Below are 56,150 nucleotides of genomic sequence, written 5' to 3' on the forward strand. Positions count from 1 at the left end.
TGCCACCGCCGTCGACGACGTCGAGGAGCTCGTCCGCGCGGGCCGTCTCGTTGTGCTCGTGGTAGCTCGTGACCCTGCCCCGTACCTGGACACCCAGCCGGCCGGCGAGCCCGTGCAGGCGGCGGGTGTCCTCGGCGGCGACGACGTCGGCGTCCGCCAGGAGGCGGACCAGGCGGGGCGAGGCGTCCTCCGCGTTGCCGATCGGGGTGGCGGCCAGGACGAGGGAGCCGGCTTCGGGTACGGGGGACGGGTCGGTCATGAAGCACAGGGTGTCACGCTCTATGCTGGCCCGGTGTCTCAGCAGCCTGACGCCACAGGAGTGCACTTTCCGGGAGCGCAGCAGGCTCTGCCCGGGACGTTCGGGGCGCACGTGCGCCGTGCCGCGGTGAGCACCGGGTCGTTCCCCGTCGTCGACCGGCCGGCACCCGAGCCGCCCGTGCGCGACCGGCTCCTGCGGGACCTGCTCGGCGAGCGGCGCCTCGCACTGGGACGGACGGCGGCCGACCGGTTCTGGGGTCTGTTCGGCGCGCTCCTGGTCACGCTGCTCGCGGCCGCCGCGCGGCTGTGGGAGCTGGGCCGGCCGGGCAAGCTGGTGTTCGACGAGACGTACTACGTCAAGGAGGGCTGGTCCCTGGCCAGCCTCGGCTTCGAGGCCGCGTGGCCCGACGAGCCGAACCCCGCCTTCGAGGCGGGCGACGTGAGCTCGTACAAGACCGACGAGGCCGAGTACGTGGTGCACCCGCCCGTCGGCAAGTGGATGATCGCCCTCGGCATGCGCCTCATGGGCGGCGCCCAGGACCCGGTGGCCTGGCGCATCGCGAGCGCGGTGATCGGCGTGCTCGCGGTGTTCCTCATCGTGCGCATCGCGCGGCGACTGTTCTCCTCGACCCTGCTCGGCCTGGTCGCCGGCCTGCTGCTCGCCGTCGACGGCGAGGCGATCGTGCACTCGCGCACCGGGCTGCTCGACCAGTTCCTCATGTTCTGGGTGCTCGTCGGGTTCGGCTGCCTGGTGCTGGACCGCGAGTGGGCCAGACGCCGGCTGGCGGACCGGGTGGCGCAGATCGTCGAGGCCGGCGGCGTGATCGGGAAGTACGGGCCACGGCTCGGCGTCCGGTGGTGGCGGCTGGCCGCCGCCGTCTCTCTCGGGCTGGCGTGCGGCGTCAAGTGGTCGGGCCTGTACTTCGTCGCGGCGTTCGGCCTGCTCACGGTCATCTGGGACCTCACGGCGCGGCGCGCCGCCGGCATCGGGCGCTGGTGGGAGGACGCGCTGGTGGTCGACGTCGTCCCTGCCGTCGTGGTGCTGCTGCCCACGGTGGTCGCGGTGTACGTGGCGACCTGGTCGGCGTGGTTCGCGCACCCGATGTCGTACCTGCGCAACTGGGCCGAGGTGAACGGCGTCGCACCGCCGGGGTGGTGGCCCGACTGGGGCTGGGCACAGGGCGCCTGGGAGGCCGGCCGCTCCCTGTGGGAGTACCACCGCATGATGTGGGACTTCCACAACGGCCTGGAGTCGGACCACAACTACGCGTCGCACCCGCTGGGCTGGATCGTGCAGTGGCGGCCGACGTCGTTCTTCTGGGAGAAGTTCGCCCCCGGCCAGGGGTCGTGCCCGGACGACGCCGTCGGCGACTGCGCGACCGCGGTGACGTCGCTCGGCAACCCGCTGCTGTGGTGGCTCGGTGCGCTGGCGATCCCCGTGGTGCTGGTGCTCGTCGTCCGCTACCGCGACTGGCGCGGGGCAACGGCCCTGGTGGGGATCGCCGCCGGCTGGCTGCCGTGGTTCCTGTACTCCTGGCCGCTCGCGGACCGCACCATCTTCACGTTCTACTCGATCGTGTTCACGCCGTTCGTGATCCTGACGCTCGTGTACCTGCTGGCGGTGGGGCTGGAACGGACCCCGCGGCGCAGCGGGGACCGCCGCATCGTGAGCTGGCTGGCCGCCGTCCTGGTGGTGCTGATCGTGGGCGTGAGCGTGCTCTACTACCCGATCTGGACCGCGATGCCGGTGCCGTACGAGTACTGGCAGCGCCTGATGCTGCTCCCGAGCTGGATCTAGCGAGCCCGTCAGAGGGTCGCGCTGTCGCGGAGCTCCACGCCCGCGGCGGTGAGCTCCTGCTCGGCGGTCCGGCCCTGCTCCGGGGAGACGGGGATGGTCAGGTCGGTCAGCACGCGGGCGCGCAGGCCCGCGCGGCGCGCGTCGAGCGCGGTGTGCTTGACGCAGTGCGACTCGACCAGGCCGACCACGTCGACGTCGGTCACCTGTGCCTCGGCCAGGATGGTCGCGAGGCTGCGGCCGTGCTCGTCGGCGCCGTCGAAGCCCGAGTAGCCGTGCGAGTACTGGCCCTTCTTGAGCCGTGCGTCGGGGTGCAGCTCGGCGAGCGCCGGGTGCAGCTCCGCTCCGGGGGAGTTCGCGATGCCGTGCGGGGGCCAGGAGTCGACGAAGTCGGGGTGGTCGCTGAAGTGCTCGCCCGGGTCGATGTGCCAGTCCTGCGTGGTGAGCACCGTGGTGTACCGGTCGCGGTGCGCGGCGGCGTAGGTCGCGACGCGGTAGGCGATCTCGTTGGCCCCCTCGGTGGCGAGCTCGCCCCCCTCGCAGAACGTGGGCTGGACGTCGACGACGACGAGGGCCCGGCGGACGGGCTCGGACTCGGTCAGGCTCATGCTCCCCACTCTGCCACGCCGGCTGCGGGCCGAGCGGCCCCACCACAGCCACCGGCGTATTGCGCTGGGCGCGTGGCCCTAGGATTGGACGACAGTCTCGTCCCGCAGAATTGGAGCATCCAGCGATGGCTCGCCACCTTGTCACCAGTGCGCTTCCGTACATCAACGGCATCAAGCACCTGGGGAACATGGTCGGGTCGATGCTCCCGGCCGACGTGTACGCCCGCTACCTGCGCCAGCGAGGTCACGACGTGCTGTACATCTGCGCCACCGACGAGCACGGCACGCCCGCGGAGCTCGCCGCGGCCAAGGCGGGGCAGCCCGTCGCCGAGTTCTGCGCCGCGGCGCACGAGACCCAGAAGTCGATCTACGACGGGTTCGGGCTGACGTTCGACTACTTCGGTCGCAGCTCCTCGCCGCAGAACGCCGAGATCACGCAGCACTTCGCACGGCGCCTGCACGAGAACGGGTTCATCGAGGAGCGCGCCATCCGGCAGGTCTACTCGCCGGTCGACGGCCGGTTCCTGCCCGACCGCTACGTGGAGGGCACCTGCCCCCACTGCGGCTACGACAAGGCGCGCGGCGACCAGTGCGAGAACTGCACGCGCGTGCTGGACCCGACCGACCTGATCGACCCGCGCTCGGCGATCAGCGGTTCCACCGACCTCGAGGTGCGGGAGACCAAGCACCTGTTCCTGCTCCAGTCGAAGCTGCAGGGCGAGGTCGAGGCGTGGATCGACGAGAACAGCAAGGAGTGGCCGCTCCTGTCGACGTCGATCGCGCGCAAGTGGCTCGCCGAGGGGCTGCACGACCGCGCGATCACGCGTGACCTGGAGTGGGGCGTGCCGGTCCCGGCCGACACGTGGCCGGAGCTCGCGGCCGAGGGCAAGGTCTTCTACGTCTGGTTCGACGCCCCGATCGAGTACATCGGTGCCACCAAGGAGTGGGCGGACGCGGCGGCCGACGGTGAGACCCGGGACTGGAAGTCCTGGTGGTACGAGGCCGCAGACGTGCGCTACACGCAGTTCATGGCCAAGGACAACGTCCCGTTCCACACGGTGATGTTCCCCGCGACGCAGCTCGGCGTCCGCGAGCCGTGGAAGATGGTCGGCTTCGTCAAGGGCTTCAGCTGGCTCAACTACTACGGCGGCAAGTTCTCGACGTCGCAGCAGCGCGGTGTGTTCACGGACGCGGCCCTGGAGATCCTGCCGGCCGACTACTGGCGCTACTACCTCATCGCGAACGCCCCGGAGTCGGACGACTCGTCCTTCACCTGGGAGCAGTTCGCCGGCACGGTCAACAAGGACCTGGCGGACACGCTCGGCAACTTCGTGAACCGGGTGCTGACGTTCTCGGCCAAGCGGTTCGGCGAGACGGTGCCCGCGGGTGGCGAGCCGGGCGACGCGGAGGCGAAGCTCGGGGCCGAGGTCTCCCGCCTGCTGGCGGAGCTCGAGGAGCACATGGAGGCCCTGCAGTACCGCAAGGCCGCGAACGCGCTGCGCGCCCTGTGGGCGGCGGGCAACGCGTACCTGGTCGAGAAGGAGCCGTGGAAGCAGGTCAAGACCGACGAGGCCGCCGCCGCCGTCACCCTGCGCACCGCGATGAACCTCATCCGCCTGTACGCCGTGGTCTCCGAGCCGTTCATCCCGCAGAGCGCGGCCACGCTGCGCGGCGTCTTCGCGCTCGACGACGCGGCCACCTGGGTCACACCCGAGGAGGCGACGGCGCTCGACGTCGTGCCCGCCGGGACGGCCTTCACGGTGCCGCCGGTGCTGTTCGCCAAGATCAGCGACGAGGACCTGGAGGGGTATCGGGAGCGGTTCGGCGCCGGGCCGGTGGACTGACTCAGGCGATGGCGAAGCGCACGCGCGAGCGCGGTTTCCCGGCCGACCCGGAGCCGCTGCCCGTCCCGGTCGTGGACAACCACACCCACCTCGACCACATCGCGGCGGTGCTCCCGGACGAGGCGCCCGACGGCGAGCCGGCCGGCCAGGCCTGGCCGCCGTCGGTGGCCGACCACCTCGCCCGGGCGGCCGCCGCGGGCGTGGACCGGGTGGTCCAGGTGGGCTGCGACCTCCCGTCGGCCCGCTGGACGGTAGACCTCCTGACCCAGCCCTCCGCGTTGAGTGCTGGACTTTCGCCCTCCTGGCACACAGAAAAGGGCGAATACCCAGCACTCAGCGGGGTGGTGGGGGCCGTGGCCATCCACCCGAACGAGGCGACGCTGCACGCCGGGATCGACGAGGTCGGGCCGGACGGGCTCGTGCCTGAACGGCAGGAGCACCATGCGATCGGCCTGGACGACGCGATCGCCGAGATCGCGGAGCTCGCGAAGGGCAACGACCGGGTCCGGGCGATCGGTGAGACGGGCATGGACCTGTTCCGTACCGGACCACGCGGCGAGCAGGCGCAGCGGGACGCGTTCCGCGCGCACATCGCCCTGGCCAAGGAGCTGGGCCTGGCCCTGCAGATCCACGACCGGGACGCCCACGCCCAGGTCATCGAGGTCCTGCTGGCCGACGGCGCCCCCGAGCGCACCGTCTTCCACTGCTACAGCGGCGACGCCGAGATGGCCCGCGTCTGCGCGGAGCACGGCTGGTACCTGTCGTTCGCCGGGCCGGTCACGTTCAAGGCCAACGACCACCTGCGCGCGGCGCTGACCGTGGCGCCGCGCGAGCTGCTGCTGCTGGAGACCGACGCCCCGTACCTCACGCCGCACCCGTTCCGGGGCCGGCCGAACGCGCCCTTCGCCGCGGCCCACACGATGCGCGCCATGGCCGTTCACCTGGGCACGGACCTCGCGGCCCTGTGCGCCGACGTCGCGGCCAACTCCGAACGCGTCTACGGCACGTGGTGACCGTGGCGAGAAGAACGCGTTGAGTGTAGAAATGCGGCATTTCATTTCTTCCCCGTATGTCTTCTCGCGTGCAGTTCATTCCGTTACGGTCTGGTGCTCGTGGTGAGGTACGCACGGCCCTGGCTCGCGAGCAGGCCGGCCCGATGGGTGGTCCGTGGCGCCGTCGTCGGCACGCTGGTCGCCGTGAGCGGCGTCTACGCCGCCAACGCGGGCACCCTGACGATCGACTACAACGGCGTGGTCCGGACCGTGGGCGTCTACGGCGACACGGTCGGTGAGGCGCTCGCCTCGCAGCACATCGACCTGACCGCCGACGACGTGGTGCAGCCCGCCGCTGACGCCGCCGTCGGCCCGGGGAACACCGTCGTGGTCCGCACCAGCCGCGAGATCACCGTGGAGCTCGACGGCCAGACCATCACGCTGCGCACCACCGCGGGGACGGTCGGCGAGCTGCTCGCCGCCCTGGGCCCGCGCGGCGACGGCGCGCTCGCCACGGCCTCCCGCACCGCCCGGCTCGACCGCGACCCGGTGCGCTTCTCCACCGTCAAGAAGCTCAACATCGCCGTGGACGGCTCCGTGCTGGAGTTCCACACCACCCAGTCCACGGTGCGCGGCCTGTTCCAGGAGGCGGGCATCGCGCTGGCGGACGGCGACGTCACCTCCGTGCCGCTCGATGCTGCGGCGGTGGACGGCATGGTCGTGATGGTGAGCCGCGACGCGTCGTCGTCGAGCACGGTGACCGAGGTGCTGCCGTTCAAGACCGAGACGGTCGAGGACCCGAGCCTGCCCGAGGGCTACGAGTCGATCCGCACGGCGGGCGTGCCCGGCGAGGCCGAGGTGACGTACGCGGTGAAGACCGTGGGCGGCGCCGTCGTCGAGCGCACGGTGGTGGAGCGGAAGGTCGTGCGCAAGCCCGTCGACGAGGTGATCGCCGTGGGCACCATGGACGTGGCCACCGCGCCGGTGGACCCGGGCTCGGCCCGGGCGCTGGGCCAGGCGATGGCGGCCGAGCGCGGGTGGGGTGCGGACGAGTTCGCCTGCCTGGACCAGCTCTGGCAGAAGGAGAGCGGCTGGCGCTGGAACGCGGACAACCCGAGCAGCGAGGCCTACGGGATCGCGCAGGCCAACCCGGGGTCCAAGATGGCGACCGTCGGCAGCGACTGGCTGACGAACCCCGCCACACAGATCGAATGGGGCCTGGGCTACATCTCGGGCCGGTACGGCACGCCGTGCGCCGCCTGGGCCCATTCGGTGGAGATCGGTTGGTACTGAGCACGTTCTTCACCCCGAAATATTTGGGAGATTAAAGGACCTTCCGGGCTATTCGCGCGTGTCTATCCGCCATATGGCTTGCAATGGATAACAGCAGGGTTACGGTCACCTCGACCGCCGGATCGGCGGGCCGGACCCGTGTCCCAGCACGGGAGGCGCGTGCGCGTCGCACCGTCCCGGCCCTCGTGCCCGGACCGTCCGAGGACTGGACTCGCGTGGTATCTCCCCAGGGCAGCCCCAGCGACTCTCGCATCGATCCTGACGCCGACGGCGACCTCGAGCTGGCCGAGATCTTCCGGCCTCCGCCCCGCTCGTACGAGGTCTTCCCCGCGGCGATGTTCACCATGCCGGACACTGTGCCCGACACCGTGGCCGGCGCCGAGACCGGCGTCTCGGAGGTCATGGCGGGCATGCCGCCCGGCCATCCCTCCGGGCCCGTGCCGGTCGTGCCGGCGGGCGACGGTCCGCCCGGCAGCATCGGCGTCCTTCCCGTGCCGCCTCCGCCCCCGCCACCGCCGGAGCCGCCCCGGCGGAGGCGCAAGGCGGCGATGGTGACGGCCGCGGCCGTCGTGCTGGCCGGCGCGGGTGGCGCGGTCGCCTACGGCGAGGCCCACAAGACCGTCACGCTCGACGTGGACGGCGACGTGACCACCGTCGAGACCTTCCAGGGCGACGTGGCCGACCTCCTGGCCGACGAGGGCGTCGAGGTGTCCCGCCGGGACGAGGTGGCGCCCGGCATCGGCGCCGCGCTGAGCGACGGCAGCACCGTCGTGGTGCGTACCGCGCACCGGCTCACCCTCCGGGCGGACGGCGAACGCCGCACCGCCTGGGTGGCCGCGCTCGACGCCGACCAGGCCCTCGCCACGCTCTCCGCGCGCGAGGACGACGTGGTGCTCCTGCCCGCGGTGGCCGGCGGGAGCGCCACGCTCCCCATGCGGCTGCACGTGGACGGCCCGGTCACCCTGGTGGCCGGCGGCAAGGAGCAGCAGGTGGCCGACGGCGCCGTGATGCTCGATGCGCTGCTCGCCGCGCACGACGTGCGGGTGGACGGCGACGACCGGATCGTCGTCGAGCGCAGGCCCGCGGAGGGCTCGGAGGAGCCCGCGCTGACGGTGGTCGTGCAGCAGGTCCAGACGTCCATCGAGGAGACCGTCAGCGAGATCCCGTTCGAGACGGTGACGGCGACGGACCCCGGCCACTACGAGGACCTGGGCCCGTACCTCGCGCGCTCGGGTGCGGTGGGCGAACGAGTCACCTCGTGGGACATCACCCGCGTCGACGGCAAGGTCACGGGCCGGGAGAAGCTGTCCACGTGGGTGTCCCGGCCTCCCGTGGACAAGGTGATCATGTACGGCACCAAGGCGCGTCCGGCGCCGGAGCCGGAGAAGAAGGACAAGGGCAAGGAAGCCGGCAAGGACTCGAGCAAGGACGCGAGCAAGGACTCCGGCAACGACTCGCCGAAGGGTGAGGACGGGCCGAAGGGCAAGGACTCGCCGAAGGGCGACGACGAGCCGAAGGAGGAGGACAGACCCGAGCCGGACGCCACGGCCCCCGTGGACGAACCGGCGCAGGAGACACGGGCCCAGACGCTCTCGGCACCCGTGGGGGACGTCTGGACCAGCCTGGCCGCGTGCGAGTCGGGTGGTGATCCCACCACGAACACGGGCAACGGGTACTACGGGCTCTACCAGTTCTCGCAGGGCACCTGGGAGGCGATGGGCGGCTCGGGCCTGCCGTCGGACGCATCGGCGGCCGAGCAGACCATGCGCGCCCAGGCGCTCCAGCGGCAGTCCGGATGGGGGCAGTGGCCGGCGTGCTCCGCGGCCCTGGGCCTGTCCTGACCCACCCAGAACTTGGACGCTCGTCCTGGACGAGTGACCGAGACCACACTGTCAATCCACTCAGATATTTGGCCGAGCGATAACAAATCAGTTACGTTCGGTTGTCCTCGCTGGCGTGGGGGTGCGTCGTGGTGTAGCCCACGGCACCTCAGCGGTGGCAGGACGGCACTGGTCGCGGACCCCCTTCGCGGCGAGTGTGCGACCGCCGGATCGGCCGGTCGAGACCGCGACGGCTCGCGAGAGCCGCCCGGCCCCCAGGCCGGTTCGTGGTAGGGCTCCGCGCGTGCGGGCGCCCGTCTCGCCGCCCGTGCCCGGGACGTCCGACGACTGGACACGAGTGAACCCCCGTTTTGAGCAGCAGAGTTCTGGCTCCATCCCCAGCACCAACTCAGAGTCCGAGGCCGTAGCACCCCAGGCCACTACCGCCAAGCGTCGCCGTCGCTGGCCCCTCGTGGCCGGTCTCGCAGCCGTCGCGGTCGCCGCCTCCGGATCCGTCGCCTTCGCAGAGGCGCGCAAGACCGTCACGCTGGACGTCGACGGCACCACCAAGACCATCACCACCTACTCCGGCTCCGTCCAGGGCATGCTCGACTCACAGGGCATCCGCCTGGGTGAGCGCGACGTCGTGGCCCCGGGCACCGGCGCCGAGCTGTCCGACGGCGACCAGATCGTGGTCCGCTACGCCCGCCAGGTCACCATGACCGACGGCAAGGACCAGCGCGACGTCTGGGTCACCGTGACCGACGCGGGCGAGGCCCTGACCACCCTGGCCGAGCGTGGCGGCGACGTCGCGCTCGTGGCGTCCCGTTCGGGCGACCGTGCCTCGCTCCCGCTCCGCCTGAACGACGACGGTCCCGTCGCGGTCGTGGCGGACGGCCGGACCCAGGTGGTCGAGGACCACTCGCAGAGCGTCGACAGCGTGCTCGGTGGCCTCAAGATCGAGCTCGACAAGGACGACCTGGTGAACATCGCGCCGGTCGCCGCGCTCGAGAAGGACAAGACCATCGACGCCAAGGCGGCACGGTCCGCCGACGACGCCGGCGCCGACGTCGCCATCCAGGTGCAGCGTGTCGAGACCAAGCGGGTCACCCAGAAGTTCGACCTCGACTTCGACACGAAGACCGTCCAGGACGGCGACCGCTACGAGGACCTGGACGACGTGGTGCGGACGGCGGGCGAGAAGGGTGTGCGCACCCGGGTCGTCCAGCTCCGCACCGTCGACGGCGAGGTGGTCCAGCGCAAGGAGATCTCCGACGAGGTGACCCGGAAGCCGGTCGACCGGGTCGTCGTCGAGGGCACCAAGGAGCGCCCCGTCGTCGTCGAGGAGGAGGCCGTCGAGCCGGCCACCACGAGCGCCACGACGGAGTCCAGCACGTCCAGCACCCCGGTGCCGGCGGGCTCGGTCAAGGAGATCGGTCAGCAGATGGCCGCCGCCCGCGGCTGGACCGGCTCGGAGTGGACCTGCCTCGACCTCCTCTGGGAGCGCGAGTCCGGCTGGAACTACCAGGCGGCCAACCCGTCCTCGGGCGCCTACGGCATCCCGCAGGCGCTGCCCGGCTCCAAGATGGGCACGGCGGGCTCCGACTGGGCCACCAACCCGGCCACGCAGATCGAGTGGGGCCTGGGCTACATCGCGGACCGCTACGGCACGCCGTGCGGTGCGTGGGGCCACTCGGAGTCGGTGGGCTGGTACTGATCCCCTTCGGTTAGGCTCCCCTGCATGAACGAAACCTCAGGCGCCCTGCTCGGTCCCGCGGAGATCCGCGACCTGGCAGGGCGCTTGGGCGTCCGGCCCACCAAGACCCTGGGCCAGAACTTCCTGCACGACGGCGGCACCGTCCGCAAGATCGTGCGCACCGCCGAGCTGCGGCCGGGCGAGCGTGTGGTGGAGGTGGGGCCGGGCCTGGGGTCGCTGACCCTCGGCCTGGTGGAGGCCGGAGCCTCCGTGGTGGCCGTCGAGATCGACCCGGTGCTCGCGGGTCAGATCACCGCGACCGTCACGGCGCGGTTCCCGGACGCCGACTTCGAGGTGGTGCTCTCCGACGCGATGGACGTCACCAGCCTGCCCGGAGCGCCGCCGACGGCGCTCGTGGCGAACCTCCCGTACAACGTGGCCGTTCCGGTGCTGCTGACCATGCTCCAGCGGTTCGGCTCGCTGGAGCGCGTGCTCGTGATGGTCCAGGCCGAGGTGGCCGACCGCATCGCCGCCGTGCCCGGCAGCAAGATCTACGGCGTGCCGTCCGTCAAGGCCGCCTGGTACGCGTCGGCCCGTCGCGCCGGGACGATCGGGCGCAGCGTCTTCTGGCCCGCCCCCAACGTCGACTCCGCCCTCGTCCGGCTGGAACGCCGGGAGCCGCCGTCGACCACCGCGTCGCGCGAGAAGGTCTTCGCCGTCGTCGACGCCGCGTTCGCGCAGCGCCGCAAGACGCTGCGCGCCGCGCTCTCCGGGCTGTTCGGCTCGGCCGCGGCGGCCGAGGCGGCGCTGCGCGCCGCGGGCGTGGACCCGGGGGCGCGCGGTGAGACCCTCACGGTCGAGCAGTTCGCCGGGGTCGCGGAGCACCTGCCGGAGGGCGCGGTGCTGCGGGCACCCCGGACGTCCGGTGCCGGCGACGTGGAGGAGGCGCGGTGAGCGCCCGGCTCAGCGCGGCCCCGCCGCCCTCGGTCCGCGTGCGCGCGCCCGGGAAGGTCAACCTCGCGCTGCGCGTGGGGCCGGTCGGCGAGGACGGCTACCACCCGCTGGCCACCGTCTTCCAGGCCGTGTCCCTGTACGAGGAGGTCACGGCCACCCAGGTCCCGCCCGGTGCGGGCATCTCGCTGACGGTCTCCGGCCCGCAGTCCGAGGCCGTCCCGACCGACGAGACCAACCTCGCCTGGCGTGCCGCCGCCCTGCTGGCCGACCGGACCGGCCTGGCGGCCGACGTCGCGCTGCACCTCACCAAGGGCGTGCCCGTGGCGGGCGGCATGGCCGGCGGGTCCGCGGACGCCGCCGCGGCGCTCGTGGCCTGCGACGCGCTCTGGGACGCCGGCGTGCCGCGCACGGAGCTCGTCGAGATGGCCGCGGAGCTCGGGGCGGACGTGCCGTTCTCGCTGCTCGGGCACACCGCCGTCGGCACGGGGCGCGGGGACCTGCTGACCCCGGCGATGACGCGCGGCGAGTTCCACTGGTGCTTCGGCACGCAGCGGACGGGGCTGTCGACACCCAGCGTGTTCCGCCGGTTCGACGAGCTGGCCGGCCCGTCGACGGGCGTGGTCACACCCGAGGACGACACCGACATCATGCACGCGCTGCGCGCCGGCGACCCCGTGGCGCTGGGCAAGGCCCTGCACAACGACCTGGAGGCCCCGGCGCTCGACCTGCGCCCGGAGCTGGCCGAGGTGCTCGAGGTGGCCACCGAGGCCGGCGCACTGGGTGTGGTGGTGTCGGGGTCCGGCCCGACCGTGGCCGCACTCGGCCGGTCACGGCAGCACGCCCTCGCACTGGGCGCCGCGTGGACGGCGGCCGACGTCGTCGACTCGATCTGGTGCGCCACGGGGCCCGCCCCGGGCACGCAGGTCGTGACGTCGGTCGCGCGTCAGTAGGCGATCCCCGGCAGGCGACCGTCAGTAGGCGACCGTCAGTACGCGACCGTCAGTACGCGACCTGGGGCACGAAGACGTTCGTCAGGTCCGTGTGTGCCGTGATCCATCGGGCGCGGCGAGCCGGCACGTCCTCCTCCGTGGTCAGGACGCACTCGACCACGCGCTTGACGGTGCCCGTCATCGCGGCCAGCGCCAGCGCCGCGTTGAAGCCCCACTCCTCCAGCAGCACCTGGGCGCCGGCGCCCTGCGTGAGCTGCAGCGGCGTGCTGGCCCGGCGCGCGAAGGCGACCAGGGAGTCCTTGTGCGCCGCGGGGATGTCGCCCTCCACCAGGGCACAGGCGAGGTCCGGCAGGAGCCCGGCCGCCGCGACCGCCGCCGCGGCCACCGGCCCGGTACCGAGCACGGCCACCCGTGACGGGTCCACGCTGGTGACGGTCCGCAGCGCCTGGACGGCCCGGACCGCATCGGTGAACACGGCCCGATTGTACGGGTCGTCGAGGTCGTCGCCCGGCAGCTCGACGACGAGGTGCACGAACCCGCCCGACGCCGGCCACTCGCCGTCCCGCCCCGCGCCCGACCCGGCCGGCCGCAGCTCCACGACACCCGGCCGCGGAGCCCCGGCGCCGGCCGGGGTGAGGAGCCGGCCCGCCACGGGGCGGCCCTCGAAGCCGGCGAAGGTCACCGACTCCGCCACGAGACCCCGGGACCGGGTGGACGCGGGCGCCAGCACCGGCGCGACCTCGATGTCGCGGTGCACGGCGAGCGTCCGGGACCAGAACAGGTCGAAGCCCTCGGGCTCGTCGGTGGCAGGCGGGGCTGCCGGCGCCACCGTGACGGGCGGCAGGTCGTACTCGGGCACGGGAACACCTCCGGGGACGGTCGTGCGCTGGGAGCCTACCGCCAGGGTGTGACAGCCAGGTCTCGGTTCCGCCCCGGTTCGCGTCAGACCCGCTTGCCCAGCCACTCCAGCTTGCGGGGGAACCGGTAGTCGCCGCCCCCCTCGTGGTCGTTGTAGGGGTAGACGTCGATCTCCCGGTCCACGTCCGCCTGCCGGGCACCCCAGCCGTTGAACGCCGCGTACACCGTCGACGGCGGGCACGTCGCGTCCATGAGGGCCACCGAGAACAGGCCGGCGGCGTGCGCGCGGCGGGCGAACGAGACGCCGTCCAGGTAGGAGAACGTGCGCCACACCCGCTCCTCCACCTCCGGGCCCCGGTGCACGGAGAGGTACTTGGTGATCTCGCCGTACGGGAAGTTGTCCGTGATCGACACCGCGCGGCGGTAGTGGCACAGGAACGGGACGTCCGGCATGGCCGCCACCAGGTCGGGTACCAGCCCCGCGACCGCGATCGTGATGCCGCCGCCCTGGCTCCCGCCGCCCACGGCCACCCGCTCGGGATCGATCCCCGGGATCGTGCGCACGGCGTCGACCGCACGCACGCCGTCCGTGAAGACGCGGCGGTAGTAGTGCTCGTGCGGGTCCAGGATGCCGCGCGTCATGAAGCCCGGCGACGCGGGGGCCGAGCCCACCGGGTCCGGCGTGTCACCGCCCCCGCCCCACCCCGAACCCTGTCCGCGCGTGTCCATCACGAGATGGGCGTAGCCCGCGGCGGCCCACTCCAGGCGCTCGTGCGGCAGGCCGCGCCCGCCGCCGTACCCCAGGTACTCCACCACCACCGGCAGGTCGCCCTCCGCGTGCGCCGGCCGGGTCAGCCACGCCTTGACGGGGTGGCCGCCGAACCCGGGGAACGTCACGTCGTCGACCAGCACCTGCGTCAGGCCCGCGTCGACCCGCTCCACCACCGGTGCGCCGCCGAACGACCTGGCCTCCGCGAGGGTCCCCGACCAGAACTCGTCGAAGTCGCCCGGCTCGTCGAGCTCGGGGGCGTACCGCTCCAGGTCGGGCAGCGGCATGTCGAACTGGGCCACGTCTGTACTCCTCGGTGTCGTCGCGTCACGGGCCGCCGGGTCTCAGGTCACCGTCGACCGGGGCGAGCGTAGCGCGCGACTACCCTTGACTGGTGGCACATCTTCTCGGCGCAGACGGCATAGCGCTGACCATCGGCACCCGCACCCTTCTCCAGGGCGTCTCCCTCGGCCTCGACGACGGCGACCGCGTCGGCGTCGTCGGACCCAACGGGGCAGGCAAGTCGACCCTGCTCCGGATCCTCGCGGCCACGTCCCTGCCCGACGCCGGACGGGTCACCCGGGTGGGCGGCTCCACCCTGGGCATGCTCGACCAGCGCGACGACCTCGCCCCCGACGCGACGGTGCTCGACGTCGTGCACGGCGACGCGGCGACGCACGTGTGGGCGTCGGACGCGCGGGTGCGCGAGGTGCAGCAGGGCCTGCTCGCGGACCTCGCCTGGGAGGCCCCGGTCGCGAAGCTCTCGGGCGGGCAGCGCCGGCGGGTGGCGCTCGCGGCCCTGCTCGTGCAGGACCCGGACGTGCTCCTGCTCGACGAGCCCACCAACCACCTCGACGTGGAGGGTGTCGCCTGGCTGGCGGCCCACCTGCGCGAGCGGTACGGGCGTCCGGGCGCCAACGGTGCGCTCGTGGTCGTGACGCACGACCGCTGGTTCCTCGACGAGGTCTGCTCCCGGATGTGGGAGGTGCGCGGTGACGGCACGGGCGAGGTGGACGGGTACGAGGGCGGCTACGCCGCGTACATCCTGGCGCGGGCCGAACGCGGCCGGCAGGCCGCCGCGGCCGCCGAGAAGCGCGACAACCTCCTGCGCAAGGAGCTCGCGTGGCTGCGCCGCGGGGCACCCGCCCGCACCTCCAAGCCGAAGTTCCGGCTCGACGCCGCCGCGGCGCTCATCGCCGACGAGCCGCCGCCGCGCGACTCGATGGAGCTGACCCGCATGGCGACGCGCCGCCTGGGCAAGGACGTGCTCGACCTGGAGTCGGTCAGCGTGCGCGTGCCCGGCCCGGACGCCCCCGACGCCAAGGTGCTGTTCGACGACGTGACGTGGCGGCTCGGGCCCGGCGACCGGTACGGCGTCGTCGGCGTGAACGGTGCGGGCAAGACGACGCTGCTCGCGCTGCTGGCCGGGCGCCGCGAACCGGACTCCGGCCGCGTGAAGCGCGGCAAGACCATCCACGTGCGGGAGCTGTCGCAGGACGTCACCGAGCTGGACGAGGTGGGGCGGCTGACGGCCGTGGAGGTGATCGAGCAGGAGAAGGGCCGGGTCGTCGTGGACGGCAAGGAGCTCACCGCGGCGCAGCTCACGGAGCGGCTCGGGTTCACGCGCGAGCGCGCGTACACGCCCGTGCGGGACCTGTCCGGCGGCGAGCGGCGGCGGCTGCAGCTCCTGCGGCTGCTCGTCTCCGAGCCCAACGTGCTGCTGCTGGACGAGCCCACCAACGACCTCGACACCGACACCCTGGCCGCCGTCGAGGACCTGCTGGACGGCTGGCCGGGCACGCTGATCGTGGTGTCGCACGACCGGTACCTGCTGGAGCGGGTCGCCGACCGGCAGGTCGCGCTGCTCGGTGACGGGACGATCCGTGACCTGCCCGGGGGCGTCGAGGAGTACCTGCGGCTGCGGGCCGCGGCGCGGGCCGGGGGCACCGCCCCGTCCGCGACCGGCTCTGGTGCGGCGGCCCCGGGCGGCACGGCTCCGGGCGGCGGCACGACGTCGGGCGCCCCCGCGGGCGGGGAGGTCTCGCAGCGCGACATCCGCGCCGCCAAGAAGGAGGTCTCCCGCATCGAGCGGCGGCTTGCGAAGATTGCGGAGAAGGAGGCCGAGCTGCACGAGACGATCGCGCAGCAGGCCACGGACTACCAGGCCGTCGCCCGGCTCGACGCGGAGCTCCGCGACCTCGCGGACGAGCGCGACGAGCTCGAGTCGGCCTGGCTCGAAGCGGCGGAGGTGGCGGGATGACGGACAACGATCTGACACCGCTCGACGGGATCGACCGAGCACTCGTCGACGCACTGCGCAACGACGGCCGGACCACGCTCGCGGTGCTGTCCGAGATCTCGGGCCTGTCCCTGTCGGCGGTGCAGGTGCGGGTCCGCAAGCTGGAGGCGCGCGGCGTCATCACGGGCTACCGGGCGGTGGTGAACCCGGAGGCGGTCGGTCTGCCGCTGTCCGCGTTCGTGGAGATCACGCCCCTGGACCAGGCGCAGGAGGACGACGCGCCCGAGCGGCTGCGCGGCATGCCCGGGATCGAGTCCTGCTACTCCGTGGCCGGCAACGCGAACTACCTGCTCACGGTGCGGGTCGCCTCCCCCCGCGCGCTGGAGGAGCTGCTCGGGCGGATCCGCCGCACGGCCAAGGTCTCCACCCGCACCACCGTGGTGCTCCAGACGTACTTCGAGGGGCAGACGACGGAGCCCGGCGCCACGCGGTAGCCCTCAGCGCGGGCCGAGCGCCGGCTGGCCGAGGGTCAGGGTCCCGGCGTCGGCGTCCAGCTCGGCCACGACGCCGAGCGGCACGGTGACCGGGTCCGGTCCGTGGCCGAACCCGAGCTCGCCGAGGACCGGGATACCGAGGGGGCCGAGCAGGTCCAGGATCACCGGCTCCACCGGCTCGCAGTCCTGCCACGAGCCCAGCACGACGCCCAGCGCACCGTCGAACCAGCCCGCGCGCAGCAGGTGCGTGAGGAACGAGTCGATGCGGTAGGCCCGCTCGTCGACGTCCTCCAGCAGCACGATGCCGCCCGCCGCGGACGGCGGCGTGGTGCCGACCCCCACCGACGTGGTCAGCAGCGAGACGCAGCCGCCGGTCGTGACGCCGCGCGCCGTGCCGCCCACGAGGGTGCGGGCGCGGGGGCCGGTCAGCTTCTGGGCGCCGTCGGGCTCGAACAGCGTCTGCCGCAGGTGCTCGCGGGCGGACTCCGACGCGAGGAACGACGCGGTGCCCGGCATCGGGCCGTGCAACGACACGACGCCCAGGTGCAGGGCCACGGCCTGGTGCAGCACCGTGCAGTCGCTGTACCCGACGAGCACCTTGGGGTCGGTGGCGGCCAGGGCGTCCCAGTCCACCAGGTCGACCATCCGGGTCGCGCCGTAGCCGCCGCGCAGGGCGAGGACGGCGCGGACGTCGGGGTCGAGCCACGCCTCCTGGAAGTCCGCGGCGCGTGCGGCGTCGTCCCCGGCCAGGTACCCGTGGACCGGGTGCGTGTCCCGGACGTGCGGCATCACCTGCACGTCCAGGCCCCAGGCCCGCAGGTGGCCGACGCCGGCACCGAGCCGGTCGGCCGGCACCGGACCCGACGGGGCGACCACGGCGACGGTGTCGCCGGGCTGCAGCCGCGGCGGGCTCATCAGGGGCCGGAGCATGCGGCCGACACTACCTGCCTGTGAACGCTCGGAGGGGTTCTCTGGCCTTTCGCCCGCGACAGATTGGCCCCATGTGAAATCGACGCGCGCCGTCCGAGCCGCGCACCCTCGGGACCATGTCCGGTGCGTCGCTTCCGTCTTTTAAGGGCGGATTGTTACGCTCGCGCTGGCCCGAACTCCGGGCGAGCGGACGAAGGAGCGCCGAGGACATGCCCAGCACCCGGACCTGGCTGCAGGCGGGCGGCGGCACCGTGGTCGCGGCCCTGCTGGTGGCCGCCGTGGTGCAGGCGATGCACTCGAGCGCGATGTGGGTGTCCAACGACCCGGTCGGCGAGTGCGGCGCGACCGAGGGCGGCGCGGTGGTCGCGGCCCAGAACGTGCTGTGGGCAGGCACCGGGCTCGAGCCCGTGGACGGGTCGTGGGACGCGGAGTCGGAGGTGGCGGCCGAGGCGTTCCAGGCCTACAACGGCCTGCCCGTGACCGGCTGCGTCGACGAGAGCACCTGGGTCACCATGCGGGCGCTGCTGGTCTCCGTGTGCGACCCGGAGTTCGAGTGCCAGGGACCCGACCACCGTGTGCGGTACTGGGCGCCGGGCGGCGCCCGCGAGACCTACTTCGCGGAGAACGACTGCGACTGGGGCTCCTGGGTGCCGCAGGGCGTGGCCCTGAGCCCCGTCTCCTCGAAGACGGTGATCGCCCTCTCGCGCGACGCCGTGACCGAGATCGAGTGCGGGGGCTGACGTGGTCACCACGATCGAGGAGCCCAGGATCCGCCCGGAGTGGCTGCTCGGCGGGGCGGTGACGCTGCTCGGCGCGATCATCATCGTGGTGGTCACGCTCGTGCTGGGCGCGGGAGAGGAGGAGCCGGTCGTCGAGCCTGCCGACGCGACCGAGCTCACCGCCGGCACCTGCGCCGAGGACCTGCGCCAGCCGCACTGGGTGCCCGAGGACGTCCGGCGCGCCGTGGCCGAGTGCCCCGCCGACATCTCGGCACGAATCGGCCGGACGACGGCGGAGGACCACCTCGGTACCTGGATCACGTACCCGCTGGACGGCGACGAGAACGCGGAGACCCTGGACGGCGGGCCGGGCCCGGCCTGGCCCGAGGACGACGTCCGCGCCGGGGCCTACCACCCGGCGTCGGCCATCGTGTACGTGGCCTACCCGGGCTCCACGGAGCTCGCGGACGAGCTGTCCGGCGACACGGTGACGGTGGAGTGGGCGGAGCTGGCGGAGTCGAACCGGGACGCCCGGGTCACCCGCGTGGACAACAACGGCTTCGGCCCGGTGCGCGTGGAGTGGACCGACGACGCCGGTTCGTACCTGCTGCTCGCCACCCTCGGGCGGACTCCCGAGGGGAGCTCGGGACCGACGGTGGCGGAGCTGGTCCGCATCGCCGACAGCGTGGCCGCCGACGACGAGTGACGCGGTCGGACGTCCAGGCCACCGGGGTGACCTGAGCGTCCGACACGTGCGGCGCCGGCCGGCGCGGGAGTCTCAGAGGGTGGCCGCGAGGGCCTCGTCCAGGGCGCGGACGCCGGCCTCCAGGGCCTCCGCCGTGACCGTCAGGGCGGGGCGGAAGCGGACCGACCGCTCGCCGCAGCCCAGCAGCAGCACGTTCCGCTCGGTGACCGCGGCCAGCACCGCGTCACGGACCTCGCGGGACGGGAGCGTCAGCGCGCACATCAGGCCACGGCCGCGGACGTCGGTCACGCCGTCGTGCCGCGCGGCCAGCTCCGTGAGCGCGTCCTGGAGCTGCTTGCCCATGGTGCGGGCCCGGTCGACCAGGCCCTCGGCCTCGTAGGTCTCCAGGATGCGGCGGGAGCGCACCATGTCGGTCAGGTTGCCGCCCCAGGTGGAGTTGATGCGGGAGGAGACAGCGAACACGTTGTCCGGCACCTCGTCCACCCGGCCGCCGGCCATGACGCCGCAGACCTGCGTCTTCTTGCCGAACGCGACGACGTCGGGCGTGACGCCGAGCTGCTGGTACGCCCAGGGCGTGCCGGTGATCCCGGCGCCCGTCTGCACCTCGTCCAGGATGAACAGGGCGTCGAACTCCCGGCAGAGCGCCTGCATCCCCTGGAGGAACGAGGGGCGGAAGTGGTTGTCGCCGCCCTCGCCCTGGACGGGCTCCATGATGAAGGCCGCGATGTCGTGCGGGTTCGCCTCGAACGCCGCGCGGGCGGCGCCGAGCGCCTCCGCCTCCGCCGCGTCCATGTCCCGGCCCTCGGCGATGTACGGGGAGGGGATGCGCGGCCAGCCGAACTTGGGGAACCGGGCGACCTTGCCCGGTTCCGTGTTGGTGAGCGACATCGTGTACCCGGACCGGCCGTGGAACGCGTGCTCCAGGTGCATCACCTGGGTGCCCAGCTCGGGGGAGCGGCCGTTCGCCTCGTTGTGGCGGGACTTCCAGTCGAACGCGACCTTGAGCGCGTTCTCGACCGCCAGGGCGCCGCCGTCGATGAAGAACAGGTGCGGCAGCGCGGGGTCGCCGAGCACGCGTGCGAAGGTGTCGGCGAACCGGGCCATCTCGACGGTGTAGATGTCGGAGTTGGACGGCTTGTTGATCGCGGCGGTGGCGAGCTCCTCGCGGAACGCCGCGTCGTCGGCCAGGGCCGGGTGGTTCATGCCGAGCGGCGAGGAGGCGAAGAAGGTGAACAGGTCGAGCCACTCGCGACCGTCCCGCGCGTCGACGAGCGTGGAGCCCTGCGACCGGGTGAGGTCGAGGACGAGGTCGAAGCCGTCGACCAGGAGGTGCTCGCGGAGGGTGGGGAGCACTGCGGTGGGCTCAAGAGATGTCGTCATAGCGGCAAGGTAGGCAATGATCCTGCCAAGATTCAACGACTATGGAAAAGTTCCTGTTACGGTCGCGGGTGCCTCGGCCGCCTCGTGGCGACGAGCTCCGCCGTCGCCAGGGTCAGCGTCGAACCGAGCATGACCAGGAGCGCCGCCGTCCAGCCGCCCGACGCCGCGTGCACCGCGCCGATCACCGCGGGTGCCGTGGCAGCGACGGCGTAGCCGAACGCCTGGACGGCCGCCACCGTCCGGCGCGTCTGCGCCACCGTGCGGCACCGCTGCGCCACGAGCGTGAAGATCACCACGAAGTTCCCGCCCTGGGCGGCCCCCGCGAGGCTCACCCACACCAGCCACCACTCGGGCGCCAGCAGCAGGCCCACCGGGAGCGCGACCCACAGGAGGCCCATCGCGACCGCGGCCCACCGCATCGGGACGCGGGCGGCCAGCGCCAGCGGGACGAGCACGCTGCCCGCGATCGCGAGCCCCTGGAACGGCGCCGCGGCGTTGCCCGCCGTCGTCACCGAGAGGTCCAGCAGGTCGCCGAGCAGCTCGGGCAGCCAGCCCGTGACCGCGAAGTACGAGAACGACTGGCCGGCGAACGCCAGGGACAGCACCCAGGTGATCGGGCGCCGCAGCACACCTGCCCACGTCTCGTCCGGCCGCTCCGGGCCCGGCCCTGGTCCCGCCGTGCCCCGCGCAGGCGCTCGCCCCGTCGCCCCGCGGGTCGTGACCAGCCAGACCACGAGCGCCACCACCGCGACCGCCGTCCACGAGGCGACGGCGCCCTGCCAGCCCAGCAGCGCGGCGAACGGTGCGGTCAGCGACGTCGCGAAGACCGACCCGAGGTTCATCACCGACGAGTACAGGCCGGTCGCCAGCGCCGTCCTGGCCGGGAAGTCGCGCGCGATGATGACCGGCACCACCACGTTGCCCACCGTGATCGCGGCGCCCAGCAGGACCGTCCCGGCGAACGCCGCCACCACGCCGGCGGTGCCCGACCCCGCCGAGCGCACCAGGGTCCCCGCGATCACGCCCAGGAGCGCCACGGTCACCGCCGCATACGGCCCCACGCGAGCGATCAGGGCCGACGCCGCGGGCGCCACCACGCTGAAGCAGAGCGCCGGGATGCCGACGAGCAGGCCGGTCAGGGTCTGGTCCAGGCCGAGCCCGGTCGCGACGTCGGCCAGGACCGGTGGCAGGGACGTGATGGGAGTGCGCAGGTTCACGGCGAAGACGAGGACCGCGACGAGCAGCGCGGAGCCGCCGGCCGCAGCGCGGTTGGTGCTCATGATGCTGTCATTGTGCGGGACGGGGGTGGTTCGTCGCCTCGGGCGTCCATCTCCTCCGCACGCGGTGTGGCGTTCGTCATCGCCTTCTCCCCAGGAGCGCCGGCGGCTTTGCCGCTAGATTGGGCGACCGGTCACCAGGTTCGGAACAACTGAGGTATCGAATGAACCAGCGACAGGTCCTCCGGGGCGGGGGAGCACTTGTCGGAGCGCTCGTCCTCCCGGGGCTGCTCTCCGGGTGCGGTCTCGACATCGGCAAGTTCGACTACACGGAGCCGCAGTTCGTCGGCTCCTACGCGGCGGCCGGGTCCACGACGGTCGTCGCGCTCGGCGAGGACCGCACGTTCACGGCGACCGGCGTGCCGGACGCCGTGCTGGACAAGGCCGTGCGCGACGACACCCGCAGCCTGCCCTCCGAGATCGAGGGCACGTGGAAGTACGTCGCCAAGAACGCCGCCGACCATGTCGAGCTCACGGTCACCGACGCCGACGGCCTGCCGGTCAGGATGCGCGACCTGCCGCTGTACGTCGCGGACGCCGACGACCTCTTCTTCCTGCCCGACCAGCTCGGGCGCGAGAAGGTGGTCGTGAGCCGGAGCCGGTGAGGCGGCGGCTCAGTCGTCGAACTGCGCGGTCACGGTGCGCAGCAGGGCCGCGAGCTGCGGGCGCTCCGCCGGGGTCAGCGCGGTCAGCACCGTGGCCTCGATGTCGAGCAGGTCGCTCATGGCGGCGTCGACCCGGGCCAGGCCCTCGTCGGTGAGCTCGACCAGCACGCCGCGCCGGTCGTCGGGGGAGCGGTGCCGCTGCACGAACCCCCGCGACTCCAGCCGGTCGATCCGGTTGGTCATGGTGCCGCTGGTGACCAGCGTCTGCGTGACGAGGGTGCCCGGCGACAGGCGGTAGGGCTCGCCGGCGCGGCGCAGCGCCGAGAGCACGTCGAACTCCCACGTCTCCAGGCTGTGCCGGGCGAACGCCGTCCGGCGCGCGAGGTCGAGGTGCCGGGCCAGCCGCGAGACCCGGCTGAACACCGTGAGCGGCTCGAGGTCGAGGTCAGGGCGCACGTGGCGCCACGCGGCGACGATGCGGTCGACCTCGTCGGCGGGACCGGTGTGCTCCATGGCGAGAGGCTACCGGATGTCTCGATATCAAGAATCTCGACAGGCACGTCCGTGCCCGCGGTCCGTGATCAACCGTAGGCTCGGGCACCGTGGGAACAGACATCAGGGTGCACGAGGTGTACGCCGGCCGGGTGCTGCAGGGCGCGGGGGCGCGGCGGCTCGTGCCGGACGAGGTCGACCGGCTCGGCGCGCGGCGCGTGCTGGTGGTGGCGGCACCGTCGTCGGCCGAGGTGGCGCAGGAGACGGCCACGGCCCTGGGCGAGCGGTACGCCGCGACCTTCGGCCGCCCCGTCCAGCACACCCCGGTGGAGGTGACCGCCGAGGCGCTCGCCCTGGCCCGGGAGGTGCGCGCGGACGCGCTGGTCGCGATCGGCGGCGGGTCCGCCGTCGGGCTCTCGAAGGCGCTCGCGATCCGGACGGGCATGCCCCAGGTCGCCCTGCCCACCACGTACGCCGGGTCGGAGGCCACACCCGTGCTCGGGGAGACCGAGGACGGGGTCAAGACCACGCGCCGTGATCCCGCTCTCGCGCCCGGCACCGTCGTCTACGACCCGGAGCTCACGCTGTCGATGCCGCACGGGCTCACGCTGACCTCCGCCCTGAACGCGCTCGCGCACGCCGTCGAGGCGCTGTGGGACACGCGGGCGAGCGCGGCGACCCGCGCGTACGGGGTCGAGGCCGCGGACGGCATCCTGACCGCCCTGCCCGTGGTGCTCGACCACCCGTCCGACGTCGACGCGCGGGCCCGCCTCCAGGAGGCGGCCTGGCTCGCCGGCGCCTGCCTGGCGCAGGCCCGGATGGGGCTCCACCACCAGCTCGCGCACGTGCTCGGCGGCACCTACGGGCTGCCGCACGCGGAGCTGCACGCGCTGCTGCTGGCGCACGTCATGCGGTTCGACCTGGCGGCGGCGCCCGACGCGACGACACGGCTCACGCGCGTCGCCGGCGGCGACCCGGTCCGCGCGGTGGCGGCGCTCGCGGCACGCCACGACGGCCCGACGACGCTCGGCGCGCTCGGCCTGCCCCGCACGGTCCTGCGCGAGGTGGCCGAGCGGGTGGCGGCCGCCCCGTACCCGAACCCCCAGCCGGTGACGGCGGAGGCCGTGGAGGAGCTGCTGCTCGCGGCGTGGTGACGGTGGCTGTGCTCGCGTGCGAGCCGGGCCGGCGCACGCGACCGGCGCGGCTCGACCGGCGCGGCTCGGCCGGCGCGGCTAGACCGGCGCGGCTCGACCGGCGGACCAGGACGACGCGTCCCGATGCCCCCTCGCGCAGTCGTGACACTCTCGGTAGACAACGTCTACTACCGGCAACACACCCTCGCGGGGACACCTCACCCGGGAGCAGAGCCCGCCCGAGGCGCACGGCTCCTCGCTGAGCCGGCAGAAGAATGACCGGTTTGTGGCGCTGCGTGGCTCGATTCCGACCCCAATATCACAGGGTGAAACTTGGTGCGCATTAAAGGTGAATATCCAATTCCCGTTGCAGAGTCCGTCTCGCGTGCTTAGCGTATGGAACGCGAACACTGTTCCGCTCGCAGGTGATCATCCTGTGATTCCCGTTTTCTGGAAGGAATAGCACCATGACCGTCGTCGACATCATCGCGACCCTGCTCGACTCCCTCGGCATCACGGTGGCGCAGATCCGCGACCTGCTGGGCCTCTGAGCAGGTAGTATGCGGCTCGCCGCGCTCAGCGGCGGCGCAAGCACCATCCCCAGCTGAACGAACGCCTCCCACGCAATTCTGTGGGAGGCGTTCGTTCTATTGCGCGCACGCACACTTTGCTGCGTCGGCGCAAGAATGCGCGCACCGTTAGGCCGAACCGGTATCCTGCCGACATTTTGCCGCTTTTATTGACGCATCTTCAGTGCGGCACGCCAGGCACGGCCGGACAGCGCTTCCTCGGGAAACGTGTCGTTCGAGGTGCCCGATCAGCGCGACAGCTTGGTCAGCGCCGGCTTCTTCTCCATGTTGTGCAGCCCGTTCCACGCCAGGTTCACCAGGTGGGCCGCCACCTCGGACTTCTTGGGGCTGCGGGCGTCGAGCCAGTACTGGCCCGTGAGTGCGATCATCCCCACCAGCATCTGCGCGTAGAGCGGCGCCGCCTTGGTCTCCAGGCCGTTCGCGCGGAACTGGGGTTCGAGGATCGCCTCGACCTGCGTGGCGACGTCACCGATCAGGCTGGAGAACGTGCCGGTCGCCTGCGCCACGGGGGAGTCGCGCACCAGGATGCGGAAGCCGTCCTCGGAGGACTCGATGTAGTCCAGCAGGGCGAGCGCCGTGCGCTCCAGCAGCACCTTGGGGTGGCCGCCCGAGCCGAGGGCGACGGTCAGGGCCGTCGTGAGCGCCTGCACCTCGCGGTCGACCACCACGGCGTAGATGCCCTCCTTGCCGCCGAAGTGCTCGTACACGACCGGCTTGGACACCTCGGCGCGCACCGCGATCTCCTCCACGCTCGCGCCCTCGAAGCCCTTCTCGGCGAACAGCCCGCGACTGACGGCAAGGAGCTGCTCGCGGCGCTGACTGGCCGTCATGCGAGGTCGGTGGGTACGTCGGTTCTCGGCGGCCATGGGGTTCATTGTGCCTGACGGCACGTCGGCGGATCCGGTGGTGATCCGGTGGTACGGCATGGGGCACACCCGTGGACCTGGCAGACTGTTCACGGACGTGCGACGGTGGCACCCGCCCGCTTCGGGGCACGACGGAGCCTCGCGCGCGCCCGGTCCGCCTTGGTGTAATCGGCAGCACAGAGGTTTTTGGTGCCTTTAGTCCAGGTTCGAATCCTGGGGGCGGAGCCGTCCGGATCTGACGAACCCACCGATCGGAGCACCCGTGACCGAGACACCTCAGCCGGCAGCAGTGATCGTCCTCGCCGCCGGTCAGGGCACCCGCATGAAGTCCGCGTTGCCGAAGATCCTGCACCCCCTCGGCGGCAAGCCGATGGTGGGGCACGCTCTGGCCGCGGCTCGTGAGCTGGACCCGGGTCAGGTCGCCGTGGTGATCCGGCACGAGCGCGAGCTGGTCGCCGAGGCCGTGGGGCAGCTGGACCCCGCCGCGATCCTGGTGGACCAGGACGACGTGCCCGGTACGGGCCGCGCGGTGCAGTGCGCCCTGGCGGCGCTCGACGCCAAGGCCCAGGCAGCGGCCGCGGCGGCGGGGCTCGCCGACGGCGAGGTCGTGGGCGACGGCGTCGACGGCTCCGTGGTGGTCGTCGCGGGCGACGTGCCGCTGCTCGACGGCGCCACGCTCGGCCAGCTCCTGGCCGCCCACCACGCCGACGGCAACGCCGTCACGATCCTCACCACCGAGGTCGACGACGCGACGGGCTACGGCCGGATCGTCCGCGAGAAGGACACCGGCGACGTGCTGGAGATCGTGGAGCACAAGGACGCCACGGCGGACCAGCTCGAGATCCGCGAGATCAACTCCTCGGTCTACGTGTTCGACGCCGCCACGCTGCGCCGCGGCCTCGGCGGGCTGGACAGCAAGAACGCGCAGGGCGAGGTCTACCTGACCGACGTCGTCGCGTTCGCCCGCGCCGAGGGCCTGCACGTGCGGGCGCTGCTCGCCGACGACCCGATGCTGGTCGAGGGCGTCAACGACCGCGTCGCCCTGTCGGTGCTGGCACGCGAGATGAACCGCCGCGTCGTCGAGGAGTGGCAGCGCGCGGGCGTCACGGTCCAGGACCCGGCCACCACGTGGATCGACGTCGACGTCGAGCTCGCCCCCGACGTCACGCTCCTGCCGAACACGCAGCTCAAGGGCGCCACCGTGGTGGCGACCGGTGCCACGATCGGTCCGGACACCACGCTGACCGACGTCGAGGTCGGGGTCGGCGCGACGGTGGTCCGGACGCACGGCTCGCTCGCCGTGATCGGCGAGGGCGCGTCCGTCGGGCCCTTCGCCTACCTGCGGCCGGGCACGACCCTGGGTCGCAAGGGCAAGATCGGCACGTTCGTCGAGACCAAGAACGCCGAGATCGGTGAAGGCAGCAAGGTGCCGCACCTCTCCTACGTGGGCGACGCGACGATCGGCGAGCACAGCAACATCGGTGCGGCGTCCGTGACGGTCAACTACGACGGCGTCCACAAGCACCGCACGGTGATCGGCTCGCACGCCCGCACGGGCGCGGACAACATGTTCGTCGCGCCGGTGTCCGTGGGCGACGGCGCGTACACCGCCGCCGGGTCCGTGATCCGGCGCGACGTGCCCGCGGGTGCCCTCGGCGTCACCGCCGGGCAGCAGCGGAACATCGAGGGCTGGGTCGCTCGCCGCCGGCCCGGGACCCCCGCGGCGGACGCCGCCGCGGCGGCGTCCGGGACCACGCCCGGCCTCGGTGACCAGGCGCAGCGTCAGCTCGCCGAGCACAATGCAGCCGGGGCTCCCGTGGCCCCGCAGGCAGCGGCCGCTCAGGCCGAGGCCGACCAGGTCCCTGCAGGAGGGGCCGACAAGGAAGGAAAGACCCACTGATGTCCAGCACTGCCGCACCCGGCCCGAACCGTCACCCGCTCGTCCTCGCCGCCGGGCGGGCACACCCCGAGCTGGCCAAGAACGTCGCGAAGGAGCTGGGCATCGACCTGCTCGGCGTGTCGGCGTACGACTTCGCCAACAGCGAGACCTACGTGCGGTTCAGCGAGTCCGTGCGCGGTATGGACCTGTTCCTGCTGCAGTCGCACACGATGCCCGTCAACCAGTGGATCATGGAGCAGCTGCTCATGGTCGACGCCGCCAAGCGGGCCTCGGCGCACTCCGTGACCGTCGTGGCGCCGTTCTTCGGGTACGCGCGCCAGGACAAGAAGAGCCGCGGCCGCGAGCCGATCTCGGCCCGCCTCGTCGCCGACCTGTTCAAGACCGCGGGCGCCGACCGGCTCATGAGCGTCGACTTGCACACCGCGCAGATCCAGGGCTTCTTCGACGGCCCCGTGGACCACCTGTGGGCCATGCCGATCCTCGTCGACTACGTCCGCACGCGCGTGGACGTCGACAACGTCACCGTGGTCTCGCCGGACGCCGGCCGCATCCGCGTCGCCGAGATCTGGGCGTCCAAGCTGGGCGGCGGCCCGCTGGCCTTCGTGCACAAGACCCGCGACGTCACGCGCCCCAACCAGTCCGTGGCCAACCGCGTCGTCGGCGACGTCCAGGGCAAGGACTGCGTGCTCGTGGACGACCTCATCGACACAGGCGGCACCATCGCCGAGGCCGTCAAGGTGATCATGGCCGCGGGCGCCAAGTCCGTGACGGTCGCGGCCACGCACGGCGTGCTGTCCGGTCCCGCCGCCCAGCGGCTGACCGAGTGCGGGGCCCGCGAGGTCGTCGTCACCGACACCCTGCCGATCGAGGACGACCGCCGGTTCGAGACGCTCAAGGTGCTCTCCATCGCGCCGCTGCTGGCGTCCGCGATCAACGAGGTGCACTCCGACGGGTCCGTGACCTCGCTGTTCGACGGCAACTCCTGACCTGCGACGCCGGACGGGCACTTGACTGAGACGCGGTCGATGCAGGACCGTGTCTTGACATCTATGGGGGAGGGTCAGTGACCGTCACCGTCGTGGTCCCGACGTTCAACGAGGGGCCCAACGTCCGCGCGCTCACCGAGCGGCTCTGCGCCGCGTTCGGCGTGCTGCCCGACGACGGCCGCGACCACGGCGGCGTGCACGGACCCGAGGGCGGCCCGGCTCCCGTGGGGGCTCCCGACCTGGCGGAGATCCTCTTCGTCGACGACTCCACGGACGACACCCCCGACCGGATCCGCGAGGTCGCCGCGACGGCGCCCGTCCCGGTGCGGCTGCTGCACCGGGAGGAGGCGCAGGGCGGGCTGAGCGGCGCCGTCGTGGCCGGCCTGCGCACCGTGACCACGGAGTGGGCCGTCGTGATGGACGGCGACCTGCAGCACCCGCCGGAGCTCGTGCCCGCGCTGGTCATGCGCGGGCAGGAGGCCGGCCTCGACATCGTCGTGGCCTCCCGGTACACCGGCGACGGCGACGCCGGCGGTCTGGACGGCTGGTGGCGGCACGGCGTCTCGATCGCCTCCGCGCTGCTGGCGCGGTCCATGTTCCCGACGCGGCTGCGCAACGTGACCGACCCCCTGACGGGATTCTTCGCCGCTCGGGTGGACCGGCTGGACCTGGACGCGCTGCGCCCGCGCGGCTTCAAGATCCTGCTGGAGATCCTCGCCCGCAACCGGCTCGCCGTGGGCGAGGAGCCGTTCGTCTTCGGCGAGCGGTACGCCGGGCACTCCAAGGCCACGTTCAAGAACGGGCTGCGCTACCTGGAGCAGCTCGCGGCGCTGCGGTTCGGGCGGATGTCACGGTTCGCCATCATCGGCGGCTTCGGCGCCGTGCTCAACGTGCTCATCCTGTGGGGCCTCACCGCCCTGGGCGCGCACTACGTGGAGGCGGCGGTCATCTCCGCGGTCGTCACCATCGTGACCAACTTCCTGCTGCAGGAGCGCTTTGTGTTCCGCGACCTGCGCAACGAGGGGCGCGGCGCCTGGTCGCGGTTCGCCCACTCGTTCGCGTTCAACGGCACGGAGGCGGCCGTCCGCCTGCCGGTGCTCTGGTGGCTCGTCGAGGTCACGGGCCTGTGGCCGGTGCTCGTCCAGGCCCTGACGATCGTGGTGGCGTTCCTGCTCCGGTTCGTGTTCCACGTCCAGGTGGTCTACAAGCCCCGCCGTACGCAGCCGACGATCGGCGTCACACCGCCCGTCGGTGCGGAGCGGGCCGACGAGCGGGTACAGTAGTCAGGTTGCCTCGGCGAGGGACGCCTGACGGCCGCGACGGGACCTGATCCCGCAAGCACTCGGCCGGCGTCCGTGATCGACTGGGCGGCCGTCGGTGGCCCGGGCGGAGTACCCCTCCAGTACCTCGCCCCGCGTGCCAGCTCCGCGCCCGTCACGTGTCCCGCGCCGACGCAGCCGCCATCTTCGAGTTGCACACCAGACCTTTCAGGAGTGAGTTCCCATGGCCGAGATCAAGCTCGCCGCCGAGGCCCGTACCGAGTTCGGCAAGGGTGCGGCCCGCCGCATCCGCCGCGACAACAAGATCCCCGCCGTCCTGTACGGGCACGGCACCGACCCCGTGCACGTGACGCTGCCCGGCCACGAGTCGATGCTCGCGCTGCGCCAGACCAACGTGCTGCTCTCCATCGAGCTCGACGGCGCCAAGGGCCAGCTGGCCGTCGCCAAGGACATCCAGCGCGACCCGGTCCGCAACGTCATCGAGCACATCGACCTCCAGGTCGTGCGCGCGGGCGAGAAGATCACCGTCGACGTGACCGTCAACATCGTGGGCGAGTCGGCCCCGGGCACCATCCACCTGGTCGAGGCGCAGACCCTGTCGGTCGAGGCCGAGGCCACGCACCTGCCGGAGTCCGTCGACGTCTCCATCGAGGGCCTCGAGGCCGGTGCCCAGGTGCACGCGGGCGAGGTCACCCTGCCGTCCGGCGTCACGCTGCTCACCGACCCGGAGCACGCCGTCGTGCTGATCACCGAGCCGCGCGGCGAGGCCAGCGCGGACGAGGAGGAGTCGGCCGACTCCGCCGAGTCCGCCGCCGAGGCGCCCGCCGAGGGCTGAGCCCCTCCCGCCAGGCAGCACCAGCCCCGGCCGCGTGCCGGGACGTACCGGGCCGAGGTAGAACCTCCGGGCCTGCGCGCGAGATGATCGTGCGCGGCGCGGGTTCTGCCTCGGCCCGGCTCGTTCCCGCCGCGGCGCGCGTCGCCGCCGGGATGCCCCGGCTGCCGAGAACGTCCGTCGTCGTGAGAGGAAGATCCGCATGAGTGACCGGCCCTGGCTCGTCGTCGGCCTCGGGAACCCCGGACCGAAGTACGCCGGCAACCGGCACAACGTGGGCCAGATGGTGCTGGACCTGCTCGCCGAGCGCACCGGCGCCCGGTTCTCGAAGCACCCGCGGGCCCAGGCGGTCGTCGCCGAGGCGCGCCTCGGCGTGCTGCCGGGCGGTGCACCGGGACCGCGCGTGGTCCTCGCCAAGCCGACCACCTACATGAACACCTCGGGCGGCCCGGTCAGCGCGCTGGCCAAGTACTACGACGTGCCCGCCGAGCAGGTGGTGATGGTGCACGACGAGGTGGACATCCCGTTCGACACGATCAAGCTGAAGATCGGTGGCGGCGAGGGCGGGCACAACGGGCTGCGTGACACCACCAAGGCGCTCGGCACCAAGGACTACCACCGGGTGCGCGTCGGCGTCGGGCGCCCGCCGGGCCGCATGGACACGGCTGACTACGTGCTGCGCGACTTCTCCGGCACCGAGCGCAAGGACCTGCCGGTCCTGGTCGACGACGCCGCCGACGCCGTCGAGCTGCTGGTCACCGAGGGCCTGCTGACCGCCCAGGGCAAGTACCACACCGCCCGGGCCTGACCGGCTGCCGCAGATCGGCAGCTTGCCGCGAGGCCGGCAGCTTTGCCCGCGAGGTCGGGGGGGTGGGGGGGGGGGGGGGGGGGGCGCCGGGGGGGGGGGGGGGGGGGGGGGCCGCCGCCGGGGGGGGGGGGGGGGGGGGGGGCCCCGCCCCCCCCCCCCCCGCGCCCCCCCCCCCCCCCCCCCCCCCGGGGGGGGGGGGGGCCCCCGCCCCGCCCCCCCCCCCCCCCCCAACCCCCCCCCCCCCCCCGAACCCAGGGGTCTTGCGTGGGCAAGGGACCGAAGTCGGGCGGAGGGGCGGCACAGCCGGCGGCCAAGGCTTCGCCGGCTGCACCGCGGAAGGGGCCAGCGGCTATGGCTTCGCCGGCTGCACCGCGGAAGGGGCCAGCGGCTATGGCTTCGCCGGCTGCGCCACGGGAGAGGCCGCCACCTCGGTCCGCTCCACCAGCGACGCGACGGCGGCCGCCAGCGGCACGAGCACCAGGTTGCCCAGCAGCATCGTGCGCAGGAACGGCAGCCCGGCCACGTAGCTCGCGAGGAGTCCATCGAGCGTCTGCGGGTACAGCCCGTCCATCAGCCAGACCCCGAAGTTGGTCCACGCGAAGAACCACAGCGAGCCACCGACCCCCAGGCCGAGCGCGGCGGCATACCGGGCGGGACCGCGCAGGTGCCGTACGAAGATCGCGCCCACGCCGATCACCGCCCACGCGGACCAGGTGAACCACATGATCTGGGTGTTGCCGAGCACGGCGTCGCTCACGGCGACCACCGCGAAGGGCACCACGGCCGCCCACCGGTTGCGCAGCAGCAGCGCCCCGAGGAACGTCGCGGCAGTCGCGATCTCCAGGTTCGGGGGTGCGCCGAGCCCGGGCGCGACCAGGCGCCACACGACGGCGGCCGTCAGCACCAGGACGACGACGGCGGGACGCCACCAGCGACGGGCCAGCTCACGAAAGGTCAGGTCACGAGAGGCCAAGCCACCAGAGGCCAAGCCACCAGAACTAGGGCGCACCCCTGCACCCGGCTCGTCCCGACGCCGCGCGCCCCGGTCGCCCATCAGTACGTCTCGATCGTCCATGTGATCTCCTGACCGTCCTCGGTCTGGAGCGTGCCCGCCCCGACCTGTGCCGGGACACCGTCCACCGACAGCGACCAGAACTCCTTCTTCGAGTCGTCGGCCGCCCGGCCGCCGATGGCGGTGACGAACGCGTTCTCGCCCTCGCCCGTGAGCTCGGCCGACGGGTCCGCCTCCAGCAGCAGCTCCAGCGCGGTCGAGCCGGTGCGCCCCGGGTAGCTGAAGGTGTCCGCACCCGGCTTCTGCGACCCGGCGTCCGTCGCACCGCCCGATGCCGCGTCGGACGGCGCGTCCGACCGCTGGCTCATCGCCGGCGGAGCGGTGTCGGTCGCAGGCTCCGCCGTACCGTCACCGCACCCGGCGAGCAACCCGGCGCCCAGCCCCACGGCCAGGAGGACGGCGGACGCGGCGCGGGTCGCCCGGAACGGGCGGAAGGAAGTCGTGTTCACGCTCGCGAGTCTAGGTCGGCGTGCGCCTCGCGGCGGCGCCGTCCCAGCCCTCGGCCCGCTCCGGGCCGTGGCTCAGACGTCGATCCGGGACCTGTCCAGCTCTGCCGCACCGGCGATGAGGAACTCCTTGCGCGGCGCGACGTCGGTGCCCATCAGCAGCTCGAAGGCACGCTCCGCGGCCTCGGCGTGCTCCGCCGTGACCCGGCGCAGCGTGCGGTGGCGCGGGTCCATGGTGGTCTCCGCGAGCTGGTCGGCGTCCATCTCGCCCAGGCCCTTGTACCGCTGGATGTCGGGCTTGTAGCGGCGACCGGCCTTGTCGAGCTTCTTGAGCGTGGCACCCAGCTCCGCCTCGGAGTACGTGTAGATGTACTCGTTCTTGCGCCGGCCGTTGCCGATCACCTCGACCCGGTGCAGCGGCGGCACTGCGGCGAACACGCGGCCGGCCTCCACCATCGGCTTCATGTAGCGGTAGAAGAGCGTCAGCAGGAGGGTGCGGATGTGCGCGCCGTCCACGTCGGCGTCGGTCATCATGATGATCTTGCCGTAGCGCGCGGCCTCGATGTCGAAGGACCGGCCGGAGCCGGCGCCGAGCACCTGGATGATCGCCGCGCACTCGGCGTTGCGCAGCATGTCGCTGATCGACGCCTTCTGGACGTTCAGGATCTTGCCGCGGATCGGCAGCAGCGCCTGGAAGTCGCTGGACCGCGCGAGCTTCGCGGTGCCGAGGGCGCTGTCGCCCTCGACGATGAACAGCTCGGACCGGTCCACGTCGTTCGAGCGGCAGTCCGCGAGCTTGGCCGGCAGCGAGGAGGTCTCCAGCGCGTTCTTGCGGCGCGAGATCTCCTTCTGCTTGCGCGCGGTGATGCGCGCCCGCATCTCGGCGACGATCTTGTCCAGGAGCAGCGAGGCCTGCGTCTTCTCGTCCCGCTTGGTGGAGCTCAGGCGGGCCTGGATCTCCTTCTCGACCACGCGGGAGACGATCTGGCGCACCGGGCCGGTGCCCAGCACCTCCTTGGTCTGCCCCTCGAACTGCGGCTCCGCCAGACGCACCGTGACCACGGCCGTCAGGCCTGCGAGCACGTCGTCCTTCTCGATGCGCTCCGCGCCGTCCTTGGTGGAGACCTTGAGCTTGCGCGCGTTGGCCTCGACGTTCTTGCGGATCACCTTGAGCAGACCCTGCTCGAAGCCCGTCAGGTGCGTGCCGCCCTTGGGCGTCGAGATGATGTTGACGAAGGAGCGCACCTCGGTGTCGTACCCGGTACCCCACCGCAGCGCGATGTCCACCTCGCACTGGCGCTGCACCTCGCGCGGCGACATGTGGCCACGCTCGTCCAGCACCGGCACCGTCTCGGTGAAGCTGCCCGAGCCCTGCAGCACCCACGTGGCCGTGACCGGGGAGTCGGGCGCCAGGAACTCGACGAAGTCGGCGGCACCGCCGCTGTGCTGGAAGACCTCCTCGTGCGGCCCGGCCTCGCCCGGCGTACCCGGCAGGCCGCGCTCGTCGCGCACCGTGATCTCGAGGCCCGGCACCAGGAACGTGGTCTGCCGCACGCGCGTGACGAGCTCGTCGTAGCTGAAGACGGCGGACTTGGGGAAGATCTGCCGGTCGGCCCAGTAGCGCACGCGCGTGGCGGTGCGGCCGCGCGGCGCCTTGCCCACGACGGCCAGCTCCGAGCGCTCCACGAAGGGCTGGAAGGGCGAGTCGGGGCCGGGACCCGACGTCGGGTCGGTGTAGGTGCCGGGCTCCCCGCGGTGGAACGTCATGCGGTACGTCTTGCCGCCGCGGTCCACCTCGACGTCCAGCCGGGAGGACAGGGCGTTCACGACGGAGGCGCCGACGCCGTGCAGACCACCGGAGGCCTGGTACGAGCCCCCGCCGAACTTTCCGCCGGCGTGCAGCTTGGTGTAGACCACCTCGACGCCGCTCAGGCCGGTCTTGGGCTCGATGTCGACGGGGATGCCGCGGCCGTCGTCGGACACCGTCACGGACGTGTCGGCGTGCAGCACGATGCCGATCTTCGTCGCGTACCCGCCCAGGGCCTCGTCGACGGAGTTGTCGATGATCTCCCAGAGGCAGTGCATCAGGCCACGGGAGTCGGTGGTCCCGATGTACATGCCGGGACGCTTGCGGACCGCCTCGAGACCCTCGAGGACGGACAGGTGGCGAGCGGTGTACGACTCGGACGTTGCGGTCACGGCGACAGCGTAGACGAGGACACCGACAACCGGCGTCAGGCGCCCCGCACACCACCCGAACGGCTGTGTGACACCAAGATTCACCCGATGACGGAAATTACCCTTTCAGCGCAATTGGGGGCAGATGGACACCACGACTGTGAGCCACGCCGCTATGCTCGCAGCGAACCGCCCACCCGGGCCGGCATGAACCGTGCGAGCGAATGGTTGGATGGAGATGTGACGACCATGACGACCGAACCGCTCACCGCCCTCGACCGCTGCGACCGCTGCGGCGCGCAGGCCTACGTGCGCGTCGTTCTGCCCGTGGGCGAGCTGCTCTTCTGCGGCCACCACGCGCGCGCACACGCGTCCGCCTACGCGGACGTCGCCACCCATGTCCAGGACGAGACCGACCGGCTCCACGCGGAGCACGGCCAGGCCTGACGCCCAGGCCGGAAGCCCACCGGACGAGACACACCCAGACCACCGGACAGACCCCGGACCCAGACCCCGAACCGACGACCGGGGGGGGGGGGGGGGGGGGGGGGGGGCCCGCGCGCGCCCCCCGCCCCCCCCCCCCCCCCCCCCCCCCCCCCCGATCCTGGGGGCTGTGCGGTGCAAACGACCGATCTTGGGGGGGGCCGTGCGGTGCATACGACCGATCTCGGGGGGCTGTGCGGCGCGGGGGACCGATCTCGCGGGGTGCGCAGCGCAGCGGGACCAGACCCGGGCGGGCTGTGCCGTGCAGAGGGCCGATCTCGCGGGCCCTGCGGCGCAGGGGGACCGAACCCGGGCGGGTTGCGGTGGTGGACAGGCCGGGACCGGTGGATGCCAGACTGGCCGCATGGGAGTCGTCACCGACCGGCGGCGTGTGGTGCGCGTCCGCGAGGGTGTCCGTGTGGAGCGCCCGGACACGCTCGCCGTCGAGGAGCCGCTGATGGTGCGGCTGGTCGCCGCGGTGGCCCGGTCGCGCGCCCCGGCCGTGCCGGCCGCCCCGGCCGCCCCGGTCGTGCCGGCCGCCCCGGTCGCCCCGGTCGTGCCGGCCGAGGCAGCCGGACGCCGAGCCGGGGTGGTCGGTGCCGTGCGGCCGGTGGTGCCCGTGCGGCCGGTGGTGCCCGTGGGGCCGCGGCAGGTGGTGCCCGTGGGCGGGATGCCACCGGGGAGCGGGGCGGACGCCGAGACCCTGACCGTGACGATGCGGACCCCCGGTCACGACTTCGACCTGGTGGCCGGGTGGCTGGTCTCCGAGGGCGCGGTGGCCGCGCGGGAGGACATCGCGGCCATGCGGCTGTGCCCCGACGAGGACAACACGGTGGAGGTGGCTCTCGCGCGCGGCGTCGAACCTCCGCGGCCCCGGGCCTTCGCGACGACGAGCGCGTGCGGGGTCTGCGGGTCGGACACGGTGGTGGAGGTGCTCGCGGGACTGCGCTGGCCGGTCGCGGACGACTCCGTCACGGTGCGTCCTGAGGTGATCGCGGACCTGCCCGACCTCCTGCGCGAGCGCCAGCGCGCCTTCGACCGGACCGGCGGGCTGCACGCCGCGGGTCTGTTCACCGCGGACGGCGAGCCGCTGTACGTGCGGGAGGACGTGGGGCGGCACAACGCCGTCGACAAGGTGGTCGGCGCGGCGCTGCGCGACGGCGCCCTGCCCGCTGCCGGGACGGTGCTCCAGGTCAGCGGGCGGGCGTCGTTCGAGCTGGTGCAGAAGGCCGCGCGGGCCGGCATCCCGGTGCTGTCGGCGATCTCGGCGCCGTCCACGCTGGCGGTGGACCTGGCCGAGGAGGCCGGTGTGACGCTGCTGGGGTTCGTGCGCGGCGACTCGATGAACGTCTACACACGGGCGGACCGGCTGCGCTGAGGCGGTCCGGGGCGAACGTGAGCCGCAGGGCGTGAGGGCACGGCCGGGCCGTGGCTCACGGACCTCGACCCCGCCCGCACCGAGGTGTGCGACACGGGTGGCGTCGGGTCAGCGCGCGGCGGCCGGCAACGCGCCCTCGGCCTCCTCCGCCGCCGACGCGGTGTACACGACGACGCGCAGGTCGCCCGGGCCGAGGGTCAGCACGTCCAGGTCGAGATCGAGGTGGCCGTGGACCGGGCTCGGCACCCGGAGCCGGTCCGCGTGACCGCCCGGGCTGGGTGGAGCGTCCCAGAGCCGGACGAACTCAGGGCTTCGGTCGCGCAGGTCGGCGATCATCGACGACAGCTCGGCGTCGGCCGGGTAGCGGCGTGCCGCGTCACGCAGCTCGGCCACGACCGTGGCACGGAAGCCGGCCAGCTTCTCGGGCACCCGGAAGACCGACGGGCCGGTCTCCGTGAAAGCGCGCCAGACCACGTTCCGGTCGCGCCCCGGGGTGTCCGGCACCGTGCAGACGTCCGAGTGCCAGAGGTCGTTCGCGGCCAGCACCGTCCAGGTCGCGTCGCAGACGCAGACCGCCACCTCGGTCAGCCGGTCCAGCATCCGGCGCGCCGTCTCCGTGATCTCGCGCGGCACCCGGCCGTCCGCCTCGGGGGTGGCGGCGAACCCCGCCAGCGCACGCAGCCGGGTGTGCTCCGCCGGCGTGAGCCGCAGCGCCCGGGCGAGCGCGTCGACCACACCCGGCGAGGGCCGACGCCGGCCCTGCTCCAGCCGCTTGACGTGCTCCTCGGAGACGCCGACGAGGCCCGCGAGCTCGTCGCGGCGCAGGCCGGGCACGCGCCGGACGGCGGGCAACGACGCCGGCACCCCGACCTCGTCCGGGGTGACCCGGCGCCGCAGGCCCCGGAGGGCGGTTCCGAAGTCGTCGTCCGTGCGCACGACTCGATTCTGTCAGTCGCGGGCGAGCTGTGGTCCCCCCGCGACCGGGGCGTCGGCCGCGTCGACCGGCTCCATGTAGAAGCGCGACCGGCGGATCAGGCCGTCACGCACCGTGACGACGATGACGCCACGCAGGTCCTGCCCGGCAGCCTGGGTGTAGTGCCACTCGCCCCACACCTCGTCGCCCACCTCGACCGCGTTCGTCATCGCGATCACGATGTCCGGCGAGGTCGTGAAGATCATCTGCCAGTTCCGGCGCACCAGCTCCGGCCCCTGGAAGTCCCGGCCCGGGTGGGCCGGCCACTCGCTCACGAAGTCCGGACCGAAGCAGGCGGTCACCGCGTCGAGGTCACGGCTGTTCAGGGCGCCGATCAGGCGCTGCACCACGGGGTTGTTCATGCCGGACACGCTAGCCACGTGGTCGCGGCCCTACCTGGTCCAAGATGTACCACGCGCGGCCCGCGCCGCTCAGGCCCGGCCCGAGTGGCGGGCCAGGAACGCCGCCGCGACGTCCATGGCGCGCTCCGCCGTCGGGTCGGTGGCGTGGTGGTGCTGGAACACGTGCGCGCTGTCCGGGTACACCTCCAGCGTCACCTCGACGTCCGCGGCCGCGGCCCGGGCGGCGAGCTGCGTGCTGTCGTCGAGCAGCACCTCGGCGGTGCCCACCTGGAGCAGGAGCGGCGGCAGGCCGCGCAGGTCGGCGAGCACCGGGCTGGCCAGGGGGTTGCGGGCGGCGTCGGCGTCGGGCAGGTAGGTGGCCGCGTACCCGCGGATGTCGGCGGCGTCGAAGATCGGGTCGACGCTCTCCTTGCCGGTGAGGCTGGCGCCGGACAGCGTCAGGTCGAACCAGCCGGAGAAGGTGGCGACGGCGGCCGGCAGGGGAAGCCCGGCGTCGCGGGCGGCCAGCACGGTGGCCAGGGCGAGGCCGCCGCCCGCCGAGTCGCCCGCCAGGACGACACGCGCCGGGTCGGCGCCGGCCAGCAGGGCCCGATAGGCCGCCAGGCCGTCGTCGACGGCGGCGGGGAACGGGTGCTCGGGGGCGAGGCGGTAGTCGACCGACACGGCACGCAGCCCCGCCCGGGAGGTGAGTGCGGCGGCCAGCGGCACCCCCGTGCGCGCGTCGCCGACGACGTAGCCGCCGCCGTGCAGGTAGAGCAGTACGCCGGCGTCGTCGCCGGGCGTCAGGACGTCCAGCGCCGGGACGGTGCCGAGCGTGGTCTCGTTGACCCGGGTGCCGTCCGGCAGCGGCATCCGGCCGAACGACGTGTAGAAGGTGCGGAGCTCGGCGAGCGACGTCTGGTCCATGGTGTCCCCTCGTGCGTCAGAATAGATTCCATGGAAGCCAAACAAGATTCCGCGGAATCTATTCCGCGAGGCGCCGGGCTCGACGGCACGCAGCTGCTCGACGACCTCGTGCGGGTCGAGGTCCGGCTCTACACCCTGCTCGACGCGCGGCTGCGGGCCGCCCACGGCCACGGGCTCGGCCGGCTGGACCTGCTCCGCGCCGTCGACTCGGTGCCGCACTGCCGGGTCTCCGACGTGGTGCGGCGGCTCGGGATCACCGTGGGCGCGGCGAGCAAGGGCGTCGACCGGCAGGTCCGGGACGGCCTGGTGCGCCGGCACGCCAACCCCGAGGACGGCCGCTCCTCGTTCCTCGAGCTCACCCCCGCCGGGCGGCAGGTCCTCGACGAGGCGCTGCCCACGCTCGACCGCGAGGCCGCGCAGGTGCTGCGGGGCACCGGCGTGCCCGACGGCGACCTCGAGCACCTCGCGCACCTCCTCGCGGCGGTGCGTGGCGGCCTGGAGGCCGAGAGCGTGCGGTGAGCGGGACGGCGTCGGGCGCCGGGGTCAGGACGTGAAGAGGGGGACGACGCCTTTGATCGTCTCGAACAGGCCGTACGCCAGCGGCACGGTCACCACCAGCCACGTGACGACGAGTCGCGGCACCTGGTTCCCGACCTGCTGCGGAGGCTGCTCCGCCATGATCACACCTTCCCCTCGGCGAGCGCGCCGGCCGGGCCGGCGGGCTCGTGGAACCGCGCCGCGACAGGGCGCACCAGCGCGTTGGCCACGAACCCGACGGCCAGCACGCCCACCATGGTGAACAGCGCGGGCCGGTAGTCGGCGGCGACCAGCTCGCCCGGCGTGCCCTGCGCGTCGAGGAAACCGTTGATGATGAGCGGCCCGGCGATGCCCGCCGCGGACCACGCGGTCAGCAGCCGGCCGTGGATGGCACCCACCTGGAACGTGCCGAACAGGTCGCGCAGGTAGGCGGGCGCGGTGGCGAAGCCGCCGCCGTAGAACGAGATGATGACCGCGGCCACCAGCACGAAGATCACCGTGGAGAGGTTGCCCACCGTGGCCAGCAGCACGTAGAGGACCATGCCGACGCCCAGGTACATGACGTAGGTCGGCTTGCGGCCGATGAAGTCCGACGTCGACGACCAGACGAACCGGCCTGCCATGTTGAACAGCGACAGGAATGCCACGAAGCCCGCCGCCGTCGCCGGGGCGACCGTGGAGGTGGCGCCGTCGCGGAAGAAGTCCTGGATCATCGGCGCGGCCTGCTCCAGGATCCCGATGCCCGCCGTCACGTTGCAGAACAGCACCGTCCACAGGAACCAGAACTGCGGGGTCCTGATCGCGTTCGCCGCCGAGACGTTCGCCGTCGACACCATGGGCCTGGCCGCCACGGCGCTCGCGTCGAAACCCGCGGGCGTCCAGCCCGGCGCGGGGACCCGCACCGTGAACACGCCGAGCATCATCACCAGGAAGTACGCGATGCCCAGCGTCACGAACAGTGAGGTGACGGCGCCGCCGGAGGCCACGGACGTCGGGTCGGACGGGTCGTAGCCGCTGTCGTAGACCGCCATGAGCTGCCGGGACAGCGGGGAGGCCACCAGCGCGCCGCCGCCGAACCCCATGATCGCCATGCCCGTGGCCAGGCCCGGCCGGTCGGGGAACCACTTGATCAGCGTCGACACGGGCGAGATGTAGCCGATGCCCAGCCCGATGCCGCCGATCACGCCGTACCCGAGGTAGACCAGCCAGAGCTGCGACGTGGCGATGCCGAGCGCGCCGACGAGGAACCCCGACGCCCAGAAGCACGCCGACGTGAACATCGCCGCCCGCGGCCCGACCCGTTCCACCCAGGTACCCATCACCGCCGCCGAGAGCCCGAGCATGACGATGGCGATCGAGAAGATGACGCCGACCGCCGTCAGGCTCGTGTCGAAGTGGGCGACCAGTGCGTTCTTGTACACGCTGGTGGCATAGGCCTGGCCGATGCACAGGTGGATGGCGAGCGCCGCCGGCGGGATGAGCCACCGGCTGTAGCCGGGCCTGGCCACCGTGTGCTCGCGGTCGAGGAACGACAGCGCCACGGAGCACCTCCTCGTGCTGGGGTACCGCGGGAATGCGGTTTCACCCGTTGGGTGGTGCGCACGCTACTGGCGGCGGGTGCCCGGGTCAATGGTCCGGGCCGTGGCCGGTCGGGGTCAGTGCTGCGGGCTGCGCACGGCCGCCAGGAACAGGGGCAGACCGGTCTCCGTGTGGGCGATCCGGAGCAGGTAGGGCCGGTCGACCAGCATCCGCACGGCCTCCTCGGGCATCGCGCCGCTCGTCTCGACGCCCAGCTCGGTGACCGCGGCGGCGACCGTGCCCTCCTCGTCCAGGCGCAGGTACGCCTGCTGCATGGCCTGGCTCAGCCGCAGCGGCTCCGCGGTGGTGATCCCGGACAGGTCCGGCTCGCCGAACAGCCCGCCGAGGCCCGCCTCCTCCAGCGCGGGCGCCAGGTCCAGGACCGGCGGGCGGAGCTCCAGCGTGGGCATCGTGAGCTCGACGGACCGCGGCGACCCGCCGTCGAGCGCCCGGGTGAGGGCGTCCAGGGCGTCGGGCGTGATCTGTGCGGGGTCGGCCCCGGCGGGCGGCAGCAGCACGTCCGCGTGGAACGCCTCGGTGTAGGGCAGCCGCACGGCCGCCCAGCCGTCGCGTTCCGCGTAGGCCCAGGCCTCGGTGCCGTGCAGCATGCTGGTCGGTTGCGTCCCCGCCGGCCCCGTGAAGTCCACGTCGCGGGTCAGGTCCTCCTGGAACGGCGTCTCCCAGGGGGCCGCGAGCAGGACGGCGTTCTGCAGCACGAGCCGCAGCGCCGCGTCGGGCTCGATCGCCGACCTCTTGATCAGGCCACCGGTGTGCTCCCGCACCCACGCGTCCAGCACCGCCTTGCCGGCACCGCTGCCCAGGTCCGTGCGCTGGACACCCGCGTCGAAGGACGTCGCCAGCGCGTCCAGGTAGTCCTGCTCCACGGCCAGCCCGTCGTCGAGCACCGCCTGGTTCGCCAGGTGCAGCAGCGGCCGGTCGGGCAGCTCGTCGTCCTGCACGACGGCAGGGTCGCCGTCGTACCGGGTGAGCGCGCCCGCCAGGGCGTTGTAGGCGGTGGTGCGGTCCTCGCCTGCCGCACCCAGCGCCGCGTCGAGCGATGCCGTGGTCCGGCCGCGCGCGCCCTCGGCCAGCAGCGCCAGCGCGAACGACAGCGACGCCGGGGAGACCAGCGCGTTCTCCTCTGGCTCCTGGGTCGCGCGCAGGGCGAGCAGGCCCAGGTGCTCGGTGGCGGTCACGGCGTCGGCGCTCGCGGGCGCGTCGGCCAGGGCGACGACGGTGCGCGCGGCGTCGGAGCGCACGAGTCCCTCGTCGGCGGCGGGGCCGCACGCGGTCAGGGCGAGGACGGCGGCCAGGCCCGCCGCCGCGGCGCGGGCTGGGCGGTGCGGGACTGGGCGGTGCGCGGCGGGCTGACGCGTGGCGAGGTGGTGCGTAGATGGGCGGACAGGGCTGCTGGTCCTGGGGCGACGCTGCACTGCTTCCTCCTGGGGCCGGGGACCGGGCACGCGCACGGCCTCGCCCCGGTTATGTCCCGGCCGGCCCGGCGCTTGCGCCGCTCACGGGTCGGACGCACAGGTCAGCCAGGTGATCCGTGGGTCGGACACGGGCGGACGGATGCGACAGATGTCAGTGGTCCCGGGCACAATCTGTGCGGACCACCCGGCGTGTGCGACGCGACAAGTGAGGTAGGAAACGTTGGCAAGTATCAACCGGCGGATCGCCGAGGAGCTGGGCGTGCGGGAAGGGCAGGTGTCCGCCGCGGTCGACCTGCTCGACGGCGGCGCGACGGTGCCGTTCATCGCCCGCTACCGCAAGGAGGTCACGGGCACGCTCGACGACGCGCAGCTGCGCACGCTGGAGGAGCGGCTGCGGTACCTGCGCGAGCTGGAGGAGCGGCGGGCGGCGATCCTGGCCTCGGTCGAGGAGCAGGGCAAGCTCACGGACGAGCTGCGGGCGCAGATCATGTCGGCGGAGACCAAGTCGCGGCTGGAGGACATCTACCTCCCGTACAAGCCGAAGCGGCGTACCAAGGCGCAGATCGCGCGCGAGGCCGGCCTGGAGCCGCTCGCCGACGGCCTGCTCGGTGACCCGTCGCTGGACCCGCAGGAGGCCGCCGGGCCCTACGTCGACGCCGACAAGGGCGTGGCCGACGCCGCCGCGGCGCTCGACGGGGCCCGGGCGATCCTCGTGGAGCGCATGGGCGAGGACGCCGACCTGATCGGCACGCTGCGCGAGCGGCTGTGGCAGCGCGGGCGCATGCTCTCGGCCGTCCGCGACGGCGCGCAGGACAAGGGCGCCAAGTTCTCCGACTACTTCGAGTTCTCCGAGGCGCTGTCGAGCCTGCCCTCGCACCGCGTGCTCGCCCTGTTCCGGGGCGAGAAGGAGGACGTGCTGGACCTGACCATCGAGCCGGAGGAGGGCATCGAGCCCGGCGTGCCGACGTCGTACGAGGCGACCATCGCGCACCAGTTCGGCATCGCGAACCAGGGCCGTCCGGCCGACCGCTGGCTGACCGACACCGTCCGGTGGGCCTGGCGCACCAAGATCCTCGTGCACCTCGGTATCGACGTGCGGCTGCGGCTGCGCTCGGAGGCGGAGGACGAGGCGGTGCGCGTCTTCGCCGCCAACCTGCGCGACCTGCTGCTGGCCGCGCCGGCCGGCACGCGCGCCACGATGGGCCTCGACCCGGGGCTGCGCACGGGCGTCAAGGTCGCCGTCGTGGACGCGACCGGCAAGGTCGTGGAGCACGCGACGATCTACCCGCACGCACCCGCCAACCGGTGGGACGAGTCGCTGGCCGTGCTCGCCCGGCTGGCCACGAAGCACTCGGTCGACCTGGTGGCGATCGGCAACGGGACGGCGTCGCGCGAGACGGAGCGCCTGGCCGCCGACCTGATGAAGAAGGCGCCGGAGCTCGGCCTGACCAAGGCCGTCGTGTCGGAGGCGGGTGCGTCCGTGTACTCGGCGTCGGCGTATGCGAGCTCCGAGCTGCCGGACCTGGACGTGTCGATCCGCGGTGCCGTCTCCATCGCGCGCCGCCTGCAGGACCCGCTCGCGGAGCTCGTGAAGATCGACCCCAAGTCGATCGGCGTGGGCCAGTACCAGCACGACATCACCGAGACCAAGCTGTCGCGGTCGCTGGACGCCGTGGTCGAGGACTGCGTGAACGGCGTGGGCGTGGACCTCAACACGGCGTCGGTGCCGCTGCTGTCGCGGGTCTCGGGCATCACCTCGACGCTCGCGGAGAACATCGTCTCCTACCGGGACGCCAACGGCCCGTACGCGTCGCGGGCGGCGCTGAAGAACGTGCCGCGCCTGGGTCCCAAGGCGTTCGAGCAGTGCGCGGGCTTCCTCAAGGTCACCGGCGGCGACGAGCCGCTGGACGCGTCGTCGGTGCACCCCGAGGCGTACCCGCTGGCGCGGCGCATCGTGACGGCGTCGGGCGCGGACGTCCGGGCCCTCATCGGCAACGGCGCCGCCCTGCGGACGCTGAAGCCCACCCAGTTCGTGGACGAGACCTTCGGTCTGCCCACCGTGACCGACATCTTCGCCGAGCTGGAGAAGCCGGGCCGCGACCCGCGCCCGGCCTTCACCACGGCGTCTTTCGCCGACGGCGTCGAGACGCTGGGGGACCTGGTGCCGGGCATGGTGCTGGAGGGACAGGTCACCAACGTGGCGGCGTTCGGCGCGTTCGTGGACGTCGGGGTGCACCAGGACGGTCTGGTGCACGTCTCGGCGATGTCCAAGAACTTCGTCAGCGATCCGCGCGAGGTCGTGAAGTCCGGCGACATCGTCAAGGTGAAGGTCATGGACGTGGACCTGCAGCGCAAGCGCATCTCGCTCTCGCTGCGGCTGGACGACGAGGTCGGCGGCGGGTCGGGCACCGGGCGTTCCGGCGGGGCCGGCGGTCAGGGTGACGGTCGGCGCGGGGGCCGCCCGGGTGGCGAGGGCCGCGGCCGGGACGGTCAGGGCCGGGGCCGGGAGGGTCAGGGTCAGCGTGGCCAGGGTCAGCGCGGCCAGGGTGGCCGCGGCCGCCCCGCCCCCGCCGACACCGCGATGGCGGACGCCCTGCGCCGCGCGGGCCTGGCCTGACCCACCCGCCTGCCGGCGGTCGGGTGCCGAACGTGGGGTTGGTCGCGCTATGCGGCTCCATGAGCCGACCAGCCCTACGTGCGACGGCCCGGCCCGGCCCGGGCCAGCCCGGCCCGGGCCCGGCGCGGGCTGGGGTGGGGTGGTCTGTCGCGCGGACATCTGACGGATCCGTAAGGTCCTCGCGCCTGGCGTCCGGACCGGCGGCAGGACACCATGGCGCCATGAGTGTTTCTGAGGAGTCGTTCGACGTCGTCGTGATCGGCGGCGGGCCGGTGGGCGAGAACGCGGCCGACCGCGCCTCGCGCACGGGCCTGTCCGTCGCGCTGGTCGAGTCCGAGCTGGTGGGCGGCGAGTGCTCGTACTGGGCCTGCATGCCGTCCAAGGTGCTGCTGCGCGCGGGCGCCGTCCGTGCGCTAGCCCGGGACACGCCGGGTCTGAAGGATCCGGGTCCGCTGGACGCTGCGGCGGTCTTCGCCCGCCGCGACGAGATCACCAGCCACTGGGACGACGCCGGGCAGGTCTCGTGGGTCGAGAGCGCCGGCCTGACGCTGGTGCGTGGGCACGGCCGGCTGGCCGGCGAGCGGCTCGTCGAGGTGACGGCGCCCAAGGACAGCCCCGCCGCGGGCTTCGGGGAGGCCACCGACATCGGCGACGCGCCGGTCACCCGGCTCCTGCGGGCGCGGCACGCGGTGATCGTCGCGACGGGCAGCGTGCCCGTGCTGCCGGACGTGCCTGGCCTCGCCGAGGCCTCGCCCTGGTCGAGCCGTGAGGCGACGGCGGCCGACTCCGTGCCGGAGTCGCTCGTCGTGGTCGGCGGCGGTGTGGTGGGCGTCGAGATGGCGAACGCGTACGCGGACCTCGGTGCGCGGGTGACGCTGCTGGCCCGGGGCGGACTGCTGTCGAACGCCGAGCCGTTCGCCGGCGAGATGGTCGCGGACGCGCTGCGGGCGGCGGGCGTCGACGTCCGGCTGGGTGTCGAGCCCAGCGCGGTGCGGCGTCCGGACGTGGACGGTCCGGTGACCGTCACCCTGTCCGACGGCAGCGAGGTCACGGCGGCCGAGATCCTCGTGGCCACGGGCCGGGTCCCGCGCACGGTGGACCTGAGCCTGGACACGATCGGCCTGGACGACTCGGCGCTGGGTCGCGGCGGCGCGCTCGTCGTCGACGAGTCGATGCAGGTCACCGCGGTGTCCGAGGGCTGGTTGTACGCCTGCGGCGACGTGACGGGCCGAGCGCCGACCACGCACCAGGGCAAGTATCAGGCGCGGGTCGTCGGCGACGTGGTGGCCGCGCGCTTCGGCACGGAGACGGGCGACCGTGCCCCGACCAGCGGCGTGCCGGCCCCCGGCGTGGGGCAGGAGGCCGAGCCCTGGTCGCGGTACGCCGCGACCGCTGACCGGGCGGCGCGGGTCCAGGTGGTCTTCACGCAGCCGCAGGTCGGCTGGGTGGGCCCGACGGAGCGGGAGGCGCGGTCGGCGGGGATCCCCGTCGAGGCCGTGTCGTACGACCTGGCCTGGGTGGCGGGCGCCAGCGTGGAGTCGCCCGGGTACGCCGGCCGGGCCCAGGTGCTGGTCGACACGCAGCGCCGGGTCCTGGTCGGCGCCACCTTCGTGGGGCCCGACGCCGGCGAGATGCTGCACGCGGCGACCATCGCCGTCGTCGGGGAGGTGCCGCTGGACCGGCTGTGGCACGCCGTCCCGGCTTACCCGACGGTCAGCGAGGTCTGGCTCCGCTTCCTGGAGTCCTACGGCCTGTGAGCACGCGATGAGTGCTGGATATTCGCCCTTCTGATGCCCCAGACAGGGCGAATATCCAGCACTCAACGGGTCACTCGGAGGGGGTCAGGGAGCCGTCCGAGCTGAAGACCAGGCCGAGGGTGATCTCGCCCTGCTGGAGCGCCGTCTTGGTCAGCGGGCCACCCGCGTCGAGCGCGGTGAACTCCGCGAACTCCAGGCCGTAGGTCTCCTCCAGACCCGGCTGGCAGAACGGGCGCTCGGTGCACTCCGGCGGGCCGCCGAGCACCAGGCCGCCGCAGGTCTCGGCGAGCTCGCTGAGTGTGCTGACGCCGTGCTCGTCGGCGAAGGCCTTGGTCACGGCGAACGCGTTCTGGTCCTGCGCGGGGGAGGGCTCGCCGAACACGAGGCCGACCTCCTCGCCCAGTCCGGTGAGTCCCTCGACCGTCGCGTCGAGGTCGCTGCTGGCGACCGGCTCGGCGTCGGCGCCGTTGACGTTCTTGTTGATGAACTCGGTCAGCGTGCCCACGTACTCGGGGATCACCTGGACCTGCTTGCCGTCCTCCAGCGCCGGGAGGTAGGCCTCGCGGTTGCCGATGGTGGTCACCTCGGCCTCGTACCCGGCGGCGTTCAGCACCGTCGCGTAGATGGTGCCGAGCGTGGCGCTCTCCGCGAAGTCGGCGGCGCCGACCACGATCTTGCCGGAGCCGCTCTGCTCGGGGCTGTCCAGCCCGGCGTCGGCGACGAACTCCTCGGCGACCTCCTGGGAGGTGCGCCGGTCGACGTCGACGGCCTTGTTCAGGCCGATGAGGGTGTCGGTGTCGAGCGCCGCGGACACCGAGTCGAGCAGCGGCACCAGGGTGTCGTCGCCCTCGATCGCGGCCGCGTTGACGGCCGGGATGATGTTGTCGACGGTCTGGAGCTGCTGGTCGTCCTCCAGCACCACCAGCTCGTCGCCCGGGACCGCTTCGCAGGCGGCGAGGCTGCTGCCGCCGTCCGTCGGGGTGCTGCCACCCCCGCCCCCGGCGGAGCCCGGTTCGCCGCAGGCGGTCAGGAACGCGAGGGAGACGACGGCTGCCGCGGCGCCGAGAGCGCGGGGCACGGACAGAGATCTACGGGCGAGCTTCATCGAAAGTCTCCGAGTGTGTGTGGCGTACAACTGTTCTACGGCTTCGATCGGTCCCATTCGACCCCGGCTAGCGGTCGATGGCAAGGGATAAACCCGCTCGTGAGAATGTCGTTACATCCTCGGTCCCGGTCAGGCCGCCCCGGCGCGCAGCGGTGCGGGCGTGGCCAGCCGCTGCCCGACGGCGAGGACCCCGTCGATCAGCAGGCACAGCACCGCCACGAGCACGCCGCCGGCGAGCACCTCGCCGTACCGCTGGGTGCCCATGCCGAACGAGATGATCTTGCCCATCCCGCCGCCGCCCACGAGTGCCGCGAGCGGGATGGTCGCGACCACCTGCACGATGGTGGTGCGCAGCCCGGCGGCCACGAGCGTGGTGGCCAGCGGCAGCTCGACCTGCGTCAGGATGCGTGCGCCGCTCATGCCCATGCCGCGTGCGGCGTCCCGGGCGTCGGGGTCCGCGCCGCGCACGCCCTCGTAGGTGTTGACCAGCAGCACCGGGACGGCGAAGAACGCGGCGGCGATCACGGTCGCGGTGTTGCCGAACAGGCCCGTGGAGGCGAGCAGGAGGATGATGCCGAGGGTCGGCAGCGCGCGGGAGGCGTTGGTGAGCCAGACGACGAGGCCCGCCCCGCGACCGCTGTGCCCCAGCCAGGCACCGAGGGGGATCGAGAACGCGGCGGCGATCGCCACGGCGACGACGGTCATCAGCAGGTGCTCGCCGGCCAGGTCGAGGATGCCGCCGGGCTCTGTCCAGGTCAGGGGGTCGTTGAGCCAGACGAGGGCCTCGCCGACGACACCGGTGGGGGCGCTCATGCGGTCCTCCTGCGCAGCCACGGGGTCAGGGCCCGCCCGGCCGCCCATAGGGCGAGGTCGAGCACGAGGGCGAGCAGGATGGTCGCGAGCGTCGCGGTCATGATCTCGGCGCGGTAGAAGTTGTTCCGGAAGCCCTGGAACATGATCTGCCCCAGCCCGCCGTACCCGACGACGACGCCGACGGTCACGAGCGCGACGGACGACACCGTCGCGAGCCGCAGGCCGGCGATGATGCTGGGCAGTGCGCTGGGCATCGCCACCTGCACGAGCAGTCGCCCGGGTCCGTAGCCGAGGCCGCGGGCGGCGTCGACCACCGCGGGGTCCACGGTGGAGAGCCCGGCGACGGTGTTGCGCAGGATGACGAGCAGCGCGTAGACGACGAGGCCGATCAGCACGGGTGTGCGCCCGATGCCGAGCAGCGGCGCGAGGATGCCGAACAGCGCCAGCGAGGGGATCGTGTACAGGACGGCCGCGGTGCCGAGCACGGGCCCGGCCAGCCACCGGGTCCGGTAGACCAGCGCACCGAGCGGGATGGCGATGGCCGCGGAGATCGCGACCGCCTCGATCGTCACGCCGGCGTGCTCGACGGTGCGCTGCCAGAGCGCCGGAGCGTTGTCGACCACGTACGACCAGGAGAACCACGGGTTACCGGGCATGGCTAAGAACCTACCGTGCGAATCACCCGGTAGGTTCGAGGCATGGCTGCCCGCACAGTGATCGAGCTCGACACCGTCCGCAAGGCGTACGCGGACGGCACCGTCGCCGTCGAAGGACTGAGCCTCGCCGTGCGCGAGCACGAGGTGCTCGCCCTGGTCGGCCCGTCCGGCTGCGGCAAGTCGACCACGTTGCGCATGGTGAACCGTCTGGTGGAGCCGACGTCGGGGCGCATCCTGCTCGACGGCGAGGACGTCACCGACGCCGACCCGGTGCAGCTGCGCCGCCGCATCGGCTACGTGATCCAGAACGTCGGGCTGTTCCCGCACCGCACCGTCGAGGCGAACATCGCCACCGTGCCCGGGCTGCTGGGCTGGGACCGTCGCCGGACGCGGGCCCGGGTCGCGGAGCTGCTGGACCTCGTGGGGCTGCCCGCCGCCACCTACGCCAGGCGGTACCCGCACGAGCTCTCCGGCGGCGAGCGGCAGCGCATCGGGGTGGCGCGTGCGCTCGCCACCGACCCGCCCGTGCTGCTCATGGACGAGCCGTTCGGTGCCGTCGACCCCGAGTTCCGGCGGCACCTCCAGACGGAGTTCCAGCGGATCCAGCGGGAGACGGGCACGACGGTGATCCTCGTCACGCACGACATCGACGAGGCGGCGCGCCTCGGCGACCGCATCGCCGTCCTGTCCCGGGGCGGCCACCTCGAACAGGTCGCGAGCCCGCTCGCGGTGCTGGCGCACCCGGCCTCGGACCGCGTGCGGGACTTCATCGGGGACGGCTCGGCGTCGCGCATGCTGGCGCTGGCCCGCGTGCAGACCGCCGACCTGGAGGACGCGGACCGGATCGTGCAGCCCGCGCCCGACCCCGTGCGGTTGGGCGCCCGGCTGACCGACGCCTTCGAGGCGGTCGCGGCGCTGCCCGGTTCCGCCATGGGGCGGGTGCCGGTCGTGGGGGAGACGGGCGACGTCGTCGGCTCGCTGACCGCCGACGGGATCCTCGGCGCGCTGCGCCGTGCCGCGGACGCCGCGGCGTCGGACCCGGGTGTGCACGACGCCGCTGTGGCCGACGCCGCTTCCTGAGCCCGGGACCTGACGGGCGGCCCGGCGATAGTCTCGGGGCGTGACGAACGCACGCGTAGCCCTCGCGACCTGCTCCCAGCTTCCTGACCTCGACAAGGACGACGTCCCGCTCATCGCCGCACTGGGCGCGCGCGGCGTCACGGCCGAACCCGCCGTGTGGGACGACCCGGCCGTCGACTGGCAGGCGTACGACCTCGTGCTCGTCCGCTCCACGTGGGACTACTCGCCGCGCCACGACGAGTTCGTGGCCTGGGCGCGGTCCCTGCCGAAGGTGGCCAACTCCGCCGCCGTGATCGAGTGGAACACCGACAAGCGGTACCTGCGCGACCTGGAGGCCGCCGGGGTACCCGTCATCCCCACGATCTGGCTCGACCCCGCGCGGCACCTGTCCAAGCGCGCGGTGCACACCCGCATGCCGGCGTTCGGCGACTTCGTGGTCAAGCCCGTGGTCAGCGCCGGGGCCCAGAACACCGGCCGCTACCAGCCGGTGTCGGCCCAGTCGCGCGGCAAGGCCATCGCGCACGCCACCCGGCTGCTCGACGACGGCCGCTGGGTGATGATCCAGCCCTACGTCACCTCGGTCGACACGACGGGCGAGACCTGCCTCGTGTTCGTCGACGGCGAGCTCACGCACGCCGTCCGCAAGAACGCCCTGCTCACGGGACCCGCCGAGGACTCCGGCGAGCTGTACGCGCAGGAGGAGATGGCGGCGTTCGAGGCCACGCCGGCCCAGATCGAGGTGGCCCGCCGAGCGCTCGACGTCGCTCGGCAGGCCACGGGCGCCGAGCTCACCTATGCCCGGGTCGACCTCGTCTCGGGGGAGGACGACCTGCCCATGGTCATCGAGCTGGAGCTCACCGAGCCGTCGCTGTGGATGAAGTACGGCACGGGTGTCGAGGACAAGCTCGCGGACGCGGTGGTCCGGCTCCTGGGGTGAGCGGCTCCGGGTAGTGAGTCACCGCCCGGTCCTGGGTGAACCTGCCCCGCGGAGGTGGGTTGCGCTGAGTAGACAACGTCTACACGGAGCAACCCACCTCCGCGGGGCACCTTGCGTGGGGCCGGGTCGGCAGCGTCCGCGGGGCCACGTGCCGGGGTGAGGTGCGCAGTGCGGCCGGGCGTGCCGGGGTGAGGTGCGCAGCGTGGCCGGGCACCCCGGGCAGAAGAAGGCGCCCTCGCGGCAGAAGAAAAAGCGGCAGGTCCGGAGCATTTCTGCTCCGGACCTGCCGTCTCATGGGGTGAGCGACGGGACTTGAACCCGCGGCCCTCGCGACCACAACGCGATGCTCTACCAGCTGAGCTACGCCCACCATGTGCGCCGGTCCTGGACCGGGCGACCGTCGAAAAGCATACATGGTCGGAAGCCACGGACCGAACTCAAAACTACGGGGCGAGCTGCTTCGTGACGGAGGTCTCTGCGACGCGGGCCGCGGCGGCGCGTGCGGTGGCCGTGTCCGGGCCCGGCTGGGCCGGGAACAGGACCTCGCGGTAGTAGCGGAGCTCGTCGATCGACTCGAGGATGTCGGCCAGCGCGCGGTGCCCGCCGTCCTTCTTGGGGGAGGCGAAGTACACGCGCGGGTACCAGCGCCGGGAGAGCTCCTTGATCGACGAGACGTCGATGATCCGGTAGTGGAGGTACTCCACGAGCTCCGGCATGTGCAGGTCGAGGAACGACTTGTCCGTGCCCACCGAGTTGCCGGCCAGCGGCGCCTTGCCGGGCTCGGGCACCCACTGGCGGATGTAGGCCAGGATCTGCTCCTGCGCCTCCTGGAGCGTGAGCCCGCCGTCGAGCTCGTCGAGCAGGCCCGACGTCGTGTGCATGGTGCGCACGAAGTCGCCCATCTGGGCCAGGGCCTCGGCCGGGGGCTTGACCAGGACGTCGACACCGGTGCCGAGAACGTTGAGCTCGGAGTCCGTGACGATCGCCGCGACCTCGACGAGCGCGTCGACCCGGAGGTCCAGGCCCGTCATCTCGCAGTCGATCCAGACGATGCGCTCGTTGGGGTTGGGAAGGCTCACGCCCCCACCTTATTCGCTCCCGCGGAACGGCGGTGCCGCGGCTGCGATGCGGCGTCCGCGCGACGGGGCGCTCCGGGGTCCGGGTACGTGGGGTCACCGGCCCAGGACGCAGGATGGCCCTCCCGCGGGGCCGGAGAGGCCGGCCGAGGAAGGGCCAGGTGCGTCGACGGCGCCCGGGCTGCGGGCGGTGTCGAGGTCGGGGTCAGATCAGGCGGAAGCGCTTGTGACGCTTGCTGGTGCGGCGCTCGGGGCGCTCGCGCAGGGCGCGCTCCTGCGCGCCGGCGATCTCCGCGCGGCGGGCGACCTCGGCAACCTGTGCACGGCCGATGTAGTAGGCGGAATGGGCATCCATGACTGCGGTCCTTCCAGGGGTGGGGAGAGGTGACGGGCACAGCGGGCGTGCTCCGGCCGGGTCGCGGCCGATGCTCCTCATTGTTTCCGTCGTGTTACATCATCCCTGATGGCGGAAATACCGCGCAACCCGGACAGTGGTGATCTGCGGCACCTTTGCGCAGGTCAGCGGCTGCTCGGCGTCGTCCCGGGCGCAAAGAACGAAGCAGAGCGTGTGTCGGACACACGCTCTGCTTCGGGGATGTCGCCGGCGCCGGACGTCGGAGGTGCTCCGACGGGCGCCCTGCGGATCATGCGGACCGCACGCGCAGGGCGGCTGCCGGTGCGCGGGTGTCGATCCGGTGTGCGGCACGGGCCTGGGCCCTGCGTCGCTTCTGCTCCTCACGGAGCCTGCGGTTGCGCCGATGCTCCTCGGCGTCCTGGAGGCGCTCCCGGTGAAGGGTCTGCGCCAGGTCGTACTCGGTGTGCACGTGAGTGCCTTTCGTGACGCTGGATGCCGGTGTCCCGGCATGAGGTCTGGCCGGACCTCGTCCACCGCCCGGTACGGACCGGACGGACGCCACCGCGGTGTGCCCTGAGCCTCCCAGCGCGGGTGGGTGGGACGCACGTCTTTTTCCAGGCCGCGTCGGGGGCAGCATCGCTAAAGATTCCTTGCGCAAGGAACCTTTAGCGTTCTAGCCTCTCGGCATGCCCCTGCAGAAGCAGCCCAGGACCCCGGGCTTCACGAGACCCACGTCGCCCGACGACGTGGTGATCTCGCAGACCGAGGCCATCAAGGCCATGACACACCCCCTGCGGCTGCGGCTCCTGGGACTGTTCGACCCGGGGACCGAGCTCACCGCCACGCAGTGCGCCGAACGAACCGGGGAGTCGGTGGCGAGCTGTTCGTTCCACCTGCGCCAGCTCGAGAAGTACGGGCACGTCGAGCGGGCTGAACCGCGCGGCAAGGAGCGGCCGTGGCGTGCGGTGATGCGTGGGTACAGCGTGCGCCCTGACCACACCGATCCGGAGTCGTGGCCTGCGGCGCAGGCGTTCGGCAGCATGTTCGTCGCCGAGCAGTTCGCCGCCCTCCAGCGCTGGCTCGCCGACGCCGGCCGCGACGACCCGGCGTGGGTGTACGCCACCACTCAGACCCATCAGGAGTACTGGGTGACCCGCGACGAGCTCGACGACCTGTCCCGGCGGCTGGAGGAGCTCACCGCACCGTTCCGCGGACGCGCGGAGGATCCGGGCAGGCGTCCGCCCGGGGTGCGCCGGGCGCATCTGTTCGGCGCCGTCTGGTCCGAGATCCCCGACCCGGAGGACGAGGACACGTGACCACCACCGAACCCGCCGCCCCCGGCGATGAAGCCGCAGCGGGCGCCGTCGTGCCGGTGGATCCCGCACGGCACCTGCGGACGCCGCTCTTCCGCACGCTCGTGGTGGGCTGGACGCTGGCGAACGTCGCGGACTCCCTGCTCACACTCCTCATGGCGGTCTGGGTCGCGGACCTGACCGGCAGCGCGGCGCTGGGCGGGATGACCTTCGCGCTGCTGGGCCTGCCCGCGCTCGCCTCGCCGTTCCTGGGCCATCTGGCCGACCGGGTGTCCCGCCGGCGCATGCTCGTGCTCGCCTACGTGACGGGTGCGCTCGGCCTGGTGCCCCTGTTCTGGGTGACGCGGCCCGACCAGGTCTGGGTCGTGTTCGCGTCCACGCTCGTGTACTCCGCGGTGGCGTACGTGACGGGCGCCTGCCAGTCGGGCATCCTCAAGGATCTGCTGCCCGACGAGGCGCTCGGGCACGCGAACGGGCGCCTCTCGATGATCGACCAGGTGCTCCGCGTCGCCCTGCCGGTGCTCGGTGCTGCGGTCTACGCCCTCGTGGGCGTGGTGCCCCTGGTCGCCGTGGCGATCGCCGGGTTCGTCGGGGCGGCACTGGTGTTCCTGCTCGTGCGGATCACGGAGTCCCGGTACGGCGACGAGCCGGGCGAGGCCTACCTCGCGGCGATCACCGCCGGCTTCCGGCACCTGTTCAGGACCCAGCCGCTGGGCGCCATGACCTGGAACGCGGTGATCGTCTTCGCGTCCGTCGGCCTCGTGAACGCCGTCGTCTTCGCCGTGCTCGACGGGCTGGGGCTGCCTGCGGCCTGGCTCGGCCCGGTCACGGTGCTGCAGGGTGTGTGCGGTTTCGTGGCCGGTGCGCTCACGCCGCGGTTGATGCTCCGGCTGGGGCGGCCCCGTGTCTACGCCCTGGGCATCCTTGCCTCGGGCGTGGCGCTGGTGCCGCTCATGTTCGGCTCGGTGGTGCTCGCCGTCGCCGGCCAGGCTCTGCTCGGGTTCGGCGTGACGGCGGCTGTGATCGCGTGGGTCACCGAGCGTCAGGTCCGTACGCCTGACCGGCTCCAGGGTCGGGTCGCGGCGGCCGGCCACCTGCTCAACAACCTGCCCGGCACTGCGGTGACGGCGCTCGGCGCGGGGCTGCTCGCGGTCGTGGACTACCGGCTGCTGGTGCTGGCGAACGCGATCGTGGTGATCGCCGCGGGGATGGCGGCGCTGCGGCTTCGCGAGGCTGGCTCTGCGCCGGATTCGGGCGGGGCGCCGGATCAGGAGGGGACGCGGGGCACGCGCGCCGACCGGGTGGGGTGACGGTCCGAAAGGTGCGCTTCTACCCAGTCATCAGGCCCAGCACTCGGGTGGATTCTGGGCGCAATGACTGGGTAGAAGCGCACTTCTGGGGTGCGGCGGCGGTCAGCCGGTCGGTGGGGCCGCGTGCTCGCCGTCCGACCCGCTTCTCGCCGTCCGACCCGCGTTCCCGCCCGGACCCGCGAGTTCGCCCCGGACCCGCGTTCTCGCAGCCGGACCGGCGGGTTCGCCGTCAGACCTCGCCAGGGAGTGCCTTGCGGATCACCAGGCGGGTCCAGGCGCCGATGTACACGCGGTCGCCCTCCTCGATCTCCTGGCGCACGCCCTGCGTCAGCGGGGTGTCCGGCAGGGGCTCGCCCGCCGCGGCGACGAACGTGCCGTTCGACGAGCCGAGGTCCTCGACCCACCACCGTTGCCCGTCCGTGGTGAGCTGGCAGTGCCGCCGGGAGACCCCGGGGTCGCTGCCGCAGTCGACGTCCGGCCGGATGTTGCGCGACTGCGACGGCCGGCCCACCAGGAGGCTGCGCTGCCGCAGGGTGACCAGGCCGGGCAGCCCCGCCGACGGCAGCGGGTCCTCGGGACGCTCGTGCGCGTACCAGTCGGGGTCGACCCAGATCTCCGCGACCCAGGCCGTGTCGCCCGGCACGGGCGGAGCGGTGAGCCCACCCGGGCTGCCCGACGGCGCGGCCGTCCCGGCCGGCGGCGTGGCCCCCG

53 protein-coding genes, 2 tRNA genes and 1 pseudogene (2 of these 56 running past the window's edge) are annotated in these 56,150 nt (G+C 72.9%); 30 read left to right on the plus strand and 26 right to left on the minus strand.

Annotation, left to right across the window (positions count from 1 at the left end; genetic code table 11):
* Positions 1-259, minus strand: the 5' portion of a protein-coding gene (gene rsmI / locus ACIBBF_RS00315) for a 16S rRNA (cytidine(1402)-2'-O)-methyltransferase (protein ID WP_397409311.1). It extends 605 nt beyond the left edge of the window; the window shows 259 of its 864 coding nt (coding positions 1-259); its start codon is at positions 257-259; the stop codon falls past the left edge of the window.
* 33 nt (positions 260-292) lie between these two features.
* On the opposite strand from rsmI, the gene ACIBBF_RS00320 reads away from it, so the two are divergent.
* Positions 293-2,056 carry a dolichyl-phosphate-mannose--protein mannosyltransferase gene (locus ACIBBF_RS00320; RefSeq protein ID WP_397409313.1) on the plus strand — a complete coding sequence of 588 codons (1,764 nt, stop codon included), beginning with the start codon at positions 293-295 and terminating at the stop codon, positions 2,054-2,056.
* An 8-nt stretch (positions 2,057-2,064) separates the two neighbouring features.
* Here ACIBBF_RS00320 and ACIBBF_RS00325 read toward each other — a convergent pair whose 3' ends face one another.
* Positions 2,065-2,661 (minus strand): isochorismatase family protein, encoded by a 597-nt coding sequence (locus ACIBBF_RS00325; protein ID WP_397409314.1) that lies wholly within the window; start codon positions 2,659-2,661, stop codon positions 2,065-2,067.
* A 125-nt stretch (positions 2,662-2,786) separates the two neighbouring features.
* Here ACIBBF_RS00325 and metG point away from each other — a divergent pair, with 125 nt between their 5' ends.
* The 7 genes from metG to ACIBBF_RS00360 all read left to right on the plus strand — a co-directional run bounded on the left by metG (position 2,787) and on the right by ACIBBF_RS00360 (position 12,210).
* The gene (gene metG / locus ACIBBF_RS00330; protein ID WP_397409316.1) at positions 2,787-4,505 is read left to right on the plus strand and encodes a methionine--tRNA ligase; all 1,719 of its coding nucleotides are present in this window, start codon (positions 2,787-2,789) and stop codon (positions 4,503-4,505) included.
* Between the two features lie 8 nt (positions 4,506-4,513).
* Entirely contained in the window at positions 4,514-5,518 is a 1,005-nt protein-coding gene (locus ACIBBF_RS00335; protein ID WP_397409318.1) for a TatD family hydrolase, read from the plus strand.
* A gap of 99 nt (positions 5,519-5,617) precedes the next feature.
* The gene (locus ACIBBF_RS00340) at positions 5,618-6,790 is read left to right on the plus strand and encodes a ubiquitin-like domain-containing protein (RefSeq protein WP_397409320.1); all 1,173 of its coding nucleotides are present in this window, start codon (positions 5,618-5,620) and stop codon (positions 6,788-6,790) included.
* 215 nt (positions 6,791-7,005) lie between these two features.
* Entirely contained in the window at positions 7,006-8,631 is a 1,626-nt protein-coding gene (locus tag ACIBBF_RS00345; RefSeq protein WP_397409322.1) for a transglycosylase family protein, read from the plus strand.
* Between the two features lie 451 nt (positions 8,632-9,082).
* Entirely contained in the window at positions 9,083-10,327 is a 1,245-nt protein-coding gene (locus tag ACIBBF_RS00350; protein ID WP_397409324.1) for a ubiquitin-like domain-containing protein, read from the plus strand.
* 24 nt (positions 10,328-10,351) lie between these two features.
* Positions 10,352-11,260 (plus strand): 16S rRNA (adenine(1518)-N(6)/adenine(1519)-N(6))-dimethyltransferase RsmA, encoded by a 909-nt coding sequence (gene rsmA / locus ACIBBF_RS00355; protein WP_397409326.1) that lies wholly within the window; start codon positions 10,352-10,354, stop codon positions 11,258-11,260.
* Positions 11,257-12,210: a 4-(cytidine 5'-diphospho)-2-C-methyl-D-erythritol kinase gene (locus ACIBBF_RS00360; protein ID WP_397409328.1), complete on the plus strand. Its 954-nt coding sequence runs from the start codon at positions 11,257-11,259 to the stop codon at positions 12,208-12,210. The genes rsmA and ACIBBF_RS00360 overlap by 4 nt, the downstream gene beginning before the upstream one ends.
* 49 nt (positions 12,211-12,259) lie before the next feature.
* Here the strand turns inward: ACIBBF_RS00360 and ACIBBF_RS00365 are convergent, their stop codons facing one another.
* Positions 12,260-13,069, minus strand: a complete 810-nt coding sequence (locus ACIBBF_RS00365; protein ID WP_397409330.1) for an acetylxylan esterase — start codon at positions 13,067-13,069, stop codon at positions 12,260-12,262.
* 83 nt (positions 13,070-13,152) lie between these two features.
* Positions 13,153-14,139, minus strand: a complete 987-nt coding sequence (locus tag ACIBBF_RS00370) for an acetylxylan esterase (protein ID WP_397409332.1) — start codon at positions 14,137-14,139, stop codon at positions 13,153-13,155.
* Between the two features lie 92 nt (positions 14,140-14,231).
* On the opposite strand from ACIBBF_RS00370, the pseudogene ACIBBF_RS00375 reads away from it, so the two are divergent.
* From ACIBBF_RS00375 to ACIBBF_RS00385, 3 genes and pseudogenes are all read left to right on the plus strand, one after another.
* A pseudogene (locus ACIBBF_RS00375) lies at positions 14,232-14,700 on the plus strand (ATP-binding cassette domain-containing protein); the annotation flags it as partial.
* Complete coding sequence (locus ACIBBF_RS00380) at positions 14,694-16,097, plus strand: ABC-F family ATP-binding cassette domain-containing protein (protein ID WP_397410649.1); 1,404 nt, start codon at positions 14,694-14,696, stop codon at positions 16,095-16,097. The pseudogene ACIBBF_RS00375 and the gene ACIBBF_RS00380, both read left to right, overlap by 7 nt.
* Positions 16,094-16,570 (plus strand): Lrp/AsnC family transcriptional regulator, encoded by a 477-nt coding sequence (locus ACIBBF_RS00385; RefSeq protein WP_397409334.1) that lies wholly within the window; start codon positions 16,094-16,096, stop codon positions 16,568-16,570. The genes ACIBBF_RS00380 and ACIBBF_RS00385 overlap by 4 nt, the downstream gene beginning before the upstream one ends.
* A gap of 3 nt (positions 16,571-16,573) precedes the next feature.
* On the opposite strand, the gene ACIBBF_RS00390 is transcribed toward ACIBBF_RS00385, so the two are convergent.
* Complete coding sequence (locus ACIBBF_RS00390; protein WP_397409336.1) at positions 16,574-17,500, minus strand: LD-carboxypeptidase; 927 nt, start codon at positions 17,498-17,500, stop codon at positions 16,574-16,576.
* A gap of 209 nt (positions 17,501-17,709) precedes the next feature.
* Here ACIBBF_RS00390 and ACIBBF_RS00395 point away from each other — a divergent pair, with 209 nt between their 5' ends.
* Together ACIBBF_RS00395 and ACIBBF_RS00400 are read left to right on the plus strand one after the other, a co-directional pair.
* Positions 17,710-18,240 (plus strand): peptidoglycan-binding protein, encoded by a 531-nt coding sequence (locus tag ACIBBF_RS00395; RefSeq protein WP_397409338.1) that lies wholly within the window; start codon positions 17,710-17,712, stop codon positions 18,238-18,240.
* 1 nt (position 18,241) lies between these two features.
* A complete protein-coding gene (locus ACIBBF_RS00400) occupies positions 18,242-18,925 on the plus strand; it encodes a hypothetical protein (protein ID WP_397409340.1) in 684 nt (227 codons plus the stop codon).
* Between the two features lie 72 nt (positions 18,926-18,997).
* On the opposite strand, the gene lat is transcribed toward ACIBBF_RS00400, so the two are convergent.
* A complete protein-coding gene (gene lat, locus ACIBBF_RS00405; RefSeq protein ID WP_397409342.1) occupies positions 18,998-20,305 on the minus strand; it encodes an L-lysine 6-transaminase in 1,308 nt (435 codons plus the stop codon).
* A gap of 56 nt (positions 20,306-20,361) precedes the next feature.
* Complete coding sequence (locus tag ACIBBF_RS00410; protein WP_397409344.1) at positions 20,362-21,585, minus strand: CynX/NimT family MFS transporter; 1,224 nt, start codon at positions 21,583-21,585, stop codon at positions 20,362-20,364.
* A gap of 161 nt (positions 21,586-21,746) precedes the next feature.
* Between ACIBBF_RS00410 and ACIBBF_RS00415 the strand changes: the two genes are divergently transcribed.
* Positions 21,747-22,187, plus strand: coding sequence for a hypothetical protein (locus ACIBBF_RS00415; protein ID WP_397409346.1), 441 nt, complete (start codon positions 21,747-21,749; stop codon positions 22,185-22,187).
* A 9-nt stretch (positions 22,188-22,196) separates the two neighbouring features.
* Here ACIBBF_RS00415 and ACIBBF_RS00420 read toward each other — a convergent pair whose 3' ends face one another.
* The gene (locus ACIBBF_RS00420) at positions 22,197-22,700 is read right to left on the minus strand and encodes a MarR family winged helix-turn-helix transcriptional regulator (RefSeq protein ID WP_397409348.1); all 504 of its coding nucleotides are present in this window, start codon (positions 22,698-22,700) and stop codon (positions 22,197-22,199) included.
* 89 nt (positions 22,701-22,789) lie between these two features.
* Here ACIBBF_RS00420 and ACIBBF_RS00425 point away from each other — a divergent pair, with 89 nt between their 5' ends.
* Positions 22,790-23,833 (plus strand): maleylacetate reductase, encoded by a 1,044-nt coding sequence (locus tag ACIBBF_RS00425; RefSeq protein WP_397409350.1) that lies wholly within the window; start codon positions 22,790-22,792, stop codon positions 23,831-23,833.
* A 796-nt stretch (positions 23,834-24,629) separates the two neighbouring features.
* Here ACIBBF_RS00425 and ACIBBF_RS00430 read toward each other — a convergent pair.
* Complete coding sequence (locus ACIBBF_RS00430) at positions 24,630-25,232, minus strand: TetR/AcrR family transcriptional regulator (RefSeq protein ID WP_397409352.1); 603 nt, start codon at positions 25,230-25,232, stop codon at positions 24,630-24,632.
* Positions 25,233-25,421: 189 nt separating this feature from the next.
* Here ACIBBF_RS00430 and ACIBBF_RS00435 point away from each other — a divergent pair.
* The 6 genes from ACIBBF_RS00435 to pth all read left to right on the plus strand — a co-directional run bounded on the left by ACIBBF_RS00435 (position 25,422) and on the right by pth (position 31,074).
* Positions 25,422-25,493, plus strand: a tRNA-Gln gene (locus ACIBBF_RS00435).
* Between the two features lie 97 nt (positions 25,494-25,590).
* Entirely contained in the window at positions 25,591-27,168 is a 1,578-nt protein-coding gene (gene glmU / locus ACIBBF_RS00440; RefSeq protein WP_397410651.1) for a bifunctional UDP-N-acetylglucosamine diphosphorylase/glucosamine-1-phosphate N-acetyltransferase GlmU, read from the plus strand.
* The gene (locus ACIBBF_RS00445) at positions 27,168-28,154 is read left to right on the plus strand and encodes a ribose-phosphate diphosphokinase (protein ID WP_397409354.1); all 987 of its coding nucleotides are present in this window, start codon (positions 27,168-27,170) and stop codon (positions 28,152-28,154) included. Before glmU ends, ACIBBF_RS00445 begins: the two co-directional genes overlap by 1 nt.
* 77 nt (positions 28,155-28,231) lie before the next feature.
* Entirely contained in the window at positions 28,232-29,437 is a 1,206-nt protein-coding gene (locus tag ACIBBF_RS00450; protein ID WP_397409356.1) for a glycosyltransferase, read from the plus strand.
* Positions 29,438-29,657: 220 nt separating this feature from the next.
* Positions 29,658-30,269 carry a 50S ribosomal protein L25/general stress protein Ctc gene (locus ACIBBF_RS00455; RefSeq protein ID WP_397409358.1) on the plus strand — a complete coding sequence of 204 codons (612 nt, stop codon included), beginning with the start codon at positions 29,658-29,660 and terminating at the stop codon, positions 30,267-30,269.
* Between the two features lie 199 nt (positions 30,270-30,468).
* Positions 30,469-31,074 carry an aminoacyl-tRNA hydrolase gene (gene pth / locus ACIBBF_RS00460; protein ID WP_397409359.1) on the plus strand — a complete coding sequence of 202 codons (606 nt, stop codon included), beginning with the start codon at positions 30,469-30,471 and terminating at the stop codon, positions 31,072-31,074.
* Positions 31,075-31,462: 388 nt separating this feature from the next.
* Here the strand turns inward: pth and ACIBBF_RS00465 are convergent, their stop codons facing one another.
* The 3 genes from ACIBBF_RS00465 to ACIBBF_RS00475 form a co-directional block, all read right to left on the minus strand.
* Positions 31,463-32,047: a DUF6580 family putative transport protein gene (locus tag ACIBBF_RS00465; RefSeq protein ID WP_397409361.1), complete on the minus strand. Its 585-nt coding sequence runs from the start codon at positions 32,045-32,047 to the stop codon at positions 31,463-31,465.
* A gap of 80 nt (positions 32,048-32,127) precedes the next feature.
* Positions 32,128-32,595 (minus strand): DUF4430 domain-containing protein, encoded by a 468-nt coding sequence (locus tag ACIBBF_RS00470; RefSeq protein ID WP_397409363.1) that lies wholly within the window; start codon positions 32,593-32,595, stop codon positions 32,128-32,130.
* 72 nt (positions 32,596-32,667) lie between these two features.
* A complete protein-coding gene (locus ACIBBF_RS00475) occupies positions 32,668-34,791 on the minus strand; it encodes a type IIA DNA topoisomerase subunit B (RefSeq protein ID WP_397409365.1) in 2,124 nt (707 codons plus the stop codon).
* Between the two features lie 228 nt (positions 34,792-35,019).
* Between ACIBBF_RS00475 and ACIBBF_RS00480 the strand changes: the two genes are divergently transcribed.
* Positions 35,020-35,217, plus strand: a complete 198-nt coding sequence (locus ACIBBF_RS00480) for a hypothetical protein (RefSeq protein WP_397409367.1) — start codon at positions 35,020-35,022, stop codon at positions 35,215-35,217.
* A gap of 400 nt (positions 35,218-35,617) precedes the next feature.
* The gene (gene fdhD, locus ACIBBF_RS00485) at positions 35,618-36,631 is read left to right on the plus strand and encodes a formate dehydrogenase accessory sulfurtransferase FdhD (protein WP_397409369.1); all 1,014 of its coding nucleotides are present in this window, start codon (positions 35,618-35,620) and stop codon (positions 36,629-36,631) included.
* A 108-nt stretch (positions 36,632-36,739) separates the two neighbouring features.
* Here the strand turns inward: fdhD and ACIBBF_RS00490 are convergent, their stop codons facing one another.
* From ACIBBF_RS00490 to ACIBBF_RS00500, 3 genes are all read right to left on the minus strand, one after another.
* Positions 36,740-37,567: a helix-turn-helix domain-containing protein gene (locus ACIBBF_RS00490; protein ID WP_397409371.1), complete on the minus strand. Its 828-nt coding sequence runs from the start codon at positions 37,565-37,567 to the stop codon at positions 36,740-36,742.
* 12 nt (positions 37,568-37,579) lie between these two features.
* Positions 37,580-37,966: a nuclear transport factor 2 family protein gene (locus tag ACIBBF_RS00495; RefSeq protein WP_397409373.1), complete on the minus strand. Its 387-nt coding sequence runs from the start codon at positions 37,964-37,966 to the stop codon at positions 37,580-37,582.
* 69 nt (positions 37,967-38,035) lie between these two features.
* Positions 38,036-38,872 carry an alpha/beta hydrolase gene (locus ACIBBF_RS00500; RefSeq protein WP_397409375.1) on the minus strand — a complete coding sequence of 279 codons (837 nt, stop codon included), beginning with the start codon at positions 38,870-38,872 and terminating at the stop codon, positions 38,036-38,038.
* Between the two features lie 30 nt (positions 38,873-38,902).
* Between ACIBBF_RS00500 and ACIBBF_RS00505 the strand changes: the two genes are divergently transcribed.
* On the plus strand, positions 38,903-39,391 hold the full coding sequence (locus ACIBBF_RS00505; protein WP_397409377.1) for a MarR family winged helix-turn-helix transcriptional regulator: 489 nt from the start codon (positions 38,903-38,905) through the stop codon (positions 39,389-39,391).
* A gap of 24 nt (positions 39,392-39,415) precedes the next feature.
* On the opposite strand, the gene ACIBBF_RS00510 is transcribed toward ACIBBF_RS00505, so the two are convergent.
* The 3 genes from ACIBBF_RS00510 to ACIBBF_RS00520 all read right to left on the minus strand — a co-directional run bounded on the left by ACIBBF_RS00510 (position 39,416) and on the right by ACIBBF_RS00520 (position 42,420).
* On the minus strand, positions 39,416-39,550 hold the full coding sequence (locus tag ACIBBF_RS00510) for a hypothetical protein (protein WP_397409379.1): 135 nt from the start codon (positions 39,548-39,550) through the stop codon (positions 39,416-39,418).
* 2 nt (positions 39,551-39,552) lie between these two features.
* On the minus strand, positions 39,553-40,944 hold the full coding sequence (locus tag ACIBBF_RS00515; RefSeq protein WP_397410653.1) for an OFA family MFS transporter: 1,392 nt from the start codon (positions 40,942-40,944) through the stop codon (positions 39,553-39,555).
* 120 nt (positions 40,945-41,064) lie between these two features.
* The gene (locus ACIBBF_RS00520) at positions 41,065-42,420 is read right to left on the minus strand and encodes a serpin family protein (RefSeq protein ID WP_397409381.1); all 1,356 of its coding nucleotides are present in this window, start codon (positions 42,418-42,420) and stop codon (positions 41,065-41,067) included.
* 220 nt (positions 42,421-42,640) lie between these two features.
* Here ACIBBF_RS00520 and ACIBBF_RS00525 point away from each other — a divergent pair, with 220 nt between their 5' ends.
* Both ACIBBF_RS00525 and ACIBBF_RS00530 read left to right on the plus strand, forming a co-directional pair.
* On the plus strand, positions 42,641-45,037 hold the full coding sequence (locus ACIBBF_RS00525) for a Tex family protein (RefSeq protein ID WP_397409383.1): 2,397 nt from the start codon (positions 42,641-42,643) through the stop codon (positions 45,035-45,037).
* 221 nt (positions 45,038-45,258) lie between these two features.
* Positions 45,259-46,794, plus strand: coding sequence for a dihydrolipoyl dehydrogenase family protein (locus ACIBBF_RS00530; protein ID WP_397409385.1), 1,536 nt, complete (start codon positions 45,259-45,261; stop codon positions 46,792-46,794).
* A 70-nt stretch (positions 46,795-46,864) separates the two neighbouring features.
* Here the strand turns inward: ACIBBF_RS00530 and ACIBBF_RS00535 are convergent, their stop codons facing one another.
* From ACIBBF_RS00535 to ACIBBF_RS00545, 3 genes are all read right to left on the minus strand, one after another.
* Positions 46,865-47,872: a glycine betaine ABC transporter substrate-binding protein gene (locus ACIBBF_RS00535; protein ID WP_397409387.1), complete on the minus strand. Its 1,008-nt coding sequence runs from the start codon at positions 47,870-47,872 to the stop codon at positions 46,865-46,867.
* Positions 47,873-48,028: 156 nt separating this feature from the next.
* Positions 48,029-48,712 (minus strand): ABC transporter permease, encoded by a 684-nt coding sequence (locus ACIBBF_RS00540; RefSeq protein WP_397409389.1) that lies wholly within the window; start codon positions 48,710-48,712, stop codon positions 48,029-48,031.
* Positions 48,709-49,368: an ABC transporter permease gene (locus ACIBBF_RS00545; protein ID WP_397409391.1), complete on the minus strand. Its 660-nt coding sequence runs from the start codon at positions 49,366-49,368 to the stop codon at positions 48,709-48,711. The genes ACIBBF_RS00540 and ACIBBF_RS00545 overlap by 4 nt, the downstream gene beginning before the upstream one ends.
* Before the next feature lie 42 nt (positions 49,369-49,410).
* Between ACIBBF_RS00545 and ACIBBF_RS00550 the strand changes: the two genes are divergently transcribed.
* Both ACIBBF_RS00550 and ACIBBF_RS00555 read left to right on the plus strand, forming a co-directional pair.
* Positions 49,411-50,448, plus strand: a complete 1,038-nt coding sequence (locus tag ACIBBF_RS00550; RefSeq protein WP_397409393.1) for an ABC transporter ATP-binding protein — start codon at positions 49,411-49,413, stop codon at positions 50,446-50,448.
* A 40-nt stretch (positions 50,449-50,488) separates the two neighbouring features.
* Positions 50,489-51,385: a RimK family alpha-L-glutamate ligase gene (locus ACIBBF_RS00555; protein ID WP_397409395.1), complete on the plus strand. Its 897-nt coding sequence runs from the start codon at positions 50,489-50,491 to the stop codon at positions 51,383-51,385.
* A 294-nt stretch (positions 51,386-51,679) separates the two neighbouring features.
* Here ACIBBF_RS00555 and ACIBBF_RS00560 read toward each other — a convergent pair.
* The 4 genes from ACIBBF_RS00560 to ACIBBF_RS00575 form a co-directional block, all read right to left on the minus strand.
* Positions 51,680-51,755 (minus strand) — tRNA-His (locus tag ACIBBF_RS00560).
* 73 nt (positions 51,756-51,828) lie between these two features.
* On the minus strand, positions 51,829-52,464 hold the full coding sequence (gene orn / locus ACIBBF_RS00565) for an oligoribonuclease (protein WP_397409397.1): 636 nt from the start codon (positions 52,462-52,464) through the stop codon (positions 51,829-51,831).
* A 202-nt stretch (positions 52,465-52,666) separates the two neighbouring features.
* Positions 52,667-52,816: a hypothetical protein gene (locus ACIBBF_RS00570; protein ID WP_397409399.1), complete on the minus strand. Its 150-nt coding sequence runs from the start codon at positions 52,814-52,816 to the stop codon at positions 52,667-52,669.
* Positions 52,817-53,105: 289 nt separating this feature from the next.
* Positions 53,106-53,285, minus strand: coding sequence for a hypothetical protein (locus ACIBBF_RS00575; protein ID WP_397409401.1), 180 nt, complete (start codon positions 53,283-53,285; stop codon positions 53,106-53,108).
* A 217-nt stretch (positions 53,286-53,502) separates the two neighbouring features.
* Here ACIBBF_RS00575 and ACIBBF_RS00580 point away from each other — a divergent pair, with 217 nt between their 5' ends.
* Positions 53,503-54,132 (plus strand): ArsR/SmtB family transcription factor, encoded by a 630-nt coding sequence (locus tag ACIBBF_RS00580; protein ID WP_397409403.1) that lies wholly within the window; start codon positions 53,503-53,505, stop codon positions 54,130-54,132.
* Positions 54,129-55,439 carry an MFS transporter gene (locus ACIBBF_RS00585; protein WP_397409405.1) on the plus strand — a complete coding sequence of 437 codons (1,311 nt, stop codon included), beginning with the start codon at positions 54,129-54,131 and terminating at the stop codon, positions 55,437-55,439. The genes ACIBBF_RS00580 and ACIBBF_RS00585 overlap by 4 nt, the downstream gene beginning before the upstream one ends.
* A 229-nt stretch (positions 55,440-55,668) precedes the next feature.
* Here ACIBBF_RS00585 and ACIBBF_RS00590 read toward each other — a convergent pair whose 3' ends face one another.
* On the minus strand, positions 55,669-56,150 hold the 3' portion of the coding sequence (locus ACIBBF_RS00590; RefSeq protein ID WP_397409407.1) for an FHA domain-containing protein. Its footprint extends 463 nt past the window's final position; 482 of the gene's 945 nt are visible here — the last part of the coding sequence; its start codon lies beyond the right edge, outside the window; its stop codon occupies positions 55,669-55,671.

This window comes from Promicromonospora sp. NPDC050880 (genome assembly GCF_044456525.1).
GTDB lineage: Bacteria > Actinomycetota > Actinomycetes > Actinomycetales > Cellulomonadaceae > Promicromonospora.

Bases quoted from the DNA above. Each gene is read 5' to 3' on its own strand.
- ACIBBF_RS00325 (WP_397409314.1), bottom strand. From the start codon at position 2,661: ATGAGCCTGACCGAGTCCGAGCCCGTCCGCCGGGCCCTCGTCGTCGTC.
- metG (WP_397409316.1), top strand. From the start codon at position 2,787: ATGGCTCGCCACCTTGTCACCAGTGCGCTTCCGTACATCAACGGCATC.
- ACIBBF_RS00335 (WP_397409318.1), top strand. From the start codon at position 4,514: ATGGCGAAGCGCACGCGCGAGCGCGGTTTCCCGGCCGACCCGGAGCCG.
- rsmA (WP_397409326.1), top strand. From the start codon at position 10,352: ATGAACGAAACCTCAGGCGCCCTGCTCGGTCCCGCGGAGATCCGCGAC.
- ACIBBF_RS00385 (WP_397409334.1), top strand. From the start codon at position 16,094: ATGACGGACAACGATCTGACACCGCTCGACGGGATCGACCGAGCACTC.
- ACIBBF_RS00390 (WP_397409336.1), bottom strand. From the start codon at position 17,500: ATGCTCCGGCCCCTGATGAGCCCGCCGCGGCTGCAGCCCGGCGACACC.
- ACIBBF_RS00395 (WP_397409338.1), top strand. From the start codon at position 17,710: ATGCCCAGCACCCGGACCTGGCTGCAGGCGGGCGGCGGCACCGTGGTC.
- lat (WP_397409342.1), bottom strand. From the start codon at position 20,305: ATGACGACATCTCTTGAGCCCACCGCAGTGCTCCCCACCCTCCGCGAG.
- ACIBBF_RS00410 (WP_397409344.1), bottom strand. From the start codon at position 21,585: ATGAGCACCAACCGCGCTGCGGCCGGCGGCTCCGCGCTGCTCGTCGCG.
- ACIBBF_RS00415 (WP_397409346.1), top strand. From the start codon at position 21,747: ATGAACCAGCGACAGGTCCTCCGGGGCGGGGGAGCACTTGTCGGAGCG.
- ACIBBF_RS00420 (WP_397409348.1), bottom strand. From the start codon at position 22,700: ATGGAGCACACCGGTCCCGCCGACGAGGTCGACCGCATCGTCGCCGCG.
- ACIBBF_RS00430 (WP_397409352.1), bottom strand. From the start codon at position 25,232: ATGACGGCCAGTCAGCGCCGCGAGCAGCTCCTTGCCGTCAGTCGCGGG.
- glmU (WP_397410651.1), top strand. From the start codon at position 25,591: ATGAAGTCCGCGTTGCCGAAGATCCTGCACCCCCTCGGCGGCAAGCCG.
- ACIBBF_RS00445 (WP_397409354.1), top strand. From the start codon at position 27,168: ATGTCCAGCACTGCCGCACCCGGCCCGAACCGTCACCCGCTCGTCCTC.
- ACIBBF_RS00455 (WP_397409358.1), top strand. From the start codon at position 29,658: ATGGCCGAGATCAAGCTCGCCGCCGAGGCCCGTACCGAGTTCGGCAAG.
- pth (WP_397409359.1), top strand. From the start codon at position 30,469: ATGAGTGACCGGCCCTGGCTCGTCGTCGGCCTCGGGAACCCCGGACCG.
- ACIBBF_RS00480 (WP_397409367.1), top strand. From the start codon at position 35,020: ATGACGACCGAACCGCTCACCGCCCTCGACCGCTGCGACCGCTGCGGC.
- fdhD (WP_397409369.1), top strand. From the start codon at position 35,618: ATGGGAGTCGTCACCGACCGGCGGCGTGTGGTGCGCGTCCGCGAGGGT.
- ACIBBF_RS00495 (WP_397409373.1), bottom strand. From the start codon at position 37,966: ATGAACAACCCCGTGGTGCAGCGCCTGATCGGCGCCCTGAACAGCCGT.
- ACIBBF_RS00500 (WP_397409375.1), bottom strand. From the start codon at position 38,872: ATGGACCAGACGTCGCTCGCCGAGCTCCGCACCTTCTACACGTCGTTC.
- ACIBBF_RS00505 (WP_397409377.1), top strand. From the start codon at position 38,903: ATGGAAGCCAAACAAGATTCCGCGGAATCTATTCCGCGAGGCGCCGGG.
- ACIBBF_RS00510 (WP_397409379.1), bottom strand. From the start codon at position 39,550: ATGGCGGAGCAGCCTCCGCAGCAGGTCGGGAACCAGGTGCCGCGACTC.
- ACIBBF_RS00530 (WP_397409385.1), top strand. From the start codon at position 45,259: ATGAGTGTTTCTGAGGAGTCGTTCGACGTCGTCGTGATCGGCGGCGGG.
- ACIBBF_RS00540 (WP_397409389.1), bottom strand. From the start codon at position 48,712: ATGAGCGCCCCCACCGGTGTCGTCGGCGAGGCCCTCGTCTGGCTCAAC.
- ACIBBF_RS00545 (WP_397409391.1), bottom strand. From the start codon at position 49,368: ATGCCCGGTAACCCGTGGTTCTCCTGGTCGTACGTGGTCGACAACGCT.
- ACIBBF_RS00550 (WP_397409393.1), top strand. From the start codon at position 49,411: ATGGCTGCCCGCACAGTGATCGAGCTCGACACCGTCCGCAAGGCGTAC.
- ACIBBF_RS00570 (WP_397409399.1), bottom strand. From the start codon at position 52,816: ATGGATGCCCATTCCGCCTACTACATCGGCCGTGCACAGGTTGCCGAG.
- ACIBBF_RS00580 (WP_397409403.1), top strand. From the start codon at position 53,503: ATGCCCCTGCAGAAGCAGCCCAGGACCCCGGGCTTCACGAGACCCACG.